Annotated in this window: 49 protein-coding genes and 5 tRNA genes; 21 read left to right on the forward strand and 33 right to left on the reverse strand. The window is 67.6% G+C overall.

What is annotated here, in order from left to right; all coding sequences use genetic code 11:
* Positions 1–59: 59 nt before the first annotated feature.
* From clpX to AC3DE2_RS14490, 8 genes are all read right to left on the reverse strand, one after another.
* Positions 60–1,343: an ATP-dependent Clp protease ATP-binding subunit ClpX gene (gene clpX, locus AC3DE2_RS14455; protein WP_295374589.1), complete on the reverse strand. Its 1,284-nt coding sequence runs from the start codon at positions 1,341–1,343 to the stop codon at positions 60–62.
* A 126-nt stretch (positions 1,344–1,469) separates the two neighbouring features.
* Complete coding sequence (gene clpP / locus AC3DE2_RS14460; RefSeq protein ID WP_183637724.1) at positions 1,470–2,096, reverse strand: ATP-dependent Clp endopeptidase proteolytic subunit ClpP; 627 nt, start codon at positions 2,094–2,096, stop codon at positions 1,470–1,472.
* Between the two features lie 94 nt (positions 2,097–2,190).
* Positions 2,191–3,483 (reverse strand): trigger factor, encoded by a 1,293-nt coding sequence (tig, locus tag AC3DE2_RS14465; RefSeq protein WP_488426779.1) that lies wholly within the window; start codon positions 3,481–3,483, stop codon positions 2,191–2,193.
* Between the two features lie 221 nt (positions 3,484–3,704).
* A tRNA-Leu gene (locus AC3DE2_RS14470) sits at positions 3,705–3,790 on the reverse strand.
* Positions 3,791–3,880: 90 nt separating this feature from the next.
* A tRNA-Lys gene (locus AC3DE2_RS14475) sits at positions 3,881–3,956 on the reverse strand.
* A 75-nt stretch (positions 3,957–4,031) separates the two neighbouring features.
* Positions 4,032–4,108: transfer RNA gene (locus tag AC3DE2_RS14480), tRNA-His, on the reverse strand.
* Positions 4,109–4,152: 44 nt separating this feature from the next.
* A tRNA-Arg gene (locus tag AC3DE2_RS14485) sits at positions 4,153–4,229 on the reverse strand.
* A gap of 43 nt (positions 4,230–4,272) precedes the next feature.
* Positions 4,273–4,349: transfer RNA gene (locus AC3DE2_RS14490), tRNA-Pro, on the reverse strand.
* Positions 4,350–4,502: 153 nt separating this feature from the next.
* Here AC3DE2_RS14490 and AC3DE2_RS14495 point away from each other — a divergent pair.
* On the forward strand, positions 4,503–5,264 hold the full coding sequence (locus AC3DE2_RS14495) for a Bax inhibitor-1/YccA family protein (RefSeq protein ID WP_488426780.1): 762 nt from the start codon (positions 4,503–4,505) through the stop codon (positions 5,262–5,264).
* Positions 5,265–5,320: 56 nt separating this feature from the next.
* Here the strand turns inward: AC3DE2_RS14495 and AC3DE2_RS14500 are convergent, their stop codons facing one another.
* The 4 genes from AC3DE2_RS14500 to grxC form a co-directional block, all read right to left on the reverse strand.
* Complete coding sequence (locus AC3DE2_RS14500; protein ID WP_488426781.1) at positions 5,321–6,640, reverse strand: Na+/H+ antiporter NhaC family protein; 1,320 nt, start codon at positions 6,638–6,640, stop codon at positions 5,321–5,323.
* 142 nt (positions 6,641–6,782) lie between these two features.
* Positions 6,783–7,790, reverse strand: a complete 1,008-nt coding sequence (locus AC3DE2_RS14505; protein WP_488426782.1) for an isocitrate dehydrogenase — start codon at positions 7,788–7,790, stop codon at positions 6,783–6,785.
* Between the two features lie 199 nt (positions 7,791–7,989).
* Positions 7,990–8,325 (reverse strand): carboxymuconolactone decarboxylase family protein, encoded by a 336-nt coding sequence (locus tag AC3DE2_RS14510; protein ID WP_488426849.1) that lies wholly within the window; start codon positions 8,323–8,325, stop codon positions 7,990–7,992.
* A 56-nt stretch (positions 8,326–8,381) separates the two neighbouring features.
* Entirely contained in the window at positions 8,382–8,666 is a 285-nt protein-coding gene (grxC, locus tag AC3DE2_RS14515; RefSeq protein ID WP_488426783.1) for a glutaredoxin 3, read from the reverse strand.
* A 214-nt stretch (positions 8,667–8,880) separates the two neighbouring features.
* Here grxC and AC3DE2_RS14520 point away from each other — a divergent pair, with 214 nt between their 5' ends.
* The 9 genes from AC3DE2_RS14520 (at position 8,881) to AC3DE2_RS14560 (ending at position 20,901) form a co-directional block, all read left to right on the forward strand.
* Positions 8,881–10,527 (forward strand): M48 family metalloprotease, encoded by a 1,647-nt coding sequence (locus AC3DE2_RS14520; RefSeq protein WP_295375490.1) that lies wholly within the window; start codon positions 8,881–8,883, stop codon positions 10,525–10,527.
* A gap of 116 nt (positions 10,528–10,643) precedes the next feature.
* Positions 10,644–11,333: a phosphate regulon transcriptional regulator PhoB gene (phoB, locus tag AC3DE2_RS14525; protein WP_141456251.1), complete on the forward strand. Its 690-nt coding sequence runs from the start codon at positions 10,644–10,646 to the stop codon at positions 11,331–11,333.
* 88 nt (positions 11,334–11,421) lie between these two features.
* Positions 11,422–12,762, forward strand: coding sequence for a phosphate regulon sensor histidine kinase PhoR (gene phoR, locus AC3DE2_RS14530; protein ID WP_295375488.1), 1,341 nt, complete (start codon positions 11,422–11,424; stop codon positions 12,760–12,762).
* On the forward strand, positions 12,759–14,849 hold the full coding sequence (gene ppk1, locus AC3DE2_RS14535) for a polyphosphate kinase 1 (RefSeq protein WP_295375486.1): 2,091 nt from the start codon (positions 12,759–12,761) through the stop codon (positions 14,847–14,849). Before phoR ends, ppk1 begins: the two co-directional genes overlap by 4 nt.
* 71 nt (positions 14,850–14,920) lie before the next feature.
* Entirely contained in the window at positions 14,921–16,450 is a 1,530-nt protein-coding gene (gene ppx / locus AC3DE2_RS14540; RefSeq protein ID WP_488426784.1) for an exopolyphosphatase, read from the forward strand.
* A 181-nt stretch (positions 16,451–16,631) separates the two neighbouring features.
* Entirely contained in the window at positions 16,632–17,879 is a 1,248-nt protein-coding gene (locus tag AC3DE2_RS14545) for an EAL domain-containing protein (protein WP_488426785.1), read from the forward strand.
* Positions 17,880–17,938: 59 nt separating this feature from the next.
* On the forward strand, positions 17,939–18,910 hold the full coding sequence (locus tag AC3DE2_RS14550; RefSeq protein WP_488426786.1) for an aldo/keto reductase: 972 nt from the start codon (positions 17,939–17,941) through the stop codon (positions 18,908–18,910).
* A gap of 319 nt (positions 18,911–19,229) precedes the next feature.
* The gene (locus AC3DE2_RS14555) at positions 19,230–20,372 is read left to right on the forward strand and encodes a glycosyltransferase family 4 protein (protein WP_488426787.1); all 1,143 of its coding nucleotides are present in this window, start codon (positions 19,230–19,232) and stop codon (positions 20,370–20,372) included.
* A complete protein-coding gene (locus tag AC3DE2_RS14560; protein WP_488426788.1) occupies positions 20,350–20,901 on the forward strand; it encodes a phosphatase PAP2 family protein in 552 nt (183 codons plus the stop codon). Before AC3DE2_RS14555 ends, AC3DE2_RS14560 begins: the two co-directional genes overlap by 23 nt.
* 78 nt (positions 20,902–20,979) lie before the next feature.
* Here AC3DE2_RS14560 and AC3DE2_RS14565 read toward each other — a convergent pair whose 3' ends face one another.
* From AC3DE2_RS14565 to AC3DE2_RS14605, 9 genes are all read right to left on the reverse strand, one after another.
* On the reverse strand, positions 20,980–22,551 hold the full coding sequence (locus AC3DE2_RS14565) for a M28 family metallopeptidase (RefSeq protein ID WP_488426850.1): 1,572 nt from the start codon (positions 22,549–22,551) through the stop codon (positions 20,980–20,982).
* Positions 22,552–22,689: 138 nt separating this feature from the next.
* On the reverse strand, positions 22,690–23,574 hold the full coding sequence (locus AC3DE2_RS14570; protein ID WP_488426789.1) for a carbon-nitrogen hydrolase family protein: 885 nt from the start codon (positions 23,572–23,574) through the stop codon (positions 22,690–22,692).
* The gene (locus AC3DE2_RS14575; protein ID WP_295375712.1) at positions 23,571–24,176 is read right to left on the reverse strand and encodes a GNAT family N-acetyltransferase; all 606 of its coding nucleotides are present in this window, start codon (positions 24,174–24,176) and stop codon (positions 23,571–23,573) included. The genes AC3DE2_RS14570 and AC3DE2_RS14575 overlap by 4 nt, the downstream gene beginning before the upstream one ends.
* A gap of 40 nt (positions 24,177–24,216) precedes the next feature.
* A complete protein-coding gene (locus tag AC3DE2_RS14580; RefSeq protein WP_295375714.1) occupies positions 24,217–24,543 on the reverse strand; it encodes a hypothetical protein in 327 nt (108 codons plus the stop codon).
* The gene (locus AC3DE2_RS14585; protein ID WP_488426790.1) at positions 24,543–24,986 is read right to left on the reverse strand and encodes a hypothetical protein; all 444 of its coding nucleotides are present in this window, start codon (positions 24,984–24,986) and stop codon (positions 24,543–24,545) included. Before AC3DE2_RS14585 ends, AC3DE2_RS14580 begins: the two co-directional genes overlap by 1 nt.
* Positions 24,987–24,994: 8 nt before the next feature.
* The gene (gene creD, locus AC3DE2_RS14590; RefSeq protein ID WP_488426791.1) at positions 24,995–26,374 is read right to left on the reverse strand and encodes a cell envelope integrity protein CreD; all 1,380 of its coding nucleotides are present in this window, start codon (positions 26,372–26,374) and stop codon (positions 24,995–24,997) included.
* 189 nt (positions 26,375–26,563) lie between these two features.
* A complete protein-coding gene (gene creC / locus AC3DE2_RS14595) occupies positions 26,564–27,985 on the reverse strand; it encodes a two-component system sensor histidine kinase CreC (protein ID WP_488426792.1) in 1,422 nt (473 codons plus the stop codon).
* Between the two features lie 2 nt (positions 27,986–27,987).
* Complete coding sequence (gene creB / locus AC3DE2_RS14600) at positions 27,988–28,665, reverse strand: two-component system response regulator CreB (protein ID WP_488426793.1); 678 nt, start codon at positions 28,663–28,665, stop codon at positions 27,988–27,990.
* 47 nt (positions 28,666–28,712) lie between these two features.
* Positions 28,713–29,426, reverse strand: coding sequence for an FMN-dependent NADH-azoreductase (locus AC3DE2_RS14605; RefSeq protein ID WP_488426794.1), 714 nt, complete (start codon positions 29,424–29,426; stop codon positions 28,713–28,715).
* Between the two features lie 97 nt (positions 29,427–29,523).
* Here AC3DE2_RS14605 and AC3DE2_RS14610 point away from each other — a divergent pair, with 97 nt between their 5' ends.
* The 7 genes from AC3DE2_RS14610 to mfd all read left to right on the forward strand — a co-directional run bounded on the left by AC3DE2_RS14610 (position 29,524) and on the right by mfd (position 38,062).
* Positions 29,524–30,465, forward strand: a complete 942-nt coding sequence (locus AC3DE2_RS14610; RefSeq protein WP_488426795.1) for a LysR substrate-binding domain-containing protein — start codon at positions 29,524–29,526, stop codon at positions 30,463–30,465.
* Positions 30,466–30,484: 19 nt separating this feature from the next.
* Complete coding sequence (locus tag AC3DE2_RS14615) at positions 30,485–31,342, forward strand: 23S rRNA (adenine(2030)-N(6))-methyltransferase RlmJ (RefSeq protein ID WP_488426796.1); 858 nt, start codon at positions 30,485–30,487, stop codon at positions 31,340–31,342.
* Positions 31,343–31,446: 104 nt separating this feature from the next.
* Positions 31,447–32,400, forward strand: coding sequence for a DUF808 domain-containing protein (locus tag AC3DE2_RS14620; RefSeq protein WP_488426797.1), 954 nt, complete (start codon positions 31,447–31,449; stop codon positions 32,398–32,400).
* A gap of 53 nt (positions 32,401–32,453) precedes the next feature.
* A complete protein-coding gene (locus tag AC3DE2_RS14625) occupies positions 32,454–33,005 on the forward strand; it encodes a GNAT family N-acetyltransferase (protein ID WP_295375729.1) in 552 nt (183 codons plus the stop codon).
* Positions 33,006–33,117: 112 nt separating this feature from the next.
* The gene (locus AC3DE2_RS14630; RefSeq protein WP_488426798.1) at positions 33,118–34,167 is read left to right on the forward strand and encodes a class I SAM-dependent methyltransferase; all 1,050 of its coding nucleotides are present in this window, start codon (positions 33,118–33,120) and stop codon (positions 34,165–34,167) included.
* 16 nt (positions 34,168–34,183) lie between these two features.
* Complete coding sequence (locus tag AC3DE2_RS14635; protein ID WP_295375733.1) at positions 34,184–34,456, forward strand: DUF4242 domain-containing protein; 273 nt, start codon at positions 34,184–34,186, stop codon at positions 34,454–34,456.
* 120 nt (positions 34,457–34,576) lie between these two features.
* Positions 34,577–38,062, forward strand: coding sequence for a transcription-repair coupling factor (gene mfd / locus AC3DE2_RS14640; protein ID WP_488426799.1), 3,486 nt, complete (start codon positions 34,577–34,579; stop codon positions 38,060–38,062).
* 98 nt (positions 38,063–38,160) lie between these two features.
* Here the strand turns inward: mfd and AC3DE2_RS14645 are convergent, their stop codons facing one another.
* Positions 38,161–39,717: a phospholipase D family protein gene (locus AC3DE2_RS14645; RefSeq protein WP_295376577.1), complete on the reverse strand. Its 1,557-nt coding sequence runs from the start codon at positions 39,715–39,717 to the stop codon at positions 38,161–38,163.
* 101 nt (positions 39,718–39,818) lie between these two features.
* Between AC3DE2_RS14645 and AC3DE2_RS14650 the strand changes: the two genes are divergently transcribed.
* Together AC3DE2_RS14650 and nfi are read left to right on the forward strand one after the other, a co-directional pair.
* A complete protein-coding gene (locus AC3DE2_RS14650; RefSeq protein WP_488426800.1) occupies positions 39,819–40,343 on the forward strand; it encodes a SixA phosphatase family protein in 525 nt (174 codons plus the stop codon).
* A 54-nt stretch (positions 40,344–40,397) separates the two neighbouring features.
* The gene (gene nfi / locus AC3DE2_RS14655) at positions 40,398–41,078 is read left to right on the forward strand and encodes a deoxyribonuclease V (RefSeq protein WP_295376581.1); all 681 of its coding nucleotides are present in this window, start codon (positions 40,398–40,400) and stop codon (positions 41,076–41,078) included.
* A 2-nt stretch (positions 41,079–41,080) separates the two neighbouring features.
* On the opposite strand, the gene AC3DE2_RS14660 is transcribed toward nfi, so the two are convergent.
* Complete coding sequence (locus tag AC3DE2_RS14660) at positions 41,081–41,851, reverse strand: Sbal_3080 family lipoprotein (protein ID WP_488426801.1); 771 nt, start codon at positions 41,849–41,851, stop codon at positions 41,081–41,083.
* A gap of 184 nt (positions 41,852–42,035) precedes the next feature.
* On the opposite strand from AC3DE2_RS14660, the gene AC3DE2_RS14665 reads away from it, so the two are divergent.
* Together AC3DE2_RS14665 and aqpZ are read left to right on the forward strand one after the other, a co-directional pair.
* Entirely contained in the window at positions 42,036–42,896 is an 861-nt protein-coding gene (locus AC3DE2_RS14665) for a pirin family protein (protein ID WP_488426802.1), read from the forward strand.
* 125 nt (positions 42,897–43,021) lie between these two features.
* Positions 43,022–43,738: an aquaporin Z gene (aqpZ, locus tag AC3DE2_RS14670; RefSeq protein ID WP_488426803.1), complete on the forward strand. Its 717-nt coding sequence runs from the start codon at positions 43,022–43,024 to the stop codon at positions 43,736–43,738.
* A 180-nt stretch (positions 43,739–43,918) separates the two neighbouring features.
* Here the strand turns inward: aqpZ and AC3DE2_RS14675 are convergent, their stop codons facing one another.
* The 10 genes from AC3DE2_RS14675 to AC3DE2_RS14720 form a co-directional block, all read right to left on the reverse strand.
* A complete protein-coding gene (locus AC3DE2_RS14675; protein ID WP_488426805.1) occupies positions 43,919–44,779 on the reverse strand; it encodes a pirin family protein in 861 nt (286 codons plus the stop codon).
* Between the two features lie 127 nt (positions 44,780–44,906).
* Complete coding sequence (locus tag AC3DE2_RS14680; protein WP_488426807.1) at positions 44,907–46,268, reverse strand: NAD-dependent succinate-semialdehyde dehydrogenase; 1,362 nt, start codon at positions 46,266–46,268, stop codon at positions 44,907–44,909.
* A 68-nt stretch (positions 46,269–46,336) separates the two neighbouring features.
* Positions 46,337–47,179 carry an ABC transporter permease subunit gene (locus AC3DE2_RS14685; RefSeq protein ID WP_295376592.1) on the reverse strand — a complete coding sequence of 281 codons (843 nt, stop codon included), beginning with the start codon at positions 47,177–47,179 and terminating at the stop codon, positions 46,337–46,339.
* Positions 47,176–48,090 carry an ABC transporter permease subunit gene (locus tag AC3DE2_RS14690; protein ID WP_488426809.1) on the reverse strand — a complete coding sequence of 305 codons (915 nt, stop codon included), beginning with the start codon at positions 48,088–48,090 and terminating at the stop codon, positions 47,176–47,178. The genes AC3DE2_RS14685 and AC3DE2_RS14690 overlap by 4 nt, the downstream gene beginning before the upstream one ends.
* Positions 48,087–49,244, reverse strand: a complete 1,158-nt coding sequence (locus tag AC3DE2_RS14695; RefSeq protein ID WP_488426811.1) for an ABC transporter ATP-binding protein — start codon at positions 49,242–49,244, stop codon at positions 48,087–48,089. The genes AC3DE2_RS14690 and AC3DE2_RS14695 overlap by 4 nt, the downstream gene beginning before the upstream one ends.
* Positions 49,245–49,346: 102 nt before the next feature.
* Entirely contained in the window at positions 49,347–50,483 is a 1,137-nt protein-coding gene (locus AC3DE2_RS14700) for a polyamine ABC transporter substrate-binding protein (protein WP_488426812.1), read from the reverse strand.
* A 159-nt stretch (positions 50,484–50,642) separates the two neighbouring features.
* Positions 50,643–51,764: a polyamine ABC transporter substrate-binding protein gene (locus AC3DE2_RS14705; RefSeq protein WP_488426814.1), complete on the reverse strand. Its 1,122-nt coding sequence runs from the start codon at positions 51,762–51,764 to the stop codon at positions 50,643–50,645.
* Positions 51,765–51,855: 91 nt separating this feature from the next.
* Positions 51,856–53,220, reverse strand: coding sequence for an aspartate aminotransferase family protein (locus AC3DE2_RS14710; protein WP_488426816.1), 1,365 nt, complete (start codon positions 53,218–53,220; stop codon positions 51,856–51,858).
* Between the two features lie 727 nt (positions 53,221–53,947).
* On the reverse strand, positions 53,948–55,339 hold the full coding sequence (locus tag AC3DE2_RS14715) for a glutamine synthetase family protein (RefSeq protein ID WP_295382068.1): 1,392 nt from the start codon (positions 55,337–55,339) through the stop codon (positions 53,948–53,950).
* Between the two features lie 43 nt (positions 55,340–55,382).
* Entirely contained in the window at positions 55,383–56,162 is a 780-nt protein-coding gene (locus AC3DE2_RS14720; RefSeq protein ID WP_488426817.1) for a gamma-glutamyl-gamma-aminobutyrate hydrolase family protein, read from the reverse strand.
* Between the last annotated feature and the right edge of the window lie 122 nt (positions 56,163–56,284).

Below are 56,284 nucleotides of genomic sequence, written 5' to 3' on the forward strand. Positions count from 1 at the left end.
AAGTGCAGCCTTTAAATGTGATTTGAATCAGGCACTTGGACCGAATGGCCGACCCCGCTTCACTCCGCGGCGGCGACCTTCTGGGCCGGCGGATTCTGGTAGATGAGATACGGCTCGGACTTGTGCTCGATGACCGATTCGTCCACCACGACCTTGCTGACATTCTCCAGCGACGGCAGGTCGTACATGGTGTCCAGCAGGACCGATTCGACGATGGTGCGCAGGCCACGGGCGCCGGTCTTGCGCTTGAGCGCCTTGCGGGCGATCGCGGACAGGGCGTCGGGGCGGAACTCCAGTTCCACGCCTTCCATGTCGAACAGCTTCTTGAACTGCTTGGTGATGGCGTTCTTGGGCTCGGTGAGGATCTTGACCAGGGCGACCTCGTCCAGTTCCTCCAGGGTCGCGACCACCGGCAGGCGGCCGACGAACTCGGGAATCAGGCCGAACTTGATCAGATCCTCCGGCTCGACTTCCGACAGCAGTTTGCCGGTCTCGGTCTTGCGCTCGGCGCTCCGGACCTTGGCGCCGAAGCCGATCCCGCTGGCCTCGGTGGAGCGTTGCTGGATGATCTTGTCCAGGCCGGCGAACGCGCCGCCGCAGATGAACAGGATGTTCTTGGTGTCCACCTGCAGGAATTCCTGCTGCGGATGCTTGCGACCGCCCTGCGGCGGCACGCTGGCGACCGTGCCTTCGATCAGCTTCAGCAGCGCCTGCTGCACGCCCTCGCCGGACACGTCGCGGGTGATCGACGGGTTCTCGCTCTTGCGCGATATCTTGTCGATTTCATCGATGTAGACGATGCCCTGCTGCGCTTTCTCGACGTCGTAGTCGCACTTCTGCAGCAGCTTCTGGATGATGTTTTCCACGTCCTCGCCCACGTAACCGGCTTCGGTCAGGGTGGTGGCGTCGGCAATGGTGAACGGCACGTTGAGCAGGCGGGCCAGGGTCTCGGCCAGCAGGGTCTTGCCGGAACCGGTCGGGCCGGCCAGCAGGATGTTCGACTTGGCCAATTCGACCTCGTCGTTCTTCTGCCGGCTCTCGATCCGCTTGTAGTGGTTGTACACCGCCACCGCCAGGGTGCGCTTGGCGCGCTGCTGGCCGATCACGTACTGATCCAGGACTTCCAGGATCTCGCGTGGCTTGGGCAGGTGGCTGCGGGCGGACTGCGCCTTTTCCTCGAGTTCCTCGCGGATGATGTCGTTGCACAGCTCCACGCATTCATCGCAGATGAACACGCTGGGACCCGCGATCAACTTGCGGACTTCATGCTGGCTTTTGCCGCAGAACGAGCAATACAGGATCTTGCTGCTGTCGCCGGTACGGCCCTGACGGTCTTCGCTCATGCTTCGATTACTCGGTCACCCTGCCCGCCAGGCGGACTCGGTCGGAGAATAGCACACGGCCCCGGCCTTGCAGCCGGGTCCGCGGAGGGGGTTTGGAACGCGGGAAACAGGCCCCGCGCCCGGGTTTCACGCCGGCTGGATGGTCTCTTCAGGACGGCGTTCCAGCACCTGGTCGACCAGGCCGTAGGCCTGCGCGTCGCTGGCGCTCTTGAAGTTGTCGCGCTCGGTATCGCGCTCGATGGTCTCCAGCGCCTGGCCGGTGTGCTTGGCCAGGATCTGGTTCAGGCGCGAACGCAGGGTCAGGATTTCACGGGCATGGATGTCGATATCCGTGGCCTGGCCCTGGAATCCGCCCAGCGGCTGGTGGATCATCACCCGCGAGTTCGGCAGGGCGTACCGCTTGCCCTTGGCGCCGGCAGCCAGCAGCAGCGCGCCCATGCTGGCGGCCTGGCCGATGCAGACGGTGCTGACGTCCGGCTTGATGTACTGCATGGTGTCGTAGATTGCCATGCCGGCGGTGACCACGCCACCGGGCGAGTTGATGTACAGGCTGATGTCCTTCTCGGGGTTCTCGGCCTCGAGGAACAGCATCTGCGCCACGATCACGTTCGCCACCTGGTCGTCCACGCCGCCGACCAGGAAGATCATGCGTTCCTTGAGCAGGCGCGAATAGATGTCATAGGCGCGCTCGCCGCGGCTGGTCTGTTCGACCACCATCGGCACCAGGTTCAAGGCTTTGGTTTCAATGCTCATCGGCTTATTCGCGCCCAAATTGTCGTGGAGGGGTCCGGCCTAGGATAGCCGGACCGGGACGGGCTGGGGTCTCATCGACCCCGGCGAACCGCCGTTAGTTCCGGATGGCTTCCTGGAAGCTCAGCGACTGCTCCGTGTGCTGGGCGCGCTCGGCGATCCAGTCGATCACCTGCTCTTCCATCACCCGGGACTGCAGTCCCCCCATCAGTTGGGGATCGTTGCGGTACAACTCAATGACCTGCTCCGGCTCCTCGTAGGTGGAGGCGATCAGGCGCAGGGTCTCGTTCAGGCGCTTGGGATCCAGGCGGAGCTGGTTGCGGCGGGCGACCTCGCCCACCAGCAGCCCGACCAGGACGCGCTTGCGGGCGGCGTCCATGAAGCCTTCGTGGGCGTTCGGCGGAATCTGCACCTGCTGGCCGTTGCGGGCGGCCTGGTCGGCGGTCTGCTGGACCATGGCGCGCGCCTCGTTCTCGACCAGGCGCGGCGGCATTTCCACGTGCGCCCAGGCGGCGATCAGCTGCTCGCCCACTTCCCGGCGCAGGCGGGTCATCAGCGCGCCCTTGAGCTCGCGCTCCAGGTTGCTGCGGATGTCGCGGCGGAACTGCTCGGCGTCACCGCTCTTCACGCCGAAGCTGCGGATGAAATCCTTGTCCACGGCCGGCATCACCGACTCGGCCACTTCGGTGACCTTGACGTAGACGTCCACCTCGCGGCCCGCCAGCTGCGGCACGCGCCAGTCGGCCGGGAACTGCACCTTGATGGTCTTCTCTTCGCCGGCGGCCAGGCCGATCAGGCCCTTCTCGATGTCGGCGAACATCACGCCCGACCCAATCAGGGTGGCGCCCTTCTCGGCGCCCTCGGCGGGCAGGCGCTCATCGCCGGCCTGCGACCAGGTCTCCAGTTCGACGCGATCGCCTTCCTTCGCCCCGCGCTGCACCACTTCGAAGGTGCGGCGCTGCAGGCGCAGGTTCTCGACCATCTGGTCGATGTCGGCTTCGGCCACCTCGGCGGCGTGGCGGATGACGTTGAGCTTGGCGACGTCGATATCGCCGAAGTCCGGCACCACCTCGAAGGTGGCGACGAAATCCAGCTCGCCCTCGCCGTTCTTCTCGATGCGGGGATTGCCGGCCAGCTGCAATTCGTTGTCGCGCACGGCGTTGTTGAAGGTTTCGCGCAGCAGGCCGTCCAGGGCCTCGGCGCGGACCTGCTGGCCGAAGCGCTGCTCGATCACCTTGGTGGGCACCTTGCCGGGGCGGAAACCCTTGATGCGGGCGGTGCGCGCGATTTCGCGCAGGCGACCACCGATGTGGGTGTCCAGACGCTCAGCCGGCAGGCTGAAGGTCATGCGGCGTTCGAGATTGCCGACCGATTCGACCGAAACTTGCATACTCACTGACTCCTGCTGCCCGGGTCCCATGCCCGGGCATGACGTTGATGAATTCGGGTCGCCCGCGGGCACGCGGCGTGCCGACCGGCGGAACGGAATAGTTTCGCCTATTCCTGGCTTGCCTGCCAACCGCGGCGTGAGGACGGGGAAACCAAGGGCCGGGGCGGCCAAGGGACGGCCGGCCCCGCCGGGAGGACCGCTCCCGGGGCGGCCGGGAAGCCTGGTGCGAAAGGAGGGACTCGAACCCTCACGGGGGTTACCCGCTGGAACCTAAATCCAGTGCGTCTACCAATTCCGCCACTCTCGCAGGTGCGCCGGCATTCTACCCAGCCCGGTATGGGCCCGGAGCATCCCGGGAAAAGAAAAACGCCCGACCTTGCGGCCGGGCGTCTTGTTTTGGTGGGCCGTCAAGGATTCGAACCTTGGACCTATTGATTAAGAGTCAACTGCTCTACCAACTGAGCTAACGGCCCCAAAAAACCAGACGCGTAGTGTAACCGCATCTTTATTTTCTTACAAACCCTCGTTTGCACGAAGGCCTTGTTGGGTGGGGTGGCTGAGGGGACTCGAACCCCCGACATCTGGAATCACAATCCAGTACTCTAACCAACTGAGCTACAGCCACCACTGAAACTGTTTCTACCACTTCGTCCCGTCGCTTGCGCCGGATGGCGCGCCCGACAGGACTCGAACCTGTAACCGCCGGCTTAGAAGGCCGGTGCTCTATCCGGTTGAGCTACGGGCGCCCGGACCGGATTGTCGCACCCCGGAAGTCGGGACGAGCCAGACTGGTCGGGGTAGAGGGATTCGAACCCCCGACCCTCTGCTCCCAAAGCAGATGCGCTACCAGACTGCGCTATACCCCGACGAGGGCCCCGGCGTCGGCGCCAGGCAGCGTCGACAAGGCCGTCTATTGTCGGAATCTGCCGGCTCCCTGTCAAACGCCGCGTAAGGTCACCGGCATCGGCTATGCTCCGCGACTGGGGACAGATGTCCGAATCAACCATGAGGGAACCATGATGCGCAGCGGCAATCCGGCTCTTAAGGAGTCCACTTTCCTCGATCTCGGCAGTGGCGCGGTCGTTTCCCGCGACGCCGGCGCGATGACGCTGAACGGTACCGTCAACCGGACCGGCATCCTGCTGCTGCTGTGCGTGCTGACCGCCACCTACACCTGGAACACCGCCCTCACCCCGAGCGGCGAGCTGGCACCGGGCGCGATGCTGTACATCCTCGGCGGCGCCATCGGCGGCTTCGTGCTGGCGCTGGTCACCATCTTCAAGAAGACCTGGGCGCCGGTCACCGCGCCGCTGTACGCCCTCGCGGAAGGCCTGTTCCTGGGCGCCATTTCGGCGATGTACGAAGTCAAGTTCAATGGCATCGTGCTGCAGGCCGTGCTGCTGACCTTCGGCACCCTGTTCGCGCTGTTGATGGCCTATCGCTCGGGCTGGATCAAGGCCACCGAGAACTTCAAGCTGGGCGTGGTCGCGGCCACCGGCGGCATCGCGCTGATCTACCTGGCCACCATCGTGCTGGGTTTCTTCAACATCAACATTCCCTACATCCACGACTCCGGCCTGATCGGCATCGCCTTCAGCCTGTTCGTGGTGGTGGTCGCGGCCCTGAACCTGGTGCTGGATTTCGATTTCATCGAAACCGGCGTCGAGCAGAACGCACCGAAGTACATGGAGTGGTACGCGGCGTTCGGCCTGATGGTCACCCTGATCTGGCTGTACATCGAGTTCCTGCGCCTGCTGTCCAAGCTGCAGTCGCGCAACTGACGCCAGGCAGGAGCCACAAACAGAACGGGGCGCCAGGCGCCCCGTTTTTTTTGTTTTCAGGCGCCGGGAGCCACGGCGGCGACGCGTCGCGCCGGCAGCAGCATGAACACGATGGCGGCAACCGCCAGCAGCCAGCAGTAATGGACGCTGCCGGCCAGTGCGAGCGGTGAAACGGCGGCCAGCGACGAGGCCAGCAGAATCTGCGCGCCGTAGGGAAGCACGCCCTGCACGACACAGGCGAAGATATCCAGCAGGCTGGCCGAACGGCGCGGGTTGATGCCGTGGCGTTCGGCGATATCCCGGGCGAGGCTGCCGGTAATCAGGATGGCCACGGTATTGTTGGCAGTGAGCACATCGGAGCCTGCCGACAGCGCCGCGATGCTGAATTCACCCGAGCGTCGCCCAGTATGTCCGCGGGCGAACCTGGCGATGGCGCGCGCAAGCCAATCCAGTCCGCCGCCGGCTTTCATCAGCGCGCCGAGGCCGCCAATCAGGATCGACAGCAGGGTCACCTCGACCATGCTTTCGAAGCCCGCGTAGATGTCGCCGGCGAAGTCCACCACGCCGTAGTCGCCGGCAAAGGCGAATCCGAACACGGCCGACACCGCCAGCCCGACCGCCAGCACGACCACCACGTCCAGACCGGTCAGCGCCAGCGCGAGCACCAGCACGTACGGCAGGACCAGCCACGGCGACGCGCCCTGCGGCGCCTGCACCGGGGCGGCATCCCCCTGGAAGGCCAGCCATGCGGCCGTGGCCAGTGCCGCGGGCAGCGCGATCTTGAAGTTCTCGCGGAACTTGTCACGCATTTCCGCGCCCTGGCTGCGGGTGGCGGCGATGGTGGTATCCGAAATCACCGACAGGTTGTCGCCGAACATCGCGCCGCCGATGACCGCGCCGACCACCAGCGTGCGATCCAGCCCCGCTGCGTCGGCGACGCCCAGGGCGATGGGAACCACCGCCGCCAGCGTGCCCATCGAGGTACCGATGGCCAGGGACACGAACGAGGCCACCAGGAACAGCCCCGGCAGGATCAGCGACGGGGGCAGCGCCCCCAGGCCCAGGGCGACCACCGCGTCGACCGCCCCGATCGCCTTGGACACCGTGGCGAACGCGCCCGCGAGCAGGAAGATCAAGCACATCAGCATGACGTTGGCGTCGCCCATGCCGCCCAGCAGGGTCGGCGACGCCGGCACGCCGCGCCGGTAGGCCAGCCAAGCCCCCAGTGCCAGCGCCGGCAGGATCGCCACCGGTGCGCGCAGCTGGTAGAAGCCCATGGGCTCCCCCTGGAAGGTGTAGTAGAGGCCCGCTCCGAAAAACAGGGCCAGGAACAGCAGCAGCGGGGTCAGCGCGAGCGCGCTGGGGCGGACGGTCATCGTGGGAAGCGGCGGGGGTTTCGGGAGACCGGCGATTGTCCGGCCTGCCACGGCCCGGTCCAAGCCCCCCGGATGGGACGAACGCAAACAAAAACGGGACGCTGCGCGTCCCGTTTTGATGTCCGCCGGCTGGCAAGCGGGTTCAGACCCGGCTGGCGATCGCCTTGGCGAAGGACATCGTGGTGCCCTCGCCGCCCAGGTCCGGGGTCAGCGAATCCTTGGCTTCCAGAGTGGCGATGATCGCCGCGCGCAGGCGCTCGGCCTTGTCCGGCTGGCCCAGGTGGTCGAGCATCTGCGCCGCGCCCAGCAGCAGCGCGCACGGGTTGGCGACGCCCTTGCCGGCGATGTCCGGCGCCGAGCCGTGGACGGCCTCGAAGATCGCCGCGTCGACGCCGATGTTGGCACCGGGGGCCAGGCCCAGGCCGCCGACCAGGCCGGCGCACAGGTCGGAGATGATGTCGCCGAACAGGTTGGTGGTGACGATGATGTCGAACTGCTCCGGACGCATCACCAGCTGCATGCAGGTGTTGTCCACGATCATCTCGTTGCATTCGATGTCCGGGTACTGCGCGGCGACTTCGCGGGCGACCTTCAGGAACAGGCCCGAAGTGGTCTTCAGGATGTTGGCCTTGTGCACCACGGTGACCTTCTTGCGCCCGGTCTTGCGGGCCAGATCGAAGGCGTAGCGGACGATGCGCTCGGAACCCTTGCGGGTAATCTTCTGGGTCAGCAGCGCGGTTTCGCCGTCCTCGGAGATGGACTGGCCTTCACCGATGTAGGCGCCCTCGGTGTTCTCGCGAACGGTGATCAGGTCCACGCCGGACGGGAAGCGCGATTTGGTGTTGGGGAACGACTTGGCCGGGCGGACGTTCGCGTACAGGTCGAAATGGCGGCGCAGGGCCACGTTGATCGAGCTGAAGCCTTCGCCCACGGGGGTGGTCAGCGGGCTCTTCAGGGCCACGCCGTTCTTGCGGATCGAGTCCAGGGTCGCCTGCGGCAGCAGGTCTCCGTGCTTTTCGAGCGCGACCATGCCGGCATCGGCTTCCTCGTAGCTCAGGCCCACTTTCAGGGCTTCGAGCACGTGCAGGGTCGCGTCCATGATCTCCGGGCCGATACCATCGCCGCGGATGACCGTAATCGTCTGGGTCATTTGCTTGGGATTCCGAACAGGGGCGCCATGCGGGCCGGGAGCCGGGATGCAGGCGCGAGGGGGTTCAAGTCCGCCAATTATGCCTGAACCCCCCGTACGGTCCCAAATCGACCATGGTCGGAGGGACGCGCGGGGGCCGCCTTCCTGACGGCTCCCGCATCGGGTTCCGGCGCCCGGGAACGAGCCCGGGCGGGCGGATTCAGCCGTGGTCGTGCGCCACGGGGATGTCGGCGCCGCCGTTCTCCAGCTGGTCGAGGAAATCGACCGCCCGGCGCAGGTGCGGAATCACGATGGAGCCGCCGACCACCAGGCCCACCGAAAACGCCTCGAAGAACTCGTCGCGATTGACCCCGGCGTCCTTGCATTGGGCGACGTGGTAGCTGATGCAGTCATCGCAGCGCAGCACCATCGACGCCACCAGCCCCAGCAGTTCCTTGGTCTTCAGGTCCAGCGCGCCGGGCTGGTAGGTTTGGGTATCCAGGGCGAAGAACCGGCGAACCACCTGGTTGGGCTCGGCCAGGATGCGTTCGTTCATCCGCTGGCGGAACTCGGTGAACTCGCGCACGCGATCCTTGTCGTCCCTACCGCCGCTCACGCATCCACCCCCGCCAGCAACGGCTCGAGCTTGCCTGCGCGGTGCAGGGCCATCATGTCGTCGTAACCGCCGACATGGGTTTCGCCGACGAAAATCTGCGGCACGCTGGTACGGCGCGCGCGCGCAATCATGCGGTCACGTTCCTCGGGATCCAGATCGATGCGGACCTCGTTCCAGCTCCTGCCCTTGCTCTTCAGGAAGTTCTTGGCCGCCACGCAGTAAGGGCAGATCGCGGTGGTGTAGAGGGTGATGGCCGGGCCATCGGTCGCGGTGTCGCTCAAGGAATCCTCCGGGATGGAACCAAATGGTTCGAATGCGGGTCAGGGAAGGTCGGGACTGAGGGCAATATGGGTCGTGGATCGGTCGCTTTCCAGCCGGCGGCATGGAACAGTGCGGCCCGGGGTCCGGTTAACCGCATGTTCACTCGCCCCCGACGGCAAAGCGTCATCCTGCCGCACGCAAGCCTGCCGCCATTGTCCGACAACGGAGTTCCGTTTGCGCCTTTCGCTGCTCTCCACCGCCGTGTTGACCCTGCTCCTGGGCGCCCCGCTTGCCCGGGGACAGGACGTGCGCCTACCGGATATCGGTTCTTCCGCCGGCGAAGTGCTGAGCCCGGCGCGCCAGGCGGAATACGGCGGGATGATGCTGCGCGAACTGCGCAACTACGGCTACTTGCTGGAGGATCCGCTGCTCGACGACTGGCTGCAGAAGGTCGGTACCCGGCTTGGCGCGGAAAGCGACCTGCCGCGCCAGAGCTACACCTTCTTCCTGATGAAGGATCGCCAGATCAATGCGTTCGCGACCCTGGGCGGCTACATCGGCACCAACGCGGGCCTGATCCTGACCGCCGAGCGCGAAGACGAGGTGGCGGCGGTGCTTTCGCACGAAATCGCCCACGTCACCCAGCAGCACGTGCTGCGCGGCGTCGAGCGTGCCGAGCGCGACCAGATTCCGATCCTGCTCGGCATGCTGGGCGCGATCGTGCTGGCGCAGAGCGCCGGCGGCAATTCCAGCGGCGACGCCTCGATGGCCGCGGTCGCCAGCGGCATGGGCCTGATGCAGCAGCGCCAGATCGATTACACCCGTTCCAATGAATCCGAAGCCGATCGGCTGGGCATCCGCACCTTGTCGCGCGCCGGTTACGACGTCGACGCGATGGCGGGTTTCTTCGCCCGCATGGCCCAGGCGACCCGGGCCAACCGCGGTAGCGGCCGCGAGGCCTACCCCGACTATCTGATGACCCACCCGGTCACCACCACCCGCATCAGCGAGGCCAAGCAGCGCGCCGAGCAGATGCGCAAGGACAACCTGACCCTGATCACCCGGGTTCCGGGCGGCGGCGAGCGGGTCGAGCAGTTCGATCCCACGCGTGTGGTTCCGGCGGAGAAGGACAGCGACAACCCGCTGCTGCCGCTGTCGGTGCGCCTGCCCGGGGATCTGTTCACCCGTGGCCCGACCGGCGATTTCGACTGGGCCCGCGAACGCCTGCGGGTACTGAGCGCCACCACCGCCGATGGCGCCGCGCGCGACTACGAGACCATCCGCCGCGAGTCCGGCAAGCCGCTGACCGACGCCCAGCGCTACGGGCTGGCCCTGGCGCACCTGGGCGCCGGGCGCCCGGACGTGGCCCTGGGCGAGCTGGCGCCATTGCTGGCGGACCACCCGGGCAATCTGTGGCTGGAACTGGCGATCGCCGAAGCCGAGTCCCGCGGGGGCCGCACCGCCGCCGCCAACCAGCGGCTGGCGCGCCTGCTGCAGCAGATGCCGAACAACCGCCCGATCGCCCTGACCTTCGCCCGCGTGTTGAACGAACAGGGCGGCGCCGAGGCTGGCAGGCACGCCCAGGCCGTGCTGCGCCCCCTGCTGTCGCGGGCCGGCAACGATCCGGTGTTCCAGCAGGAGTTCGGCCGGGCCAACGAGCTGGCCGGCGACCCGGTGCGGGCCGGCGAAGCCTTCGCCGAGGCCGCGTTCCTGAACGGGCGGCCGGAGCAGGCCCTAATCCAACTGCAGAATCTCAAGAAGCGCGGCGACCTGGACTATTACGCCCGTGCCCGGATCGACGCCCGCATCGCCAACATCACCCCACAGGTTCTGGAACTGCGTCGCCAGGGCGTCCGCGACCCGGATATCGAACGCCGCTAGCGCCGCTCCACGCCGCCAGCGATCCCGGCTGTCATATGACGGGCGCGCGGCATGTCATGTTTCCGTCATAAAATTGTCGTCTACTGGTGCGGTACCCCACAGACGACGGTAAACGCGTGCAGAAGCACATCCTGATCGTTGACGACGAGCCGGCCATCCGCGACATGGTCGCTTTCGCCCTTCGCAAGGGTGATTACGAGCCGGTGCATGCCGGCGACGCCCGTGAAGCCCAGAACGCCATCGCCGATCGGGTCCCGGACCTGATCCTGCTGGACTGGATGCTGCCCGGCACCAGCGGCCTGGAACTGGCGCGCCGCTGGCGCAAGGACGCGATGACCCGCGACGTCCCCATCATCATGCTCACCGCGCGCGGCGAGGAAAATGATCGGGTCGGCGGACTGGAAGCCGGCGTCGACGACTACGTGGTCAAGCCGTTCTCGGCCCGCGAACTGCTGGCGCGGATCCGCGCGGTCATGCGCCGCTCGCGCGAGGACGACGAGGACGGCAGCGTCGGTATCGGTCCGCTGCGCATCGATGGCGCCGCCCACCGGGTGTTCGCCGGCGACACGCCGGTGCCGATCGGCCCGACCGAATACCGCCTGCTGCATTTCTTCATGACCCACCCCGAGCGGGTGTATTCGCGCACGCAGCTGCTGGATCACGTCTGGGGTGGCAGCGTGTACGTGGAGGAGCGCACGGTGGACGTGCATATCCGCCGCCTGCGCAAGACCCTGGAACCGCATGGCCTGGAGAACATGGTGCAGACCGTGCGGGGCTCGGGCTACCGGTTCTCGGCATCGGTCTGAGCACGGGATTCGACAGGGGGATTCGGGATTCGACATCGCCTCCCGCCGTTCCTGCAGACTGTCATAAATAACTGCCTACAATCGGTCCATGCCCCAATACATACGCTCCGCCTGGTTCAAGACGCTCGGTCAACTGGCGGGTGTGCTGGCCCTTGCGGTGGTGATCGGCCTGCTGATCGGCCATGTCTGGCCGGTGGTCACCCTGGCAGCGCTCGGCGTCGTCGCCTGGCACTACTGGCGCCTGCGCAAGGTGCTGGTGCGGCTGACCGCCCGCCAGCGGATGGAACCGGCGCGCGGCAATGGCGTGTGGAACGAATTGGATCGGCTGCTGTTCCGCGGCCACGCCGAGATGCGCGCGCGCAAGCGCCGCCTGCTGGACATGCTGCGCGCCTATCGCGCCGCCGCCGCCGCGCTCCCGGACGCGGTGGTGGTGGTGGAACGCAACAGCCAGCGGGTGCAATGGTTCAACAAGGCCGCCACCACCCTGCTCGGCCTGCAATATCCGACCGACATCGGCGCGGCGATCGGCGATCGCCTGCAACCGCTGCCGATGTCGCACTGGCTGGCCGCCGGCCGCAATGCCGAGCCGATGCTGGACGCCGCGTCGCCGGTGGATCCACAGTTGCGGCTCAACCTGCGCCTGATTCCCTACTCCGACCAGTACTGGCTGCTGGTCGCGCGCGACGTCAGCAAGATGCTGCGGCTGGAACAGATGCGCCGCGATTTCGTCGCCAACGTCTCGCACGAACTGCGCACGCCGCTGACCGTGGTCCACGGTTACCTGGACATGCTGGATCCGCAGGATTTCCCGGAATGGACGCCGATGCTGGCGGAGATGCAGAAGCAGTCCCAGCGCATGACCCAGCTGGTCGAGGATCTGCTGACCCTGTCGCGGCTGGAAGCGCAGGACAGCCTGCCCGACGAGAGCGTGGCGATGGCGCCGATGCTGGCCACCCTGCGCCGGGAAGCCGAAGCGCTGAGCCAAAAGCGCCACGTCGTGGTGGTGGAAGACGACGCGGGCGTGGACCTGTGGGGTTCCAACAAGGAACTGCACAGCGCGTTCTCCAACCTGGTCAGCAACGCGGTCCGCTACACCCCGGCCGGCGGCACCATCACCGTGCGGTTCGCCCGCGAGGGCGACGGCGCCATGCTGAGCGTGCGTGACACCGGCTACGGCATTCCCGCCGCGCACCTGCCGCGCATCACCGAGCGTTTCTACCGGGTGTCCACCAGCCGATCGCGCGAAAGCGGCGGCACCGGCCTGGGCCTGTCGATCGTCAAACACGTGCTGAACCTGCACCAGGCGCGGCTGGACATCCAGAGCGAGGTCGGCCACGGTAGCGTGTTCTCGGTGCATTTCGGCGGCGAGCGCGTGCATCCACGCACTCCGGCGCCTCCCCCTTCCCTGACGCACAGCCAGATCGCATGAACGCCGCCATCGACACGACGCCAGACCAACTGAGCAACGAAGACGCCCTGCGCGATCCCTCGCTCTACCTCAATCGCGAACTGTCGCAGCTGGATTTCAATTTCCGCGTGCTGGCGCAGGCGCTGGATCCGCAGGTGCCGCTGCTGGAGCGACTGCGCTTCCTGTGCATTTCCTGCACCAACCTGGACGAATTTTTCGAAATCCGCGCGGCCACCGTCCGCCATGCGCAGGACTTCGGCCTGCCGCCCGCCGCCGACGGGCTCAGCCCGACGGTCGTGCTCAACCGCATCCACGATCGCGCCGCCGAACTGGTGGACGCGCAGTACAAGTGCTGGAACGAGGTGCTGCGCCCGGCGTTGAACGAAGCCGGCGTGCGGGTGTTCGGCCGCGGCGCATGGAGCGCGCGCCAGACCCGCTGGCTGCGCGCCTACTTCCGCAACGAGATCATGCCGGTGCTGTCGCCGCTGGGCCTGGACCCGGCGCACCCGTTCCCGAAGATCCTCAACAAGTCGCTGAACATCGTGGTGGTGCTGAAGGGCAAGGACGCGTTCGGCCGCGCCGGCCACCTGGCGATCGTGCGCGCGCCGCGTTCGCTGCCACGCATCATCCACCTGCCCTCGCGCGTGTCCGGCGGCGAGAACGACTTCGTGCTGCTGTCCTCGGTGCTGTCGGCGTTCGTGGACGAACTGTTCCCAGGCATGGAGGTCAAGGGTTCCTACCAGTTCCGCGTCACCCGCAATTCCGAGGTGGTGGTCGACGAGGAGGAAGTGGAGAACCTGGCCCTGGCCCTGCGCGATGAACTGGTCGGGCGCGGCTACCGGCCGGCGGTGCGGCTGGAGATCGCCCAGGATTGCCCGAAGCCGATTATCCGCACCCTGCTGCAGAACTTCGCCCTGCCCGACAACGCGGTCTACCTGATCGACGGCCCGGTCAACCTCAACCGGGTGATCCAGGTGTATGACCTCGTCCAGCGCCCGGAACTGAAGTACCCGGTGTTCACTCCGCGCACCCTGCGCGACAGCGACGCGATCTTCGACAAGGTCGATGACGGCGACGTGCTGTTGCACCATCCCTTCGATGCGTTCACCCCGGTGCTGGAACTGCTGAAGCAGGCCGCGGTGGATCCCAACGTGCTGGCGATCAAGCAGACCCTGTACCGCACCGGCAAGGATTCGGCGATTGTCGATGCGCTGGTGCAGGCGGCGCGCAACGGCAAGGACGTCACCGTGGTGGTGGAACTGCGCGCGCGCTTCGACGAGGACGCCAACCTGGGCGTGGCGGATCGGCTGCAGGAAGCCGGCGTGCAGGTGGTGTACGGCGTGGTTGGCTACAAGACCCACGCCAAGATGCTGCTCATCGTGCGCCGCGAGGGCAAGAAGCTGCGCCGCTACGTGCACCTGGGCACCGGCAACTACCACAGCGGCACCGCCCGCGCGTACACGGACCTCGGCCTGATCACCGCCGACGCCGACATCGGCAACGATGTGCACCTGCTGTTCCAGCAACTGTCCGGGCTGGCCCCGTCGACCAAGCTCAAGCGCCTGTTGCAGTCGCCCTTCACCCTGCATGCCGGGCTGATCCGCAAGATCGAACGCGAAGCCAAGCTGGCGCGCGCGGGCAAGCCGGCCCACATCATCGCCAAGATCAACGCGCTCAACGAGCCGCGCCTGATCCGCGCCCTGTACGCGGCCTCGCAGGCCGGCGTGCGCATCGACCTGATCGTGCGCGGCGCCTGCGCGTTGCGCCCCGGCGTGCCGGGGGTGTCGGACAACATCCACGTCCGCTCGATCGTCGGCCGCTTCCTGGAACACAGCCGGGTCTACTGGTTCGGCAACGACGGCCACCCGGAGGTCTACTGCGCCAGCGCCGACTGGCTGGAACGCAACCTGCTGCACCGGGTGGAAACCTGCTTCCCGATCCTGGATCCGGATCTGGCCAGGCGCGTGGTCCGGGAAGGCCTGCAGAACTATCTGGACGACAACCAGAACGCCTGGGCGCTGGACGCCGACGGCACCTACCGCAAGGTGGTCCCGGCCGATGGCGAGACACCGCATTCGGCGCAGGCGACCCTGCTGGCCGGGGTCTGAGCGCGATGCAAGTGCCTGAAATGGCAGGAACCGCGTTGCCAACCCGCGGCTACTGCCTCTAGGCTTTTCCGATGCCGCCCGTCTCCGCCCCCGTGTCGCCGCCGCCTCGTGACGGCGAACAGCTCGCCGCCATCGATCTCGGTTCCAACAGCTTCCACATGATCGTGGCGCGCTACACCCTGGGGCAGGTGCGCGTGGTCGATCGCCTGCGCGAAACCGTGCGCATGGCCGACGGCCTGGATGGCAAGGGCGGCCTGTCGCAATCCGCGCGCGAACGTGCGCTGGACTGCCTGTCGCGGTTCGGCCAGCGCATCCGCGACGTGCCCGCCACCCGGGTGCGCGCGCTGGCGACGAACACCGTCCGCCAGCTGGCCGATCCCCAGGGTTTCCTGGTGCCGGCGGAAGCCGCCCTGGGCAAGCCGATCGAAGTGGTGTCCGGCCGCGAGGAGGCGCGCCTGATCTACCTTGGCGTGGCCCACGCGCAGCCGCCCAAGCCCGGACAGCTGCGCCTGGTCATCGACATCGGTGGCGGTTCCACCGAGTTCATCATCGGCCGCGGCATGGACACGCTGGAGCGCGAAAGCCTGCAGGCCGGCTGCATCGCCAGCACCCGCCGCTTCTTCCCCGGCGGCAAGATTTCCAAGAAGCGCTGGAAGGAGGCCCTCACCGAGATCGCCGCCGAATTCCAGCAGTTCGCCGGCCAGTACCGCGCACTGGGCTGGCAGGAGGCCATCGGCTCCTCGGGCACCAACAAGGCCATTGGCGAGATCTGCGCCGCCATGAAGCTGACCAAGGGTGCGGTCACCGCCGAGGCGCTGCCGCAGGTCCGCGACCGGCTGCTCCAGGCCGAACGCATCGACGCCATCGATCTGCCCGGCCTGTCCAGCGATCGCCGTCCGATCATCGCCGGCGGCGTGCTGGTGCTGGAGGCCGCCTTCGAGGCACTGGGGCTGCAGCGCCTGATCGTCAGCAAGGCGGCGATGCGCGAAGGCATCCTGTACGACATGCTCGGCCGCGGCAGCGACAACGATCCGCGCGATCTGTCGGTGGCTGCACTGACCCAGCGCTACGGCATCGACGAAATCCAGGCCGCGCGGGTGGAAGCCACCGCCCTGCGCCTGTACCAGCAGGTCGCCGAGGCCTGGAAGCTGGACGACGACGACGCCCGCATGCTCGGCTGGGCCGCGCGCCTGCACGAAATCGGCCTGGCCATCGCGCACAGCCAGTACCACACCCATGGCGCCTATGTGCTGGAGAACTCGGACATCGCCGGCTTCTCGCGACAGGAGCAGCAGGTACTGGCGGCGCTGATCCGCACGCATCGCCGCAACATTCCCAAGACTGCCTTCGACGCGCTGCCCGACCGCCTGCTGCTGTCGGCCAAGCGCAAGGCCGCGCTGCTGCGGCTGGCGGTGCTGCTCCACCGCGCGCACGAAGCCGCGCCGATTCCGCGGCTGGAACTGGCCGCCGACGGCGACGACCTGCGGCTGGTGGTGGACCGGCGCTGGATCGAGGCGCGCCCGCTGCTGAAGTCGGACCTGGTCGGCGAACCGGACGACATGCAGGGCCTGGGCATCGCCTTCAAGCCCTTCGTCGCCTGAGCCGTTCCGGGCCATCCGGCCGCCTCCTGCAAACCCGGACCACCCGCGCTAGACTCCGCCCGGGAATCCGTCGAGGCCATGCCGGGCGACGCCGGATCGGACACGGGCCGATCCGGCGATGCTCCGCCCGCCGCGTGATCGCCGGTCGAACGTTTCCCGCCCTTGCCTTCAGGAGGAAGTCATGCGGAACGACGCTCCCTGGAATTCAATCCTGGCCGAAGGCGGTCCCGGCGCGCTGGCCATCGGCCGCAACGTCGATCGCATGCTCGACGCGGTGCGCACGCACCTGGACATGGACGTGGCCTTCATCTCCGAATTCGGCGGCCGCTACCGGACCTTCCGCCACGTGGTCGGCGCGATCGAGCCGATGCCGATCCGCCCCGGCGACACCAGCCCGCTCGACGAAGGCTACTGCCTGCGGGTGGTCGAGGGCCGCATCCCGCAACTGATTCCCGACACCCGCGCGGTGCCCGCCCTGGCGGCGATTCCGGAAACCGCGCAGGTGCCCATCGGCGCGCACATCAGCGTGCCCATCCGCCTGCGCGACGGCCGCGTCTACGGCACGTTCTGCTGCTTCAGCCTGCGTCCACAGTCATCGCTGGGCGATCGCGATCTGCACATGATGCGCGCCTTCGCCGATCTGCTCGCGTACCAGATCGACGGTAGCCTGGAGGCCGTGCGCGAGCACCAGGAGAAGGTCGAACGGATCACCTCGGTGCTGGAAATGGGCCAGCCGAGCATCGTCTACCAGCCGATCTACCACCTGGCCGAGGAACGCATCGTCGGCGTCGAATGCCTGTCCCGCTTCGACACCAATCCGCCGCGCCCGCCGGATCTGTGGTTCAACGAGGCCCGCGAAATCGGGCTGGGCGTGCGCCTGGAACTCAACGCCATCCTCACCGCGCTCGATGGCCTGCGCCACGTGCCCGGGGATTTCTACGTATCGGTCAATGTCTCCCCGCAGACCCTCATCAGCGGCGAGATCGCCGGCTACCTGGACGAGTTGCCGCCGCACCGGCTGGTGCTGGAGATCACCGAGCATGCCTATGTGGAGGACTATGCGGTGCTGCGCGAGCAGCTGGCGCCGCTGCGGCGCCAGGGCGTGCGGGTGGCGGTCGACGACGCCGGCGCGGGCTACGCCAGCATGCGCCACGTGCTGGCCACCAGTCCGGACATCATCAAGCTGGACATGACCCTGACCCGCAGCATCGACAGCGATTCGCCGCGACGCGCCTTGGCGGCCGCACTGATCGCCTTCGCCCGCGAAACCCATAGCGGCATCGTCGCCGAAGGCGTGGAAACCGCCGCCGAACTGGCCGCGTTGCGCGCATTGGGAGTACCCGACGCGCAGGGTTACTTCCTGTCGCGGCCGCTGTCGCTGGCGGCCCTGATCGCCTTGCTGCACCCGCCGGGCAAGCGCGTCCACTGACCGCAGCGGCGGGCGGTCGCGCTCTGGCATGATCCGCTGCCCTGTCCGGAACCGAAGCCATGCGGCGCTACCCGATTCCCCACACCGATCTGCGGGCCTCGCGCATCGCCTATGGCTGCATGCAGTTGAGCCGGGCCTGGGACGACAGCGATCCCACGGCGGATGAGCAGCGACAGGCCGCCCTGTTGATCGAAACCGCGCTGGAACAGGGCATCAACCTGTTCGACCATGCCGACATCTATGCGCGGGGCAAGTCGGAGCGATTGTTCGGCGATTGGCTGGCCGCGGCGCCATCGCGCCGCGACGGCCTGATCCTGCAATCCAAGTGCGGCATCCGCTTCGCCCACGATCCCCATCCGGATTCGCCGGGCCGCTACGATTTCAGCCACGCGCATCTGCTCGCCTCGGTCGAAGGCAGCCTGCGCCGGTTGCGCACCGATTATCTGGATCTGCTCCTGTTGCACCGGCCGGATCCATTGGGGGTGCCGGAGGAAGTCGCCCGCGCGTTCGACGATCTGCACCGCAGCGGCAAGGTCCGGCATTTCGGGGTCAGCAACCACGCCGCCAGCCAGATCGCGCTGTTGCAGGCGCATCTCGACCGGCCGCTGGTGGCGAACCAGATCGAAATCAGCCTGCTGCACCACCATCTGGTCAACGAAGGCGTGATCGCCGCGACCCGCGGCACCGCCTATACCGCCTCGGCCGGCACCCTGGACGAATGCAGGCATCGGGGCCTGTTGGTACAGGCGTGGTCGCCACTGGCCGGTGGCCGCCTGTCCCGGCCTGAAACCGCCGAGCCCGCGCTGCGACCGACCGCCGAAGCGGTGGCGGCGGTGGCCGCGCACCACGGCGTGTCCGCCGAAGCCATCCTGCTGGCCTGGCTGTTGCGCCATCCCGCCGGCGTCCAGCCGGTGATCGGCACCACCCACCCCGAGCGCCTGGCCGCGGCCTGCGCCGCGGATGGCATCGAACTGGACCGCGAGGCGTGGTACGCGTTGTTCACCGCGGCGCGGGGCGGGCCGGTGCCTTGAAAGCGGGGATTGGGGATTGGGGATTGGGGACTATCCGTTTTTGCCTCCCCCTTTGCGGCGCTTCTCACCGCCGGATGGCGGGTCAAAAGGGGGATCGAGGGGGATTCGCTCTTCGATCGAAAGGCAAATCCCCCGTCACCTGCTTTCGCAGGTGCCCGCCCCCTTTTTCAAACGGGGCATGTGCTTCCGGTTCCTGGCGTCCTGGCTTCCAGGACGCATTCTCCGACCCCGGACTCCGCACCCTGTCACGCGAACGCCATGTAACTGCAATGCGGGTTTCATGGCCGGTCTCCACCATGCGCAAAACGTGGAGTCGCGCATGCGGTACGCCATCGTCACCGAAACCTATCCGCCCGAGGTCAACGGCGTCGCCTTGACCGTGCAGGGCCTGGAACAGGGACTGCGCGCGCGCGGGCACCAGGTCTCGCTGGTGCGGCCGCGCCAGGACGGCGATCCGCGCGAACCCGACGGGGTCACCCTGGTGCGCGGCGCGGCGCTGCCGCGCTACCCCGGACTGAAATTCGGCCTGCCGGCGGCACGCCGCCTGGCCAGGCTGTGGAGCGAATCCGCGCCGGACGCGATCTACGTGGCCACGGAAGGCCCGCTGGGGTGGTCGGCACTGCGTGCGGCACGGGGGCTGGGCATTCCGGTCGCGACCGGCTTCCACACCCGCTTCGACGAGTACATGCGCGACTACGGCGCCGCGTTCCTGCAGCAGACCGCGATGCGCTGGATGCGACGCTTCCACAATGGCGCGGGCGCGACCCTGGTGCCGACCCGCGAACTGCAGGACTTCCTGACCTCGCAGGGCTTCGCCCGGGTGGTGCGGCTGGCGCGCGCGGTGGATACCTCGCAGTTCTCGCCCGGACACCGCGATATGGCACTGCGCGCGCAATGGGGGGTCGGCGAAGATACGCCGGTCGCCATCTACGTGGGCCGGATCGCGGCCGAGAAGAACCTGGCGCTGGCGGTGCACGCGTTCCGCGCGCTCCAGCGCGAGCGCCCCGACGCGCGCTTCGTCTGGGTCGGCGACGGTCCGGCGCGCGAGCGGCTGGCGGCGGCCAATCCCGATTTCGTGTTCCGCGGGGTGCAGCGCGGCAATGCACTGGCGCGGCATTTCGCCAGCGGCGACCTGTTCCTGTTCCCCAGCCACAGCGAAACCTTCGGCAACGTCACCCTGGAAGCGATGGCCAGCGGCGTGCCGACCGTGGCCTTCGACTACGGCGCCGCGCGCGAGCACCTGCGCAGCGGCGAGCATGGCTTCGCGGTCCGCGACGACGATGCATTCGTGTCCGCGGTCATTCAGCTGGGCACCGACGATGAGCTGCGCCGACGCCTCGGCGCGGGCGCCTGCGAGGCCGTGCGCCCGCTGCGTCCGGAACAGGTCGCCACCGACTTCGACAACCTGCTGGCCGGTCTGGCCGCGCAAAGGAGGCCGCATGAGAACGTCGCTACCGCGTAACGTGCTGCGAGGCCGCGACACCGGCTGGTGCCTGCGCGCCAACCGCCTGGGAGAATGGCAGGGCGTGCGCCGTTTCTTCGCGGTGATCAGCCGCCTGGGCGATGGCGTGTTCTGGTACGTGCTGATGGGCGCGCTGATCGTGGTGGACGGCCTGGATGGACTGGCCGCCTCGGCGCACCTGGCCGCCACCGGCGTGATCGCGCTGACCCTGTACAAGCTGCTCAAGCGCTGGACCCGGCGTCCGCGCCCGTTCGCCTCGGACGTGCGCATCCGCGCATGGATCGCGCCGCTGGACGAGTTCAGCTTCCCGTCCGGACACACCCTGCATGCGGTGGCCTTCACCATCGTCGCGCTGGCGCACTATCCGATGCTGGCGGCCCTGCTGATTCCGTTCGCCGCCTGCGTGGCGGTTTCGCGGGTGGTGCTGGGCCTGCATTATCCCAGCGACGTGCTGGCCGCCACCGCGATTGGTTCGGCGCTGGCGGGACTGTCGCTGTGGCTGGTGCCGGGCGTGTCATTGTTCGCCTGATCCGCTCGCCACCGCCCAGATAAAAAAGAAGGCCGGATTCCTGCGAATCCGGCCTTCTTCAGTTCACCGGGACCGCGCTCAGTTTTCCAGCAGCGGCTTGCGCGGCAGCTTCTGCTCGCGCATCGCGGCGTGGTAGGCGAACGAGGCCAGGATCGCCGCGGCCTGCTTCAGGTCTTCGGGCGCCGCGTGATCGTAGGTGTCCAGATCGCTGTGGTGGACGTTGCTGAAGTAGTCCAGCCCATCCTGCACGAACTGGAAGCCCGGCAGGCCGACGCGGTCGAACGAGACGTGATCGGTGCTGCCGGTGTTGCGCACGGTCACGATGGTGGCGCCGACATCGTTGAACGGCTTCAGCCAGGCTTCGAAGATCGGCATCGCCGCCTGGTTTTCCTGCGCGTAGATGCCGCGGATCTTCCCGGAGCCGTTGTCCAGGTTGAAGTAGGCCGAGAACTTGTCGTAGTCGCGCTTGCGTTGCAGCGGGCCGGTACGCTCCTGGAAATAGCGCGGCAGCTTCTTCTGTTCCGGATCGGTGGCTTCCGGATAGTCGGCGAAGTGCTTGGCGACATAGGACGCCGAACCGATCAGGCCCTGCTCCTCGCCGCTCCACAACGCCACCCGGATGGTGCGGCGCGGCTTGGCGCCGACCGCCTTGAGGATGCGCATGGCCTCCATCATCACCGCCACGCCGGCGGCATTGTCGGCCGCGCCGGTGCCGGCATGCCAGGAGTCCATGTGCGCGCCGATCATCACGATTTCATCGGCCTTGCCGCTGCCGGGGATCTCGGCAATCGTGTTGTAGCCGGGATCGTTGGTCTCGCTGGTGAATTGCGCATCCACGTTGATGCGCAGGCGCACGTCCTGCTTGCGCTCGATCGCGCGCAGCAACGGGTTGTAGTGCTCCGCCGCCACTGCCAGTTCGGGAATGCCGGCCGGCTCGCCGGCGCGGCGCGAACCGCCGCCGCCGACCCGGATGATGCCGTTGTCCCAGCCACTGATGCTGAGCGCGGCCAGCGCGCCTTCCTCGGTCAGGAAACGGTTGGTCGCCTGCACCAGGTCCTGGCGCTGGCGGTATTCGGCCAGGCGCTTGCCGCGGTCGGCCGGATTGCTGTCCTTGGGCACGCTGAAGGAGAGCAGTTCGGTGAGGCCGGCCTCGTCATAGCGGCGCGAATCCGGCTCGGTGCCGGGCTTGTATTCGCGGGCGTCGCTGAGCAGGACGATCTTGCCTTTCAGCTTGCCCTTGTACTTGTCCAGATCCGCCTTGGTCTTGAGGGTGACGACCACCGCCTCGCCCTCCACCGGGCCTTGCGTGCCGGGCGTCCAGGCCTTGGGCACCGCGCGCAGCGAGGTCACCCGCGGCGCCAGCAGTTCCACGCTCGCGGAGCGGTAGGTCCAGCCGCGGCCGAAGTCGTCGAACGCCTCGTCATGGACGTTGGACAGGCCCCATTCGGTGAACTTGCCGCGCGACCAGGCATTGGCCTGCGCCATGCCCGGCGAGTTGGTCAGGCGCGGTCCGATTTCCTCGGTCAGATGGCCGAAGGTCGCCATCACCTGCGACCGGTGGAATGCCTCCTGGCGGATGCGGTTGACCATGTCCAGGTCCACCGGCTCATTCGCCTGGGCCACTCCGGCCAGGCCCAGGCACAACGCCATCACGCTCTGCTTCAACACGCCCCTGCTCTCCCCGGGTTCGTCCCCGACTGTGCACAAAGGATCGAGTCTGCCCCGGCCAAAGGTCATGGTCCCCCTGCCATCAGTCATGGTTGGCGGGAGAGGAGGCGAGAGCGTGGCTCAGCGGAACGGTTCGCGACGGGCCCGCTGCAATGCGGGAATGCCCTGCCCGGCCCAGTCGCGGTCATTGGCGACCTGCGCCTGCCCGCGGCTGGTCTCCAGCGCGTCGAAATCCAGATCCGCGACCGCCCACGCCTGCGCGCCGGTCGTCCGCGCAAGCACGCCATCGGCGGGGAATCCACGATCCATCGGCGCGAACAGCGCCGCCTCGCCGGTATTGACGTCCAATGCCGGACTCCATTCGGCGATGCCGGCGGTGACCGCCTGGGCGACGAAGAAGCGATTTTCCAGCGCGCGCGCCAGGCACCCGACCTGCACGCGGGTGGCGCCGGCTTCGGTGTCGGTGCAACTGGGCACCACCAGCAGGCGCGCGCCGGCTTCGTATTGCGCACGCACCGGCAGCGGGAATTCGCTGTCGTAGCAGACCGCGATGCCCGCGCGCACGCCTTCGACATCGAACACCTTGAGCGCGTCGCCAGCTTCGATCACGCCGGTCGCCTTCTCGAAACCGGTGAGCTGCAGCTTGTCCTGCCAACCGTGGGTACCCTCGGGCGCGAACCAATAGCTGCGGTTGCGATAGCGTCCCTCACCCGTCGCCAGCAGGAACGAACCCGCCACCACATGCAGCCGCAGTTCACCGGCCAGGCGCGCGAACAGGTTCATCCAGTCCGCGTGCAGCGCCTGGGTCGCGGCGAGCGAAGCATGAAGATCGCCGCGGATGTCCGCGTCGAAGATCGCGGCCAGTTCCAGCGACAGGTATTCGGGCAGCACCGCCAGCTGCGCGCCCTGCGTGGCCGCCTCGCCCAGCAACCGCGCCAGGCGCTCCGCGAACGCAGTGAAATCCGCAGGGGCCTGGATCGGATATTTGGCAACGGCGACCTTCATCGGCCCGCCTCCAGCGGACGCAGCCAGAACGTCAGCGCATGCGGAATTTCGCCCCGGTCGATTTCGTCCCAGTCCAGTCGCATGGTCATGCCGTCCCGGCGCTCGTAGCCACGCTTGTGCCAGAAGGCGTCGTTGCCGCGATGCTCCGCCGGCCGGCGCGGATCGTCCGGGTCCCGATCCACCGCGCAGAACGCGGTCCAGCGGAAACCGCCCAGCGCGCGCGCATGCGCCTCGCGCCGATCGAAGAAGGCATGGCCGATGCCGCGCCCGCGGTACGCCGGCAGCAGCACCGATTCGCCGAAATAGAACACCTCGCGCGGATCGATGTCCGACGCCAGGAAGGGTTGGCGGAACGCCTCGCCGTCGTCCAGCAGCGGCAGTCCGGTGGACGCGCCAATCACGCGATCGCCCTCCAGCGCCAGCACGAACACGCTGCGCGGCGATGCCGCGTAGGCCGCCAGGTAATCGCGCTCGTAGTCGAAATCGCCTTCGTACAGATAGGGCCAGTCGCGGAACACGGCCACGCGCAGGCGTGCCACGTCGGCCAGCCAGGGACCGATGTCCGGTCCCTGCAACACGCGCAGGATGAGGGAGTTTTCCATCCACGCACTTTAGCGCAGCCTTCGCCGGGCCCGGCGACGCTCAGGGCATGCCGTCGTTGCCCGGCCAATCGGGCGGCGGTTCGACGCCGCCGCGTGCCAGCCTGCGCCCCACCGCCACGAGGGCGCCGGCCAACAGGCCGCCCAGCGTGAGCAGGGCGTGCATGAGCATCACCAACAGCACGCCGAAGCCTTCGCCGGGCCCGCCCTGGTGGTCCGGCTGCGCGACCGCATGGCAATGCTGCAACCACAGCAGGGACAACAGCAGTTGGGGCAACAGGAACAGCGCGCCGAACAGGCGCCATGAAATCACCGCCGCCATCACATAGAACAGCGACAGCAGCACGGTCGCGAGCAGCAGCACCGGCATCAGCCCGCATCCTCGACCGCCAGCTCATGGCGATCATCCCAGGCATACACCACCACGCCCGACGCCGGCAGCACCCACAGGCGCGCGTGTCCATCGTGCGAGCAGGCGGTGTAGCGACCCGCCCGCGCGCCCTTCGACGCCGTTCGCCAAGGGCCCCATGCCATCGGAGCGCCATGCCGCGAAAGGCCTTCCCTGGCCTCGGTCGCGTCCTGCAGGAACATCATCGGCCTGGCACGCAGCGCCGCGCGCGTGTCCGCAGCCAGCCGGAACCACAGATCGCCCCGGCGCACGTGCCGCAGCGGCAGCAGCAGGGCCGCCAGTCCGCTCTGGCCGGCGCCTGCCAACCGGCCGGTTCCGTCATGGACGGCAATCACGGCCTCCGTGCGCAGGCAGGCCGGCAACACCCGGCAGGCACGGCGATGCAGGGTCTGCTGATCCAGCATGGCGGGCCTCAACGCAATCCGTTGCCCAGGTCGTACCAGTCCACCTTGCGGGTGACCCACATGATCACCGCCAGGATGCCGAACAGCAGCAGCGTGCCCATCAGCAGCGCGTTGGTCTCCGACAGCAGCAGCATGTACAGCACGCCGTACAGCGCGGTCAGCATCACCGCGAATCCCGCCGCCCGCAGCCAGCTGCGCAATACCCCGGACAGGTAGAAGAACTGCAGCCCGATGCACGCCACCGCCGACACCAGATAGGCCTTCCAGAAGGCGATGTGCTCGGACAGGCTGAGCAGCAGCAGGAAGAAGATCGCCAGCGCCAGACCGACCAGCAGGTACTGCAGCGGATGGATCGGCAGGCGCTTGATCAGTTCGAACAGGGCGAAGCCGACGAAGGTCAGCACGATGAACAGGATGCCATACTTGCTGGCGCGATCGGCCTGCGTATAGATATCCACCGGATCGACCAGGTGGATGTCGGCGCTGTCGATGCGGGTCAGCGCGGGACCTTCCGACGAGGCGTCGATGGCGACCTTGCCGGTCAGCGGCATGCGCCGGGTGAAATCGCCTTCCGCGCTGGCCAGCTGCGCCTGCGCGTTGCTGGCCAGCGAGGAAATCTCCCAGTTGGCGGTGAATCCGCTCGCCTCGACGCTGCGCTGGGTCGGCAGGAAGCGGCCGCCGAACAGCGGATGCGGCCATTGCGAATGGACATCGATGCGGTTGCTGTCGGCGATCGGGCTGATGCCCAGCGACCCGGTGCCGGCCAGGCCGAACTCGAGTTGCACGTCGCTGGCCGGCAACGGCAGGCCATTCCCATTCCCCAGCACCGCGTGGACGCCGCTCATCCGCGCGGACATTGCGCCGGTGCCGCCCTCGAAGGCGAGCGAACGCCCGTCGACCCTGACGGCGGGCGTGCCGACCAGTCCGCGCACGTCGCTCAGGCCCATCACCAGGATGGGCGTGCCATAGGTACGGCCATCCGCCTGTTCCAGCGCCAGCGGCTCGAAGTGGGCGCTCATCCGCGCCGACCACTGGTAGGTCCGCACGTCGTACAGCCCGATACGCCGCAGCGCCGGCTTCATGCCACCGCCCGCCTGCAGGGTCTTCGGCGTCTGCAGCACGTAGCCGCGCACGGTTTCCTGGCGGATCTCCGGCTTGCCTTCCGCGTTGACCACGGTGGCGTTTGTGGTCTTCTGCCAGGGCACCACCCGCAGCGGTCCGATCACCTGTTGCGGACCGGCCATGCTTTCGGCAATCCGCTCCACCGCCTGGGCCTGGTAGCGTTCGCGATCGCTGATCACGCCGCGCACCATCAGCAGGGGAATCATCAACAGCAGCACCAGACCGCCCACGGTCAGGAACCGCAATAACAGCTTCAACGACTTCATGTCTTCGCCCATCCGGCTGTGGAGATGGGCAAAGCCTGATGCCCACCGATGGGCAGGCGCGGAAGCGTGCTTGAAGTCTGTGTGAAGTGGGACGCCCGTGCCTTCTTCCCCTGCAGGAGCGACCTGAGTCGTGACTCGACCCAATGAAGCGTCGCGACTCACGTCGCTCCTGCAAGGATGGAGATCTGATCAGGCCGCGGGCAGGGTCAGGAGGGCTTCGGCGCCGCCGTCGGGGCGGTTGCGCAGGACGATGTCGCCGCCGTGCAGGCGCGCCACTTCGCGCACGAACGGCAGGCCCAGGCCGGAACTGCGCAGCCCGGTGCCGGGCCGGGCCAGCGAATAGAAGCGTTCGAAGATGCGCTCGAGCGCGAAATCGGGAACGCCCGGGCCGCGATCGCGCACGCTCAGCTGGATGCGGTCCTCGACGCCTTCCGCCGCCAACTCCACCTCCGCGCCGTCCGGCGAGAACGCGATGGCGTTGTCGAGCAGGTTGCTGAGCGCCTGGCGCAGCAGGAACGGATCGCCGCTCAGACGCAGCCCGGGCGCCGCGCGCACGCGCAGCGCCAGGCCGCTGGCCCGCATCTCGCCCGCCTCGCGCGCCGCTTCCAGCAGATCGTCCACCGCCAGCGATTGGCGCTTCTGCAGCCAGCCATGCTGTTCGACTTCGGCCAGCGCCAGCAGCTTGTCGATGGTTTCGGTCAGGCGCTGCTCCTGGGTCTGGATGTTGCGGGCGAACCGCTGCCGCTCCGGCTCCGGCAGCGGCTCCTGCAACAGTTCGGCCGCGCCCCGGATTGCCGCCAGCGGGCTCTTCATCTCGTGGGTCAGCGACTGCACGTACTGTTCGACATAGGCCTTGCCTTCCAGCTTGCGCCGCATCGCTTCCAGCGCGCGCCCCAGATCGCCGATTTCATCGCGGCGCGGCTTGGGGGGCGGCACCGGCTCGCCGGCCGCCACCGCCTGGGCATAACGGTTGAGGCGGTTGATGCCACGCACCAGCCACCAGGTGATCAGCACGCCGATCAGGGCCGACAACCCGATCAGCCAGGCGCCGCGGCGCATGATGCTGTGCTGGCTGGCGGTGATGAAGGGATCGATGGTGTGGTTGGGCTGGGCCACGGTGAGCACGCCGATCAGGCGATCGCCATCACGGATGGGCGCGGCCACGTGCATCACCGTGCGCTCCGGATCATCGGCCGATTCCGGGCTGGAGCGGGCACCGTATTGCCCGCGCAGGGTCAGGTGGACGTCGTTCCAGCGCGAGTTGTCGCGGCCGAGGTCACGGCCCTGCGAGTCGTAGACGACGATGCCGCGCGCATCGGTGACCGTCACCCGGTATTCGATGTGGCGCTTGGGGAAACTCCAGATGCGCGCGCGCAGGTCGCGCCCGGCCGCCTCGGCCACCTTGCGGGCGAATTCGCCGTCGCCGATCCGCCCGGCCTTCAGATCGTCGGCGGCCATCACCGCCAGCAGGTTGGCGGTATCGACCAGGGTCGATTCCATTGCTTGGCGCACGCCCGGCTTGACCTCGTTGACGAACACCCGCATCACGAAGAACGCGGCCAGTCCCACGATCAGGAAGAAGGCCAGGAACAGGCGGACGCCCAGGCGCATGCTCAGATCTCGATGGCGTAGCCGAGTCCGCGGTGGGTGCGGATCGGATCCGGATCCGCGCCCGCCGCGCGCAGCTTGCCGCGCAGGGTCTTGACGTGGGTGTCGACGGTGCGATCCATGCTTTCGGCGTCGCTGTCCCAGCCGCGATCCATCAACTGCGTCCGGCTGAGAATGGCGCCGGGGCGCTGCAGCAGCGCGGCCAGCAGCACGTACTCGTAGCGGGTCAGATCCAGCGGCCGGTCGCGGTAGTGGACACGATGCCCATCACGATCGATGGCGAAGTCGCCCTGGCGGATCCAGCCCGCCTCCGGCGCCGCGGCATGCGCGCGCCGCAGCCGGGCACGCACCCGCGCGACCAGTTCACGCGGCGAGAAAGGCTTGGCGACGTAGTCGTCGGCACCCAGTTCCAGTCCCAGCACGCGATCGATCTCGTCGTTGCGCGCGGTCAGGAAGATCACCGGCACGTCGCTGAAGCCGCGCAGTTCCCGGCAGACGTCGAAACCGCTGGCGTCGGGCAGGCCGACATCCAGCACCACCACGTCCACCCCGCCGGCGCGCACGCGCGGCGCGACCTCGCGGGCCAGTTGGCAGTGTTCGGCGTCCATGCCTTCGCTGCGCAGTGCGTACAGCACGGTGTCGGCGATGGCGGGTTCGTCTTCGGCGATCAGGATCAAGGGCATGCGGCACAGGATAGTCGTCCCCCGCACGCGCCGCCACGCGACCCGCCTCAGCCTGTCGCCATCCGGGCCGGGGTGGCGCCGGCGCCTTCGGCCATTTCCGCGATCAGGCGCGGCACCAGCCTGTCCAGTTCGCGCTCGGCCGCCGCCAGCGAACCGGCCAGGCGCGCGTCGGCGAATTCGTCGTACTCCACCGCGATGCGGTCCACCCGGTCGATGCCCAGGTAGGCCAGCGGCACGGCGATGCCGTCCTCGACATGGTTCAGGTGCGCCAAGCGTCCGCCCGGGTCGTAACCGGCATCGCCGCGCGCGCCCAGCAGTACCAGCCGCCGCCCCTGTCCGGCCAGCATCGGCCAGTAAGGCTCCCCCGCCCGGCTGCGATCGAAGCCGAACGTGCGCCCGACCCGCACCACGTTGTCGATCCACGCCTTGAGCTGCGCCGGCATGCCGAAGTTGTACATGGGCGCGGCGATCACGACCAACTCGCTGGCAATCAGTTCGTCCACGAGGGTATCGCTCTCGCGCAAGGTCTCGCGCATCCGCGGGTCGCGCCGCTCCGGCCGGGTAAACGCCGCGCGCACCCAGTCGCCGCTGACCGGTGCGGGCGGATGCAGGCCCACGTCACGGTGCACCACCCGATCGTGCGGGCGCAGTGCCTGCCAGCGGCGGAGGAACCCGGCGCTGAGACGGCGGGTGTGCGAGCCATGCGCCTGCTGGTCCGAGCGGCCCGGGCGGGCACTGGAATCGATGCACAGGATGTTCATTTAAACTCATCTTGGACAGCGCACCGGGACAGGTGCATGCCGCGCATTTTCCCGGGACGTTTGTCCCGAAAAAAACGATATTTGCGAATCCATACAGATGAGTGAAATTCATCCTATTACCCGGCTGCCGTCGTTGAACGCGCTACGGGTGTTCGAAGCGGCCGCGCGGCATCTGAGCTTCAGGCGGGCGGCGGAGGAACTGGCGCTCACCCCCACCGCCGTCAGCCACCAGATCCGCCTGCTGGAAGATCGCCTCGGCCTGCCGCTGTTCACCCGCCAGGCCCGGCGGGTGGCCCTCACCGAGGCCGGCCAGCGGCTGTACCCGGTGTTGCGCGACAGCTTCGACAGCATCGGCCAGGTCCTGGCATCGCTGCGCACGCCCTCGCCGCGGCTCGCGGTCACGGTGTCGGCCACGCGCGGCTTCGCGGCGCAATGGCTGCTGCCACGGCTGCCGGCGTTCGCCGCTGCGCACCCGGACATCGATCTGCACCTGCACGCCTCCGACGCGCCGGTGGATCTGCTCCAGGGCCAGGCTGATCTGGCCCTGCGCTATGGCCGGACACCGCCGCCGGGCCTGTACGCAGACATCCTGCTTCGATGCCGTTTCGCGCCGGTCTGCAGTCCGCGCCTGAAGCTGCGCGATCCGGCACGCTTGCCTTCGTTCCCGCGCCTGCGCTTTGAATGGCGGCAGCGCGATCGCGCCACGCCCGATTGGCCGCTGTGGTTGCGCAAGGCCGGACTGGCGGCGGGCGATGCGCCGGAGCGGATGTTCTCCGACGAGTCGCACGCGATCGTCGCGGCGATCTCCGGCCAGGGCGTGCTGCTGGCGAACCTCGCGCTGGTGGCCGGCGAACTGCGCGCCGGTACCCTGATGCAACCTTTCGGGCCGGTGCTGGAAGGCCATCCGATCCGGCTGTTGTGGGCGCCACGCCACGCGGGCAACCAGACGGTGATGCGCGTGCGCGCCTGGCTGCGCGAACAGGCCGGCGAGCCTCTGGATGCCGGTACTGGCGCCGACGCTTTGCCGGCGATCGCTTGAATCCCGGCATACTCCACCGATGAACTACCGCCACGCCTTCCACGCCGGCAACCATGCCGATGTCCTCAAGCACGTCCTGCTGCTGGCCCTGCTGGACGCCCTGAAGCGCAAGGACACGCCGTTCTTCGTGCTGGACACGCATGCCGGCCGCGGCCGCTACCTGCTGGGCGGCGGCGAGAGCCGCAAGACCGCCGAGGCCGATGGCGGCATCGTCCGGCTGTTCGACGCGGCGCGCCTGCCGGCCCCGGTGGAGGCCTACCTGCGCGCGGTGCAGGCGGACAACCCGGTCGGCGCGCTGGTGGCCTACCCGGGTTCGCCGCTGCTGGCGGCACAGGCGATGCGTGCGCAGGACCGGCTCGCCGCCTGCGAACTCCAGCCCGAGGAGGCCACCGAGCTCAAGGCGCTGTTCGCCCATGACGCGCGGGTGGCGGTGCATGCCCGCGACGGCTACGCGGCGATGCACGCCCTGTTGCCGCCGCGCATCGGCGACACCCGCTTCGCGCGTGGACTGGTGCTCATCGATCCCCCGTACGAGGCGCAGGACGCGGAGTACCCGCAAATCCTCGACGCCCTGCGCGACGGCCTGCAGCGCTGGCCGAACGCGACCTACGCGGTGTGGTATCCGATCAAGCAGCGCCGCAGCCTGCAGCCGTTCTTCCGCAAGGCCGCCGCATTGCCGGCCAAGGCGGCGCTGGTGGCCGAACTGCAGATCCGTCCGGACGATTCACCGCTGCGGCTCAACGGCAGCGGCATGCTGGTGATCAATCCGCCCTGGCAGTTCGATGCCGCGATCGCGCCGGTGCTGCCGGCCCTGCAGGCGGCGCTCGGCGAAGCGGGCGCGAGCACCCGGCTGGAATGGATCCGGCGGGAGCGCTAGCCGGCACGCGCCCGGACCTGCCGGGCCCTCGCCAACGCCCTGATCCCGCGTCGCCGCGCGGGGCCTGTGCGAGAATCGCCGCTCCCTTCCCCGCAGGTCCCTCCATGGCCGGATCCAGCCTGTTCGCCCTCATCGACGACATCGCCAGCCTGCTGGACGACGTCTCGGCGATGACCAAGATCGCCACCAAGAAGACCGCCGGCGTGCTCGGCGACGATCTGGCCCTCAATGCGCAGCAGGTGTCCGGCATCAAGGCCGATCGCGAACTGCCGGTGGTGTGGGCGGTGGCCAAGGGCTCGCTGGTCAACAAGGCGATCCTGGTGCCGGCCGCGCTCGCCATCAGCGCGCTGGAAACCTGGCTGCACGGGCGCGGGGTGAACATCCCCCTGATCACCCCACTGCTGATGCTGGGCGGCGCCTTCCTCTGCTACGAGGGCGTGGAGAAGCTGGCGCACAAGTTCCTGCACGGCAAGCAGGAAGGCGACCAGGAGCATGCCGAACGCCTGCGCGCGGTCCAGGACGAACAGGTCGACATGGTCGCGTTCGAAAAGCAGCGCATCCGCGGCGCGGTCCGCACCGACTTCATCCTGTCGGCCGAAATCATCGTCATCTCGCTGGGCACGCTGGCCGGGCGCACCTTCACCGAACAACTGCTCACCCTGGTGGCCATCGCGCTGATCATGACCGTGGGCGTGTATGGCCTGGTCGGCGGCATCGTCAAGCTCGACGACGCCGGCATGGCGCTGAACCGCGATGGCCGCGAGGGCGGCTGGCCGCGCTTCAAGCGCGCGCTCGGCCGCGGCATCCTGCACAGCGCGCCGTACCTGATGAAATTCCTGTCCATCGCCGGCACCGCCGCGATGTTCCTGGTCGGCGGCGGCATCCTGGTGCACGGCATCGCCGCCCTGCACCACTTCATCGAGCCTTATACGAACGGGGCGCTCGGCGGACTGCTGTCGATGCTGTTCAACGCCGGGGTCGGCATCGTCGCCGGTGCCGTGATCCTGGCGGTGACGACCCTGCTGGGACGCCTGCGCGGCAAACGCCACGCTGCCTGAACCGCTGTTCAGGCAGCTCGCCGGATCGGCGGATTTCATGCGAGCATGATCACATGACCGCGCCGAAACGACTGCCGCCCTGGCATGAACACTTCCGCCTGCCCAGCGGGCGCGAGCTGCTGATTCGCCCGATCCGCCCCGAGGACGCCGGCCCCATCCAGGGCGCTTTCACCTTGCTTGGACCGGACGAGATCCGCCAGCGGTTCCTGTACGCGCTGCGTGAGCTGACCCCGGAGATGGCCCAGCGCCTGAGCCAGCCCGATCCGCAGACCGAGTTCGCCCTGGTCGCCGCCGAGTCGCTGCCGCCGGGCGAGGCCCTGGTCGGCGCGGTGGCGCGGGCGTCGGTGGTCAACCGCACCCGCGAGGCCGAGTTCGCCATCCTGGTCAGCCATTTCATCGCCGGCCAGGGACTGGGCCGCCACCTGATGCGCCGACTGGTGAAGTGGGCGCGTTCGAAGAAGCTGGACCGCCTGTACGGCGACGTCCTCGACAGCAACCTGCCGATGCTGCAACTGGCGCAGTCACTGGGCTTCAAGCAGGTCCGCGAGGCCGACGCCTCGCCCGGCCTGGTGCGGGTGGTGCTGGACCTCAACGAAGGCCCCTGATCGGGCCGCTTTCCGACCGGCGGACGGCCGTCCGCCATCGGCATCGCCGTCATCATGACTGTCTGGGGAGGCCTGCGGCAGGTGCTGTCGCGCGTGATCGGAGGGCGCCCCGATGGGCATCGACGAAACCCGGCTCAACACCTTCCTCGGCAAGGCGGTCGAGGACCTTGGCGCGGCCATCAGCGCCACCCTGATCCTGGCCGGTGATCGGCTGGGCCTGTACAAGGCGCTGTCGGAAGGCCCGCTCACCCCCACCGCGCTGGCCGAACGGACCGGCACCCACGAGCGCTACCTGCGCGAATGGCTGGCCAACCAGGCCGCCGGCGGCTATGTCGCCTACGACCCCGCCAGCGGCGAGTACCGCCTGGAGCCCGAACAGGCGCTATGCCTGGCCGATCCGGCCAGCCCGGTCGATCTGCCCGGTGCCTACTACATCATCGAGGCCGTGTTCCACGCGCTGGACCGCACCGTGGACAACTTCCGCACCGGCGCGGGGCTGGAATGGGGCGATCACCATGCCTGCCTGTTCCATGGCACCGAGCGCTTCTTCCGCGCCGGCTACAACGCGCATCTGCTCGGCGAATGGCTACCGGCGCTGGACGGCGCGATGGCCAAGCTCACCGCCGGCGCGCAGGTCGCGGACGTCGGTTGCGGCCACGGCGCGAGCACGCTGCTGATGGCGCGCGCCTACCCCGCTTCGCGTTTCATCGGCTACGACTACCACCCCGAATCGATCCGGGTCGCCGGCGAACGCGCGCGCGAAGCCGGGCTCGACAATGCCCGCTTCGAAGTGGCCGACGCCACCGGCTACGCCGAACGCGACTTCGACCTGATCGCCTTCTTCGACTGCCTGCACGACATGGCCGATCCCGTCGGCGCCGCCCGGCATGCGCGCCAGGCGCTGAAGCCGGACGGACATTGCCTGCTGGTGGAGCCGTTCGCCGGCGACAACGTCGAGGACAACCTCAATCCGGTCGGCCGGGTGTACTACGGCGCGTCCTCGCAGATCTGCGTGCCGGTGTCGCTGGCCCGCCACGGTCCGGCGCTGGGCGCGCAGGCCGGCGAGGCGCGCCTGCGCGCGGTGATGGAAGCCGGTGGCTTCGGCCGCTTCCGGCGCGCGGCGCAGACTCCGTTCAACCTGGTGTTCGAAGCACGCCCCTGAACCACGGGAGACGCCCATGCCCCGCTATGTGATCGAACGCGACATTCCCGGTGCCGGCCAACTGGCGGCCGACGAGCTGAAAGCCATCTCGCGCCGTTCCTGCCAGGTGCTGGAAGGACTGGGACCGCAGGTGCAATGGCTGCAGAGTTATGTCACCGCCGACAAGGTGTACTGCGTGTACCTGGCGCCGAACGAAGACCTGATCCGCGAGCACGCGCGGCAGGGCGGCTTCCCGGCCGATCGCATCGCCGAAGTCCGCGCGGTGATCGACCCCGTCACCGCCGAATGAGCACGCATGACCCGCTTGCCGCCGGCATTTAGCCGGGCGGCAGGCCTGGCGCGGTAGACTGGCGGTCCTTTGCGCTGGTGGCCGATGACGCCTCCGGCGCTGCCGCTGTTTTGTGCGCCGATGACTTCCATCAAGAATTCCGCTTCCTCCCATCCCGTTCCTCCCCTTCCCGGCGGTACCCAGGCCCGCGCCTGGTGGCGCGTGCCGGCCTCGCCATCGGCGTTGGCCTGGTTCCTGATGCGCGCCGCGCTGGCCCACGACGGCCCGGTGGTGGCGATCGCGCGCGACAACCACAACGCCCACCAGCTGGAAGCCGATCTGCGCACGCTGCTGGGCGAACAGGGCCGGCCGGACCTGCCGGTGCTGCCGTTCCCGGACTGGGAAACCCTGCCCTACGACCGCTTCAGCCCGCATCCGGACATCGTCTCCCAACGCCTGGCCGCGCTGCACCGTTTGCCCACGCTGAAGCGCGGCATCGTGGTGGTGCCGGTGCAGACCCTGATGCAACGGTTGCCGCCGTTGCGGCACGTGGTCGGCGGCAGCTTCGACTACCGGGTCGGCCAGGTGCTGGATTTCGACGCGGAGAAGCGGCGCCTGGAAACCGCCAGCTACCGGCACGTGCCACAGGTGCTGGACCCGGGTGATTTCGCCGTCCGCGGCGGCCTGCTCGATGTGTATCCGATGGGCGCGGACGCGCCGCTGCGCATCGAACTGCTGGACGACACCATCGATTCGATCCGCGAGTTCGACCCGGAAAGCCAGCGCTCGCTGGAAAAGACCGACGCCGTGCAGCTGCTACCCGGCCGCGAGGTGCCGCTGGACGATGCCTCGCTGGCGCGGGCGATGAACCTGCTGCGCGAACGCTTCGACGTGGATACCCGCCGCAGCGCGCTGTACCAGGACCTGAAGTCCGGGCTGGCGCCGGCCGGGGTGGAGTACTACCTGCCACTGTTCTTCGAACAGACCGCCACCCTGTTCGACTATCTGGGCGATCGCGCACTGCCGCTGCTGGCCGACGGCGCGAGCGCCGCGGCCGATGCGTTCTGGGCGCAGACCCGCAACCGCTACGAACAGCGGCGTCACGATATCGAACGGCCGCTGCTGCCGCCGGAGGAGCTGTACCTGCCGCCGGACACCCTGCGCGAGCGCCTGAACCAATCGCCGCGCATCGAGGTCTGTGGCCCGGATCATCCGCGCCACGCCGACGCCGCGCCGCTGGGCGATCAGCCGGCGCCCACCCTGCCGTTGGCGCAGAAGGATCAGGTGCCCGGCCTGGCGTTGCGCTCGTTCCTGGATCACTACCCCGGACGCGTGCTGATCGCCGCCGATTCGGCCGGTCGCCGCGAAGCCCTGCTGGAAGTGCTGCAATCGGCGGAGTTGAAACCCGCGGTGCTGCACGATCTGCCCGCCTTCCTCGCCGATGGCCCCCGCTTCGGCATCGCGGTGGCGCCGCTGGAAGACGGGTTCGCACTGGACGCGCCGGCGATCGCGGTGCTCACCGAGCGCCAGCTGTTCCCCGAGCGCGCCACCCAGCCCTATCGCCGCAAGCGCACCGGGCGCGAACCGGACAGCATCATCCGCGACCTCGGCGAGCTCAGCGAAGGCGCGCCGATCGTCCACGAGGATCACGGCGTCGGCCGCTACCGGGGCCTGGTGGTGCTGGAAGCCGGCGGCCTGCCCGGCGAATACCTGGAAATCGAATATGCCAAGGGCGATCGGCTGTACGTACCGGTCGCGCAGCTGCACCTGATCAGCCGCTACTCCGGTGCTTCGGTGGAAACCGCGCCGCTGCACTCGCTCGGTGGCGAGGCCTGGACCAAGGCCAAGAAGAAGGCCGCCGAGAAGGTCCGCGACGTCGCCGCCGAACTGCTGGAAATCCAGGCGCGCCGGCAGGCCCGCGCCGGTCTGGCGCTGCCGGTGGATCGGGCGATGTACGAGCCGTTCGCCGCCGCCTTCCCGTTCGAGGAAACCCCGGATCAGCACGCCGCCATCGAGGCGGTGCTGCGCGATCTGGGCAGCAGCCAGCCGATGGATCGGGTGGTCTGCGGCGACGTCGGCTTCGGCAAGACCGAAGTGGCGGTGCGCGCCGCGTTCGCCGCCGCCAGCGCCGGCAAGCAGGTGGCGGTGCTGGTGCCGACCACGCTGCTGGCCGAACAGCACTACCGCAACTTCCGCGATCGTTTCGCCGACTGGCCGCTGCGGGTGGAAGTGCTGTCGCGCTTCAAGACCGCCAAGGAGATCAAGGCCGAGCTGGAGAAACTGGCCGAAGGCAAGCTGGACGTGATCGTCGGCACCCACCGGCTGCTGCAGCCGGACGTGAAGTTCAAGGACCTGGGCCTGGTCATCGTCGACGAGGAGCAGCGCTTCGGCGTGCGCCAGAAGGAAGCGCTGAAGGCGCTGCGCGCCAACGTCCACCTGCTGACCCTCACCGCCACGCCGATTCCGCGCACGCTCAACATGGCGATGGCAGGCCTGCGCGATCTGTCGATCATCGCCACCCCGCCGGCCAACCGCATGGCGGTGCAGACCTTCATCACCCCGTGGGACGGCACCCTGCTGCGCGAGGCGTTCCAGCGCGAACTCTCGCGCGGCGGCCAGGTGTATTTCCTCCACAACGACGTCGAAACCATCGGCCGCATGCAGCGCGAACTGCAGGAACTGGTGCCGGAAGCGCGCATCGGCGTCGCCCATGGGCAGATGCCCGAGCGCGAGTTGGAACAGGTGATGCTGGGCTTCCAGAAACAGCGCTTCAACGTACTGCTGTGCACGACGATCATTGAATCGGGCATCGACATCCCGAACGCCAACACCATCGTCATCCACCGCGCCGATCGCTTCGGCCTGGCCCAGTTGCACCAGTTGCGCGGCCGCGTCGGCCGCTCGCACCATCGCAGCTACGCCTACCTGGTGGTGCCGGACAAGCGCAGCATGACCGCCGACGCCGAGCGCCGGCTGGACGCGATCGCGGCGATGGACGAACTCGGCGCCGGTTTCCTGCTCGCCACCCACGATCTGGAAATCCGCGGCGCCGGCGAACTGCTGGGCGAGGACCAGAGCGGGCAGATGGCCGAAATCGGCTTCAGCCTGTACACCGAACTGCTGGAACGCGCGGTGCGCTCGATCCGCCAGGGCAAGCTGCCGGACGCGGATCTGGGCCAGGAGGCGCGTGGCGCCGAGGTGGAACTGCACGTGCCGGCGCTGATTCCCGACGACTACCTGCCCGACGTGCATACCCGCCTGACCCTGTACAAGCGCATCAGCAGCGCGCGCGATCGCGACGAGTTGCGTGACCTGCAGGTGGAGATGGTCGATCGCTTCGGCCTGCTGCCGGACCCGGTCAAGTACCTGTTCGCCACCGCCGAACTGAAGCTCGACGCCACCGCGCTGGGCATCCGCAAGCTGGACCTGGGCGAAGCCGGCGGCCGCATCGTGTTCGAGGCCAGGCCGAACATCGATCCGATGGCGGTCATCCAGTTGATCCAGAAGCAGCCCAGGCTCTATGCGATGGACGGCCCCGACAAGCTGCGGGTGAAAGCGCCGCTGCCCGAGGCCGCGGGCCGTTTCAATGCGGCGAAGGGGTTGCTGACCACGCTGCAGGCATCCTGACCATCGCAATGCCCCGTAGGAGCGACATGAGTCGCGACCGCTTTTCAGATCATGGATTGAAACGGTCGCGACTCACGTCGCTCCTACCGCTGGAACCCTTACAACTGCGATTCAATCGGCAGCCACTCCAGCACCTTGACCGTGCCGCGACGCCACAGGCCCACGCCCGGCTCGTGGTCCCACACCCGTGGCGGGGTCACCGAACCATCGTCCCAGCGCAGTTCGCCGTCGGCCAGCCGCAGCCGGTAGCTGTGCGCGGGCGCGGCCTTGTCGCGGTAGCGCCGGGCCAGTTCGGCGGCGGTGCCGGCATCCTCGAAGAACACGCCCATCTCGGTGTTGAGGCTGACCGAGCGCGGATCCAGGTTGAACGAGCCGACGAACCCCGAGGTGTCGTCGACGACGAATGCCTTGGTATGCAGGCTGGCGCCGCTGGAGCCGAACAGGCTGCTGTCCTCGGGTGCGCCGCGCGGCATCAATTCGTGCAACTGCACGCCTTCGCGCAACAGGGGCACCCGGTACGGTGCATAACCGCTGTGCACGGCGGTCACGTCGGTGGCCGCCAGCGAATTGGTCAGCACGCCGACTTCGACGCCGCGCCGGCGCAGTCCACGCAGCCAGTCCACGCCATCGCGCCCAGGCACGAAATACGGCGAAATCAGCCAGACCCGCTCGCGCGCGCGGGAAATGGCCGGTACCAGCTGGTGGATCAACCAACCGTCGCTGCCGTCACCTGCGCCCTTGGCCGGCGGATCCGACTGGACCCGCGTCACCTCGGGCCAGTGCAGCGGCATCTGCCCCTCGACGAAGGCGCGCACGCCGGGAGCGCGCTCCACCCGCTTCAGGTAGGGCGCCGCGCGGCGCGATCGCTGCGCCTTGTCCACCTCCGCGCGCAGTTCGGCCAGCGCGTTCCGGTCCTCGCGTGCCAGCGCGCGCAGCGGAATCACCGAACCGCTGTTCCAGAAGGCATCGAAGATCGCCTCGGTCTGCTGCACCGCCGGCCCCAGCAGGGCGGCATCGAGATCGAGGAAATTGGTGTCGGTGGCGGCGTCGAAATATTCGTCGCCGATGTTGCGCCCGCCCACCACCGCGATGCGGCCATCGGCAATCCAGGCCTTGTTGTGCATGCGCCGGTTCAGGCTGACGCCACGCAGCAGCATCTCCATGCCGCGGCCGAGGAAACCGGCGCGGTTGCGCGATGGGTTGAACATCCGCACTTCGATGTTCGGATGCTGGTCCAGCGCCACCAGCAGGGAGTCGCGGCCATGCGCATTCATGTCGTCCAGCAGCAGGCGCACGCGCACGCCGCGGTCGGCCGCCCGCAGCAGTTCCCGATCCAGCAGTTGCCCGGTCAGGTCGTCGTGCCAGATGTAGTACTGCAGATCCAGGCTGCGCCCGGCTGCCTGCGCGGTCAGCGCGCGGATCGCGAAAGCGTCCAGGTTGTCGGACACCAGGCCCAGGCCACTGCGCCGCGGGTGGGCGTCGGTCAACGGACCGATCGCGCGATCCAGCGCGGTGGCATCCGCGGCAATCGCCAGTGCGTGCGAGGGCGGCCCCTGCACGCGCGCGGCGAAACGGCCGTAGCTGTAGAGCGAGACCAGGCTGGCGATGACCAGCGTCAGCAGGATCAGGCCCAGCAGGCGGAACTTGCGTGCCATACGTGTTTTCCGTGGAGGCAGGGCCCGATTCTAGCCGGCGGGCCGTGCGGCCCGGTGAGGATGCCTGCGGTATCCTGCGCCGTCTTCCGGAGGCCACCCCGATGCAATCGATGACCCGCCTGTCCTTCCTCCTGCTCGCCGCGGTGATCCTGCTGGCCGGCTGCGCGACGCCGCGCGCGGGCCAGGACGCGGAGGCATTGACCTTCGTGGTGGTGAGGCATGCCGAGAAGGCGACCGACGATCCCGAGGATCCCCGCCTGACCGAAACCGGCCGGCAACGCGCGCAGCGGCTGGCCGGCTTGCTGGCCGACGCGCCGGTGGTCGCGGTCTATGCCACCGAGTTCAGGCGCACCCGCGAAACCGGCCAGCCCACCGCGGACGCCCATCATGTTGCGGTCTCGGCGTATTTCTCGCGCGGCCCTGCCACCGAGAGCGCCGCACGCTGGCGCCGCGATCATGATCACGGCACCGTGGTGATCGTCGGCCACAGCAATACCGTGCCGGATCTGGTGGCTGCCTTGTCCGGACAGGCCGCCGCGCCGATGCCGGAAACCGAATACGACCGCGTGACCCGCATCCGTTTCGACGCCAATGGCCGCGCCCACGTGGACGTCAGCCGCTACTGAACGCGTATCCGCTCGTGCACATGTCCGTCCGGCAGGTTCGGCTAACCTGACCCGATGAATGAGTCCACATCGGTGTTCGGCGCCTGGGACGGCAGCGTCCGGGGTGCGCGCCAGCTGCAGGCGGAACTGGCCCGGCAGGTCCGGCTCCAGGATGATTTCGACCCGCCGCGCCACCTGGCCGGTTTCGATGTCGGCTTCGAGGACGAGGGCCGGATCACCCGCGCGGCGGTCGTGCTGCTGGATGCTCGGGAGATGACGCCGCTGGAAACCCACGTCGCCCGCGTGCCGACCTCGATGCCCTACGTGCCCGGCCTGCTCAGCTTCCGCGAACTGCCCGCCCTGCTGGCCGCGCTGGCGCTGTTGCGGCAGGCGCCGGATCTGGTGATGGTCGACGGCCAGGGCATCGCCCATCCGCGCCGGCTGGGCATCGCCGCACATTTCGGCGTGGCCACCGGCTTGCCCAGCATCGGCGTGGCGAAGAAACCGCTATGCGGCCGTTTCGATGCGCCCGGCGAGCAACCCGGGGATCGCACCCCGCTGATCGACAAGGGCCAGCAGATCGGCTGGGCACTGCGCAGCAAGGCGCGCTGCCTGCCCCTGATCGTCTCGCCCGGACACCGGGTCTCGATGGCCGGTGCCATCGACTGGACCCTGCACTGCCTGCGCGGCTATCGCCTGCCCGAACCCACCCGCCTGGCCGATCGGCTCGCCTCGCGGCGCGGCGAGGTTCGTTGACCTCAGCGCGCCTCGCGACAATTCCCCTGCTCGCAGATGATCACCAGCTTCTTGTTGCCCCAGCAGGAAGCCGTATACAGGTTTCGTCCCACCTCGTTGCCGAGCAACTGGAATCCCGTCGCGCAGTTGCGTGCCTGTGCCATCGCCCTGGCGGCCGGCGTCGGGTCGCCCGTATAGGGAAATCCGCTCTCCGGGACATCCCCGGACGTGCTGGCGGTCGGCTCCTTCGTCGCCGCCGGCCGCTCCGGTTGCTCATCGAGCACCGCCGAGGGCGCCGCCATGTCGACGGAAACATTCGCCGGTTGGGCTGGCCGGGCCGCCACCGTCGATGCGCCGTTCCGGTAGTCAGCAAACAGCTCGTCGATGACGGGATTCATCTTGGTTTCCACTCCCTGCCACTTGGTCAGCGAGAACCCGCCCTTGCCACGCAGATGATATTGCGCCGACGCAAGCTGGCGTCCATTGCGTTCGATGCGCAGTTCGGCATGGGAGAGATAGGTGCCGAGATCCCAGGATCGCAGCGCCGTATAGGTGAGGACGAATTCGCAATGCACCGGCTTCTGTCCCTCGTACATTTCCGAGGAAAGTCCATTGCGCTCAATCCCGTCACGCAGCACCTCGACGAATCCGGGTACGGTTACGCGCGGATTGTCCTGGATGCACAGGTGCCGCATCCCGGTGGCAGGATCGGCACGCTTGACCTGTACGGACGTGCAGCCGGACAACACGATGCAGGCAACCGCCAGCATGCCAGGCAGGTTCTTTCCCTTCATTGCTCACTCCCCGAGTGGTGGTTCCTTCCAAGCCGACGGTCCCCCGCCGCCGGTGTGCCAGCATAGGTCGGTACGGGCCACATGGGAACAGGATCATCCATGCCGCATGACGAACCGTTGCAACAACGTCCCGCTCCATCCCGCGGGTCTGTGCCATGCTGCGCGCAGCCACCCGGAGGACGCCATGACCACCATCATTTCCCCTCGTACCCATGACCTGGGCGGATTCCAGGTCCGCCGCGCGGTGCCGAGCCTGCAGGCGCGCAGCGTCGGTCCGTTCGTGTTCGTCGATCACATGGGACCGGCGACCTTCGACGAGGGCCGTGGCGTGGACGTGCGTCCGCATCCGCACATCGGCCTGGCCACGGTGACCTTCCTGTGGAGCGGCGCGATCAACCACAAGGACACGCTGGGCTCGGAGCAGGTCATCCTGCCCGGCGACGTCAACTGGATGACCGCCGGCCGCGGCATCGCCCATTCCGAGCGGACGCCCGCCGACGTGCGCGCGCATCCGCACCCGCTGCATGGCATGCAGACCTGGGTGGCGCTGCCGAAGGCGTACGAGGAAGTCGCGCCGGAGTTCCACCACCACAAGGCCGACACCCTGCCCCAGCGGCGCCATGACGGCACCTGGCTGCGGGTGATCGCCGGCCGCGCCTATGGTGAAGAGTCGCCGGTGCGGGTGTTCGCCGACACCTTCAACGTGGCGCTGGATCTGGAGCCGGACGCCGAGCACGCGATCGGCGGCGGTCACGTGGAGCGTGCGCTGTACATCCTGGAAGGCGATGCGCAACTCGACGGCGCCGACATTCCCGACAAGCACCTGGTGCTGCTGGATCCCGGCACCCGCCCGGTGCTGCGCGCGAAAACCCCGGTGAGGGCCCTGCTGCTGGGGGGCGAACCGCTGGATGCGCACCGGCACATGTGGTGGAACTTCGTCTCCAGTTCCAAGGAGCGGATCGAGCAGGCCAAGGACGATTGGCGCGAAGGGCGGTTCGGCCGGATCGCGGGCGAGACCGAGTTCATTCCCTTGCCCGATCATTAATCAAGAGTGATGGTTGTCACACTTTTTTGAGTCACTCAAGGCATACTTGTGCCGCACCCGGGCAATTCTCGCCCCGCGTGCGGCCCGTCGGACGACGGTTCCATCCATTCCTTGGGGGATTACAGATGAGTCTTGGAAAGAAACTCGCGGCGGAGTTCCTGGGTACTTTCTGGCTGGTGCTGGGCGGCTGCGGCAGCGCGGTGCTGGCGGCCAAGTTCGGCGGTGACGCCAATCCATTGGGTATCGGCTTTCTCGGCGTGGCCCTGGCCTTCGGCCTGACCGTGCTGACCGGCGCCTACGCGTTCGGCCACATTTCCGGTGGTCATTTCAATCCGGCGGTGAGTTTCGGCCTGTGGGCCGGCGGGCGTTTCTCCATCAAGGAACTGGTGCCCTATATCGTCGCCCAGGTGCTGGGCGGTGCCGCGGCGGGCTTCATCCTGTTGCAGATCGCCAGTGGCGCCAGCGGTTTCGCCATCGATCCCAACGCGGCCGGCGCGTTCGCCAGCAATGGCTACGGGGCGATGTCGCCGGGTGGCTATTCGGTGGCGGCGGCGTTCCTGGCCGAAGTCGTGCTGACCGCGTTCTTCCTGATCGTCATCATGGGTTCCACCCATGGCCGCGCGCCGGCCGGGTTCGCGCCGATCGCGATTGGCCTGGCGCTCACCCTGATCCACCTGATCAGCATCCCGGTGACCAACACGTCGGTGAATCCGGCCCGCTCCACCGCCGTGGCGCTGTTCGCCGGCCCGACCGCGCTCAGCCAGCTGTGGCTGTTCTGGCTGGCGCCGATCCTCGGCGGCCTGCTGGGCGGCGTGATCTACAAGGCGATTGGCAAGGATTGACCTCGCCGCGTGCGTTCGCGAAAAAGCCGGGCATTGCCCGGCTTTTTTGTTCCTGCCGCTTCCCCGTAGGAGCGACGTCAGTCGCGACCGTATCGGTGGATGTCCAAGGGCCAATGAGGCGTCGTACCGGTCGCGGATGGTCGCGACTCACGTCGCTCCTACAAAGGGGGTACGGATGGTTCAGAACCGCCCTTCCTGGAAATCGACGAAGGCCTGGATGATTTCCTGCTTGCTGTTCATCACGAAGGGGCCGTGCCGCACCACCGGTTCGCGCAGCGGACGACCGGCGACCAGAATCGCGCGGACCGGCTGCTGGCCGGCGCGCAGGCTCAGGCCGCTGCCGCCGCCGAGCACGGCCAGTTCATGGGTCTCCAGCGCGCGGGCGTCCTCCCCTTCGCCGACGATCAGCGCACCCTCGAAGGCATAGATGAAGGCGTTGTGGCCTTCCGGCAGCACGTAGTCCCACGCCTTGCCCGCATCCAGCGCGATGTCAAGGTAGACCGGATCGGTGGCCGGTTGGGAAATCGGGCCGGTTACCTCACCGACCTGGCCGGCGATCACCTTGATGCCCACGCCCACCGCGGGCGAGGCGACGGGAATGCGTTCCGGGGCGAATTCCTGGTATTTGGGCTCGGTCATCTTGTCGCGCGCCGGCAGGTTCACCCACAGCTGGAAGCCGCGCATGCGCCCGGATTCCTGCTCCGGCATTTCCGAATGCACCAGGCCGCGACCGGCGGTCATCCACTGCACCGAACCCGGTGTCAGCAGGCCTTCGTTGCCGTGGTTGTCCCGATGGCGCATGCGGCCGTCGAGCATGTAGGTGACGGTCTCGAAGCCACGATGCGGATGCTCGGGGAAACCGGCGATGTAGTCCTCGGCGCGATCGGTGCCGAACTCGTCCAGCAGCAGGAACGGATCCAGATCCGGCAGGTCCGGGCCGCCGATCACGCGGGTCAGCTTGACGCCGGCGCCGTCGGACGTGGCGCGGCCACGCACCTTGCGGATGACGCGGGCGGGTTGGATATCGACGGGTGTGTTCATGGCAACCTCCTGGGCAATGCCCGGAAGATGGCAGCGCGGCGCCGCTTTCGGAATGGCGGCGCCCGTAACCATCTGTTCCAGCCATGGCTCCATGGGAACCACGGCCGGCGGATACCCGCGCCCGGACTCAGGCGATGTAGACCGACTTGATGTTCATGAACTCGTGGATGCCATGTTCGGCCAGCTCGCGGCCGAAGCCCGAACGTTTGGTGCCGCCGAACGGCAGGCGCACGTCGCTGCGCACGATCGCGTTGACGAACGCGGCACCCACCTGCAACTGCCGGGCGACCCGATCACCGCGCTCGGGATTGCCGCTCCATACACTGCCGCCCAGGCCGAAACTGGTGTCGTTGGCGACCCGGATCGCCTCGGCCTCGTCGCGCACGCGCAGGATGCTGGCCACCGGACCGAACAGCTCCTCGCTGTAGGCCGGCATGCCGGGCGCGACGTTGTCCAGGATCGACGCCGGATAACCCGCGTGCGAAGCGTCCGGTTCGCAGCCCAGCAGCGGCCGCGCGCCCCGGACGACGCTGGCCTGCACCTGCCGGTGCAGTTCGTCGCGCAGATCCCGCCGCGCCATGGGCGCCAGCGTGGTCGCATCGTCCGCGGGGTCGCCGAGCTTCAATCCGGCGGCCGCCTCGGCGAAGCGCTGCACGAACCGGTCGGCGATCGCCTCGACCACGATGAAACGCTTGGCGGCGATGCAGGTCTGTCCCGCGTTGCCATAGCGCGAGGCGATCGCGCCGGCCACGGCCTTGTCCAGGTCCGCATCCTCCAGCACCACGAAGGCGTCGCTGCCACCCAGTTCCATCACGCACTTCTTGAGCTGCTGGCCGGCGTTGCCGGCCACCGAACGGCCGGCGCGTTCGCTGCCGGTGAGGGTGACCGCGGCGATGCGCGGATCCCGGATGACCCCGGCGGCCTGGTCGTTGTCGATATGCAGCACGCCGAACACCCCGGCCGGAATCCCGGCGTCGCGCAGCACCTCGGCGATGACGTCGGCGCAACGCGGCACGTTGGCGGCATGCTTGAGCACGGCGACGTTGCCGGCCATCAGCGCCGGCGCGAGGAAGCGGAACACCTGCCAGATCGGGAAGTTCCAGGGCATCACCGCGAACACGCAGCCAATCGGCTCGTAGCGCACGTAGCTGCGGCGGCCGTCGGTGGCGATCGGTTCGTCCTTCAGGTAGTCGCCGGCGTGGTCGGCGTAGTACTCGCAGGCGCCGGCGCATTTGTCCACTTCGGCCAGGGCTTCCCGGCGCAGCTTGCCCATCTCGGCGGTCATAATCCGCTGGATGTCGTCGCGGCGCGCGCGCAGGCCGGCGCCCACCCGCCGCAGCAGTTCGCCGCGCTCGCCCAGCGGACGCGCGGACCAGGCGCGGAACGCCGGCTGCGAGGCCGCCAGCACGGACTCGACCGCGGCGGCGTCCATCAGGGTCTGGGAATGTTCGACCTGGCCGGTCGCGGGATTGACGGTATCTACTTTCATGGCGATCTCGTGATGCGCGTGCAGGCGTCCATTCTGGCGCCCGCCGCGTTAGCGCCGGGTGGGCCCGGTCAGCCGTTCTCCTGCAGCGCCAGCTGCATGTCGCGCTGGCGGCGCTTTTCCTCGCGGTACATCAGCCACCAGCCGACCAGCGCGGCCAGCGAGACGATCGCGATCATCAGCGTGGCCAGGGCGTTGATCTTCGGACTCAGGCCCAGCCGCACCGAGGAGAACACCTTCATCGGCAACGTGGTCGAACTGGGGCCGGCGACGAAACTGGCGATCACCACGTCGTCCAGCGACAGGGTGAAGGCCAGCAGCCAGCCGGACACCAGCGCCGGCATGATGATCGGCAGGGTGATCAGGAAGAACACCTTCAGCCGGTTGGCGCCCAGGTCCATCGCCGCCTCTTCCAGCGACTTGTCCAGTTCCGACAGGCGCGAGGAAATGACCACGGTGACGAACGAGACGGTCAGGGTGACGTGGGCAATCCAGATCGCGATCACGCCCTTGGACGGCAGGCCCAGCAGTTGGCCCATCGAGACCAGCATCAGCAGGATCGACAGGCCGATGATCACTTCCGGCATCACCAGCGGCGCAGTGATCAGCGCGCCGAACACGGTCTTGCCATGGAACCGGCGCATCCGGGTCATCACCAGTGCCGCCAGCGTGCCCAGCACCACCGCCGCGCTGGCGGTCCAGAACGCGATCTTCAGGCTGATCCAGGCCGCTTCCAGCATCTGCGCGTCGCGGAACAGTTCGCCGTACCACTTCACCGAGAAACCGGACCATACCGTGGCCAGGCGCGACTCGTTGAACGAGTACACCATCAGGATCAGGATCGGCAGGTACAGGAAGGCGAAGCCGAAACCCAGCACCAGCCAGGTCAGGCTGCGTTGGCGCAGGCGGCTCATGTCAGCCTCCCTTCCAGCTCGCGCTGCTGCACCCGGTTGAAGATCAGGATCGGTATCATCAACAGGATCAGCATGACGATCGCCACCGCCGACGCCGCCGGCCAGTCGCGGTTGTTGAAGAACTCGTTCCACAGCACCCGGCCGATCATCAGCGTGTCCGGTCCGCCGAGCAGTTCGGGAATCACGAACTCGCCCACCGCCGGGATCATCACCAGCATGCAGCCGGCGATGATGCCCGCGCGCGATAGTGGCAGGGTGATGGTGAAGAACGCCTTCCACGGCTTGGCGCCCAGGTCGTAGGCCGCCTCCAGCAGGCGCTGGTCGTGCTTGACCAGGTTGGTGTAGAGCGGCAGCACCATGAACGGCAGGTAGGCGTAGACGATGCCGATGTAGGCCGCCATCGGGGTGTACAGGATCTGCAGCGGCTCGCCGATGACGCCCAGCTTCATCAGCAGGTTGTTGAGCAGGCCGTTGTTCTTGAGGATGCCGATCCAGGCGTAGATGCGGATCAGGAACGAAGTCCAGGACGGCAGCACCACCAGCATCATTGCGATGTTGCGGGTGGATGGCGGCAAGCGCGCGATCACGTAGGCGATGGGATAGCCGATCAGCAGCGCGAAGAAGGTGGAGATGGCCGCGATCTGGATCGAGCTCAGGTAGGCCTGCACGTACTGGGAATCGGTGAACAGCGCCGCGTAGTTGCCCAGGTTGAGCTTGAGCGTCAGCGCCTCGTCCACGTACTCCAGGATCGGCGTGTACGGCGGCATCGCGATGGCGAGCTTGGAGAACGAAATCTTCAGCACGATCAGGAACGGGATCGCGAAGAACAGCAGCAGCCAGAGATAGGGAACCGAGATCACCGCCCAACGCGGACCCGGCGTGGCTTTCCTGAGCAGGTCCCGGAGCTTCATGAGGTCAGCACCACGCCGTCGTTGTCGCCCCACCACACCCAGACCTCGTCGTTCCAGGTCAGGCCTTCGCTGGCCCAGCGCTGCACGTTGGCGAAGTTGGCCATGAACTTGTAACCGCCGGGCAGGCGCACGTGGTAGACCGAATGGCTGCCGAAGTACGCGATGTCCTCGATCACGCCCTTGGCCTTGTTGTACTCCTGCGCCGGCTCCTCCTTGCCGATGCCGAGTTTCTCAGGGCGCACCGCGAACGAGACTTCCTGGCCCTCGAAGCCGGAGATGCCGTGGCCCACGTAGACCGCCACCGGCAGCTGCGGGCTGCGGATGGTGACGTAGTCCGATTCGTCCTCCTCGATCACGCCATCGATCAGGTTGACCGAGCCGATGAACTCGGCGGCGAAGCGGCTGGTCGGTTGTTCGTAGATTTCGTCCGGCGTGCCGACCTGGCGGATCCAGCCCTGGTCCATCAGGGCGATGCGGGTGGCCATGGTCATGGCCTCTTCCTGGTCGTGGGTGACCATCACGCAGGTCACGCCGGATTTTTCGATGATGTTGACCAGTTCCAACTGCATCTGCGAGCGCAGCTTCTTGTCCAGCGCGCCCATCGGTTCGTCCAGCAGCAGCAGTTTCGGCCCCTTGGCCAGCGAACGCGCCAGCGCCACGCGCTGCTGCTGCCCGCCGGACAACTGGTGCGGCTTGCGCTTGGCCAGCTTGCCCAGTTGCACCAGCGCCAGCATCTCCTCCACCCGCTTCCCGATCGCGTCCCTGGACAGGCCGTCCTGCTTCAGGCCGAAGGCGATGTTCTGCTCCACGGTCATGTGCGGGAACAGCGCGTAGGACTGGAACATCATGTTGAGCGGCCGCTCGTAGGGCGGCAGGTCGTTCAGCAGTTGCCCGTCCAGGTAGATCTTGCCGGCGGTGGGTTTCTCGAAGCCGGCCAGGCAGCGCAGCAAGGTGGACTTGCCGCTGCCCGAGCCGCCCAGCAGGGCGAAGATCTCACCCTTGCGGATGGTCAGGTTGGTGTCGTCCACGGCGACGAAACCGTCGAACTCCTTGCGCACGTCGACGATGCGCAGGTAAGCATCGGCGCCGGCCTTGGCATTGGTGGCGTTCGTGGTGTCCTTGCCGTTGCCGGGAGGTGGGTTGTCAGCCGCCATCGGGTTCCCCTGTGCGGCGCCGCGCGGGCGGCGCCTGGCTTCTTTGGAAAATGGTGTGGAGGCGATCCGGAGCGGGCGCCGGCGCCCGCCCCTTCGCGCGGATTACTTGCCGGTCTTCAGTTCCGTCCAGATCCGGGTGTACTGGCGATCCACTTCCGGCGGCAGGATGGCGAAGGTGAACAGCTTGGCCTCGACTTCCGGCGGCGGATACACGGTCGGATCGTCGACGATGGCCTTGTCCATCAGCGCCTTGGCCTTGGGAATGGCGTTGGGGTAATGGATGAAGTTGGAATTGTTGGCCATCACCTGCGGATCCAGCAGGTAATTGATGAAGGCATAGGCGTTGTCGACGTGCTTGGCGTCCTTGGGAATGGCCAGCATGTCGAACCACTGCGGCGCGCCCTCCTTCGGGATCGCATAGGCGATCTTGACCCCGTTGCCGGCTTCCTCGGCGCGATCGCGCGCCTGGATGATGTCGCCGGACCAACCCACCACCAGGCAGGTGTCGCCATTGGCCATCGCGTCGATGTACTGCGAGGAATGGAAGTTGGTGATGTAGGGGCGCACCGACTTCAGCAGCGCCGCCGCCTTCTCGATGACCTTGGGGTCGAAGCTGTTGGGATCCTCGCCCAGGTAGTTCAGCGCCATCGGGATGACCTCCGACGGGGTATCCAGCAGTGTCACGCCGCAGTCCTTCAGCTTGGACACGTTCTCCGGCTTGAACACGATGTCCAGGCTGCTGGCGATGTCGGTGTTGCCGAACGCGGCCTTGACCTTGTCGATGTTGTAGCCGATGCCGGTGGTGCCCCACATGTACGGGATGGCGTACCGGTTGCCCGGGTCCTGCCGCTCGATGCGTTTCATCAGGTCCGGATCGAGGTTGGCGTAGTTGGGAATCTTGCTCTTGTCCAGCGGCATGAACACGCCGGCCTGGATCTGCCGGCCGAGGAAGTTCAGGGTCGGCACCACGATGTCGTAACCGCTGGAACCGGCCAGCAATTTGGTCTCGACCACTTCGTTGCTGTCGAACACATCGTAGGTGACCTTGATCCCGCTCTGCTTCTCGAAGTTCGGGATGGTGTCCTCGGCGATGTAGTCCGACCAGTTGTAGACGTTCACTTCCTTGGCCCCGTCGGCCTTGGCGGCGCCGGCCGCGCCCTTGTCGGTATCGGACTTGCCCCCGCAGGCGGCCAGGGTGGTACAGAGGAGGACAGCGGTGACCAGGATTCGCAGTTTCATCAAGCTCTCTCCAGAGTTGCGCCAGGCATGGCAGTGATGAGTGGTGCGTTCTTGCATCTCGATTGCAGGCATCCCGGAGGCGTGCCCTGTTCCCGGCCGGGACCTGGGTCCCGGCCTCCCCCCCAAAGACCAGGGCCGCGCGTGGCGGCCCTGCTCCGGTTACTTGCCCGTCTTCAACTCCGTCCAGATCCGGGTGTACTGGCGGTCCACTTCCGGCGGCAGCACCGCGAAGGTGAACAGTTTGGCGTCGACCTCCGCCGGCGGATAGATGGTCGGATCGTTGGCGATCGACGGTTCGACCTGCGGCCGGGAAGCCGGCACCGCGTTCGGATAGGTCACGAAATTGGTGTTCGCCGCCGCCACCTTCGGATCCAGCATGTTGTTGATGAAGGCATAGGCGTTCTCGACGTGCTTGGCGTCCTTGGGGATGGCCATCATGTCGAACCACTGCGGCGCGCCTTCCTTCGGAATCGAATAGCCGATGTGCACGCCGTTGTCCGCCTCGTCGGCGCGGTCACGCGCCTGGATGACGTCACCCGACCAGCCCACCACCAGGCACACGTCGCCGTTGGCCAGATCGTTGATGTAGGACGAGGAATGGAAGTTGCGGATGTACGGGCGGATGCCCTTGAGCAGTGCGGCGGCCTTGTCGATGACCTTGGGATCGAAGCTGTGCGGGTCCTCGCCCAGGTAGTTCAGCGCGATCGGGATCAGTTCCGACGGGGTGTCCAGCACGGTCACGCCGCAGTCCTTGAGCTTGGACAGGTTTTCCGGCTTGAACACCAGGTCCCAGCTGCCGGTGACGTCGGTGTTGCCGAACGCGGCCTTGACCTTGTCGACGTTGTAGCCGATGCCGCTGGTACCCCACAGGTACGGCACCGCGTACTGATTGCCCGGATCCTGCAGGGCGATGCGCTCCAGCAGCTTGGGGTCGACGTTCTTGAGGTTCGGGATCTTCGACTTGTCCAGCGGCAGGAACACGCCGGCCTGGATCTGCCGGCCGAGGAAGCTCAGCGAAGGCACCACCACGTCGTAGCCGCTGGAGCCGGCCAGCAGCTTGGTCTCGACCATCTCGTCACTGTCGAAGACGTCGTAGGTGACCTTGATCCCGGTCTGCTTCTCGAAGTTCGGGATGGTGTCCTCGGCGATGTAGTCCGACCAGTTGTAGACGTTGACGACCTTCTCGTCGGCCGCCTTGGCCGCTTTCTTTTCCTCGGCGCCCCCACAGGCCGCCAGGGCACCGGTCACGGCCAGCGCAATCGTCAATGCTCGGAACTTCATGGGGCTTCTCCTGGAAGCAGAAAGGTGATGGCGGACATGATACGCCCCGTCGCCAGCCTGGGAACCCGTTCGTCGCCCGTCTCCGCCACCGTCAGCGGCCCAGCGCCTGGGCGGTATCGTCCAGCGCCTTCCAGGCCTTGTCGAACAACTCGTCGACCTGTTCGCGGGTGATCACCAACGGTGGCGATAGCAGCATCGCGTCCCAGGTGGCGCGCAGGATCAGGCCGCGCTTGAGGGCGAAGTCGCGGCACATCACCCCGACCGACCCGCGATCCGGGAAGAAGCCGCGTTGCCCCTTGTCCGGCACCAGTTCCAGTGCGCCGACCAGGCCGGCGATGCGTGCCTGCCCGACCAGCCGGTGCTCGCCCAGTTCGGCCCAGCGCTGGGCCAGATAGGGCGCGATTTCGGTCCTGGCGCGTTCGACGATCTTCTCTTCCTGCAGGATGCGGATGTTCTCCAGCGCCACCGCCGCGCACACCGGATGACCGGAATAGGTGGCGCCATGGGCCAGCTCGCCGCCCTGCGCTTTCAGCACGTTCGCCACCCGGTCGTTGAACATCGCCGCGCCGAGCGGGATGTAGCCGGAGGTGATGCCCTTGGCGACCGGCATGATGTCCGGCTGGAAACCGAAGTACTGCGAACCGAACCATTCGCCGGTGCGGCCGAAGCCGCAGATGACCTCGTCGGCGACCAGCAGCACGTCGTACTTGCGGCAGATGCGCTCGATCTCCGGCCAGTAGGTGCGCGGCGGGATGTACACGCCGATCGCGCCCATGATCGGTTCGCCGATGAAGGCCGCCACCCGCTCCGGCCCCAGTTCCAGGATCTTGTCCTCCAGCCGGCGCGCCGCGACCAGGCCGTACTCGTCCTCGGACAGATCGCCGCCATCGGCGAACCAGAACGGCGGATCGATGTGGTGGATGTCCGGAATCGGCAGGCCGCCCTGCTTGTGCATGCCCTTCATGCCGCCCAGGCTGGCGCCGGCCATGGTGGTGCCGTGATAGCCATCGTGGCGGCCGATGAAGATGTTCTTGCGCGGCTGGTCCTGCACCGCCCAGAAGTGCCGCACCAGCCGCAGGATGGTGTCGTTGGCCTCGGAACCGGAATTGACGAAGAAGGAATGGTTGATGTCGCCCGGCGCCAGTTCGGCCAGCTTGGCCGCCAGTGCGATGGTCGGTTCGGTGGTGCACTGGAAGAAGCTGTTGTAGTACGCCAACTGCGTCATCTGCTTCGACGCCGCTTCGCCCAGTTCCCTGCGGCCATAGCCGATGTTGACGCACCACAGGCCGGCGAAGGCGTCGAGCAGTTGGTTGCCCTCGGCGTCCCAGACGTAGCAGCCTTCGCCGCGGGTGAGGATGCGGGTGCCTTTCTTCGCCAGGGCGGCGTTGTCGTTGAAGGGGTGCAGATGGTGCTGGGCGTCGAGCTTCTGGAGGGCGGGGATGTCGAGGTGTTCCATGGGGACTCCGGGATGACCTGCTTGATGACTGTCTTCGTTCGACCTGAGGCGCTCAGGACGCTTGCGCGTGATGTCGTCGTCGGTGCCCACCGATGGTGCGCTCGCCGCGAGGCCCTACTTTCTTTGCTTGTGCAAAGAAAGTAGGCAAAGAAACACACCCCTGGCGGCGTGCCCTGCGCGCTGCGCGCGCAGGGTCCGCAATCGGTCCGGGAATTTCCGGAAGGGGCATCCTGCCCCTGCCGGAAACGGCGCACATCCTTGTGCGCCGCCCTGCGGGTTTTACCCGACCCGCTTGCCACGCCTTAACGGGGGCCCGAAAAGCCAAGGCAAGAGCAGGGCAACAGCAACAGCGGAGTATTGAAGACCGGTGTGCTTCTAGTGTTTTGGTTTTGGTTTTGGTTTTGGTTTTGGCTCTTGCTCCTCGGGCCCCATCCGCAGCGGTGGCGACGGTGGGTAAACCCGAAGGGCGCCGCGCAGGACGCGCGGCGTTTTGGGTCGGCACAGGGATGTGCCGTCCCAAAATTCCCACCGGCGACACGGACCACAACGGCGCAGCCGTTGGGGCGCGAGGACCGGGGTGTGCTTTCTTTGGTTCCTTTCTTTGCACAAGCAAAGAAAGGGACGCCCCGCGGCGAGCGCACCATGGCGGGCAGCCGCAAGACACCACGCGCGCCAGCGCCCGGCTGTCCATCCCACGATGGCCCCAAAGAACTCGCACCATGAACACTCAGACGTTCAACAACAGGAATTCCCGCTCCCAGGAACTGATCACCCGGAAGAAGGTCTCGTACTCCTTGCGCTTCACCGACACATAGGCCCGCACGAACCGCGGCCCCAGCATCTCCTGCAACGGCTTGCACGCCTCCAGCCCGTCCAGCGCCTCGCCCAGCGAGCGCGGCAGGTCGTAACCGATTTCCTTGGCGCTGCCGGAGGTCGGCGCGGTCGGCTTGAGCTTCTCGCGGATACCGAGCAGGCCGCAGGCCAGGGTGGCCGCCATCGCCAGGTAGGGATTGGCGTCGGAACCGGCGAAGCGGCTTTCCACCCGCATGTTCTCCGGCGTGTCCATCGGCACGCGCAGGCCGCAGGTGCGGTTGTCGTAGCCCCACTGCACGTTGCTCGGCGAGACCTCGCCGAACATCAGCCGGCGGTAGGAATTGACGTTGGGGGCGAAGAACGCCATCGCCATCGGCACGTACTTCTGCAGGCCCGCCAGGTAGTGGCCGAACACCGGGCTGAACTTGCCGGGATCCTTGCCGGTGAAGACGTTGTGGCCCTTCTTCGCGTCCACCACGCTCTGGTGGATGTGCATGGCGCTGCCGGGCTCGTTCTCCATCGGCTTGGCCAGGAAGGTCGCGTAGACGCCATGGCGCATCGCCGCCTCGCGCATGGTGCGCTTGAACAGGAACACCTGGTCGGCCAGCGCCATCGCCCCGGCATGGGTGAAATTGACTTCCAGCTGGGCCGCGCCGGACTCGTGGATCAACGTGTCCACGTCCAGCTCCATCGCCTCGCAGTAGTCGTACATCAGGTCGAGGACCGGATCGAACTCGTTGACCGCGTCGATCGAATACGACTGGCGCGCGGTTTCCGGGCGCCCGGAACGGCCGGCCGGCGGCAACAGCGGGAAGTCCGGGTCGGTGTTCTTCTGCACCAGGAAGAACTCCAGTTCCGGCGCGACCACCGGGCGCAACCCGGCCTTTTCGTATTCGGCCAGCACCCGCCGCAGCACGTTGCGCGGGGCCAGTTCGTGCGGCTGGCCGGCCTTGGTGTAGCAGTCGTGGATGATCTGCGCGGTCGGATCGGCGGCCCACGGCACCATCCGCACCGTGTCCGGATCCGGGCGCAGCATCATGTCCGAATCCGACGGCGAGGTGAGCTCGTAGTAGTCGTCCGGATAGTCGCCGGTGACGGTGGTGGCGAAGATGCCTTCCGGCAGGCGGGTGCCGTAATCGTGCGAGAACTTGTCGGCGGGAATGATCTTGCCGCGCGCATTGCCGGTGATGTCCGGCACCAGGCATTCGACCTCGGTGATGCGGCGTTCCTTCAGCCAGCGCCGCAGCGCGCTTTCTTCGGCCTGCTGGGGCGTGGTCTGTTTTCGGGTGTTTTTTTTCTGGCTCATGGGAAGACGGTTCGGAAAAGGGAACGGGAAGGACGCGAATGCTTCACGCCGCGCGGGGCGGCGGGCGTTCGCGCGCGCGCCGTTCGGCGCGTTCCCGGCAGGCGGCTCCGAACGCCTGGAAGATCGACAGGTAGAACGGGTTCTCGGTGACCCGCCACTCCGGATGCCACTGCACGCCGAGCAGGAAGCCCGGGCCGTCATGACGGAAGGCTTCGATCAGGCCGTCCGGCGCGGTGGCCTCGACGATCAGGCCGCGCCCGAGCTGGCGCACGCCCTGCCCGTGCAGAGAATTGACCCGCACCCGCTGCGTGCCGGCCCAGCGCGCCAGCAGGCCGTCCGGCGCCAGCGCGATGTCATGCGCAGGGCCGTACTGGACCTCCAGCGGGTCGTCCGCGCGTTCGCGGTGATCCATGAAACCGGGCTGCTCGTGCACCTTCTGGTACAGGCTGCCGCCCAGCGCCACGTTGACCTCCTGGAAGCCGCGGCAGATCGCCAGCAGCGGTACGCCCATGTCCATCGCCAGCGGAATCAGGGCCAGGTTGGTGGCGTCGCGGCGCGGGTCCAGCAGGTTGCCCTCGTAGCTGGATTCGTCGCTGTAGTGATGCGGTTCGATGTTGCTGACCGAGCCGGTCAGCAGGATGCCGTCCACGCCGCGCAGGAATTCGCGCAACGGCAGCGCCGGATCCAGGGTGGGCAGCAGCACCGGCATCGCGCCGGCGCCATCGACCACCGCGCGGATGTACTTCTCCCCGACCGCGAGGAAGGGATGCGCGCCGATTTGCTTGTGATCGGTCGGCAGGCCGACCAGCGGCTGGCTGGTCATGCAGGGGGCTCGGGATGGCTTGGACCCACCTTAGCCCGGCCGTTTTATTTTTACAACACGGGCCACGAATCGGCGTCCACACGCCCCTGATTGGTGCGCAGCAGCACCGGTTTCGGGCGTTT

This window comes from Pseudoxanthomonas sp. 68-E7 (genome assembly GCF_057773145.1).

What these genes read in the sequence shown, in the direction of transcription:
- AC3DE2_RS14635 (WP_295375733.1), top strand. Translation starts at nt 34,184, where the DNA reads ATGCCCCGCTATGTGATCGAACGCGACATTCCCGGTGCCGGCCAACTG.
- AC3DE2_RS14695 (WP_488426811.1), bottom strand. Translation starts at nt 49,244, where the DNA reads ATGGCGGCTGACAACCCACCTCCCGGCAACGGCAAGGACACCACGAAC.
- AC3DE2_RS14675 (WP_488426805.1), bottom strand. Translation starts at nt 44,779, where the DNA reads ATGAACACACCCGTCGATATCCAACCCGCCCGCGTCATCCGCAAGGTG.
- clpP (WP_183637724.1), bottom strand. Translation starts at nt 2,096, where the DNA reads ATGAGCATTGAAACCAAAGCCTTGAACCTGGTGCCGATGGTGGTCGAA.
- AC3DE2_RS14555 (WP_488426787.1), top strand. Translation starts at nt 19,230, where the DNA reads ATGCGGTACGCCATCGTCACCGAAACCTATCCGCCCGAGGTCAACGGC.
- AC3DE2_RS14665 (WP_488426802.1), top strand. Translation starts at nt 42,036, where the DNA reads ATGACCACCATCATTTCCCCTCGTACCCATGACCTGGGCGGATTCCAG.
- AC3DE2_RS14620 (WP_488426797.1), top strand. Translation starts at nt 31,447, where the DNA reads ATGGCCGGATCCAGCCTGTTCGCCCTCATCGACGACATCGCCAGCCTG.
- AC3DE2_RS14610 (WP_488426795.1), top strand. Translation starts at nt 29,524, where the DNA reads ATGAGTGAAATTCATCCTATTACCCGGCTGCCGTCGTTGAACGCGCTA.
- AC3DE2_RS14510 (WP_488426849.1), bottom strand. Translation starts at nt 8,325, where the DNA reads ATGAACGAACGCATCCTGGCCGAGCCCAACCAGGTGGTTCGCCGGTTC.
- clpX (WP_295374589.1), bottom strand. Translation starts at nt 1,343, where the DNA reads ATGAGCGAAGACCGTCAGGGCCGTACCGGCGACAGCAGCAAGATCCTG.
- AC3DE2_RS14580 (WP_295375714.1), bottom strand. Translation starts at nt 24,543, where the DNA reads ATGCCGGTGCTGCTGCTCGCGACCGTGCTGCTGTCGCTGTTCTATGTG.
- AC3DE2_RS14545 (WP_488426785.1), top strand. Translation starts at nt 16,632, where the DNA reads ATGCGGAACGACGCTCCCTGGAATTCAATCCTGGCCGAAGGCGGTCCC.
- creB (WP_488426793.1), bottom strand. Translation starts at nt 28,665, where the DNA reads ATGCCCTTGATCCTGATCGCCGAAGACGAACCCGCCATCGCCGACACC.
- AC3DE2_RS14570 (WP_488426789.1), bottom strand. Translation starts at nt 23,574, where the DNA reads ATGAAGGTCGCCGTTGCCAAATATCCGATCCAGGCCCCTGCGGATTTC.
- ppk1 (WP_295375486.1), top strand. Translation starts at nt 12,759, where the DNA reads ATGAACGCCGCCATCGACACGACGCCAGACCAACTGAGCAACGAAGAC.
- AC3DE2_RS14715 (WP_295382068.1), bottom strand. Translation starts at nt 55,339, where the DNA reads ATGAGCCAGAAAAAAAACACCCGAAAACAGACCACGCCCCAGCAGGCC.
- AC3DE2_RS14615 (WP_488426796.1), top strand. Translation starts at nt 30,485, where the DNA reads ATGAACTACCGCCACGCCTTCCACGCCGGCAACCATGCCGATGTCCTC.
- AC3DE2_RS14625 (WP_295375729.1), top strand. Translation starts at nt 32,454, where the DNA reads ATGACCGCGCCGAAACGACTGCCGCCCTGGCATGAACACTTCCGCCTG.
- nfi (WP_295376581.1), top strand. Translation starts at nt 40,398, where the DNA reads ATGAATGAGTCCACATCGGTGTTCGGCGCCTGGGACGGCAGCGTCCGG.
- ppx (WP_488426784.1), top strand. Translation starts at nt 14,921, where the DNA reads ATGCCGCCCGTCTCCGCCCCCGTGTCGCCGCCGCCTCGTGACGGCGAA.
- AC3DE2_RS14630 (WP_488426798.1), top strand. Translation starts at nt 33,118, where the DNA reads ATGGGCATCGACGAAACCCGGCTCAACACCTTCCTCGGCAAGGCGGTC.
- AC3DE2_RS14560 (WP_488426788.1), top strand. Translation starts at nt 20,350, where the DNA reads ATGAGAACGTCGCTACCGCGTAACGTGCTGCGAGGCCGCGACACCGGC.
- AC3DE2_RS14650 (WP_488426800.1), top strand. Translation starts at nt 39,819, where the DNA reads ATGCAATCGATGACCCGCCTGTCCTTCCTCCTGCTCGCCGCGGTGATC.
- phoR (WP_295375488.1), top strand. Translation starts at nt 11,422, where the DNA reads ATGCCCCAATACATACGCTCCGCCTGGTTCAAGACGCTCGGTCAACTG.
- mfd (WP_488426799.1), top strand. Translation starts at nt 34,577, where the DNA reads ATGACTTCCATCAAGAATTCCGCTTCCTCCCATCCCGTTCCTCCCCTT.
- AC3DE2_RS14680 (WP_488426807.1), bottom strand. Translation starts at nt 46,268, where the DNA reads ATGAAAGTAGATACCGTCAATCCCGCGACCGGCCAGGTCGAACATTCC.
- AC3DE2_RS14690 (WP_488426809.1), bottom strand. Translation starts at nt 48,090, where the DNA reads ATGAAGCTCCGGGACCTGCTCAGGAAAGCCACGCCGGGTCCGCGTTGG.
- aqpZ (WP_488426803.1), top strand. Translation starts at nt 43,022, where the DNA reads ATGAGTCTTGGAAAGAAACTCGCGGCGGAGTTCCTGGGTACTTTCTGG.
- AC3DE2_RS14605 (WP_488426794.1), bottom strand. Translation starts at nt 29,426, where the DNA reads ATGAACATCCTGTGCATCGATTCCAGTGCCCGCCCGGGCCGCTCGGAC.
- AC3DE2_RS14645 (WP_295376577.1), bottom strand. Translation starts at nt 39,717, where the DNA reads ATGGCACGCAAGTTCCGCCTGCTGGGCCTGATCCTGCTGACGCTGGTC.
- AC3DE2_RS14685 (WP_295376592.1), bottom strand. Translation starts at nt 47,179, where the DNA reads ATGAGCCGCCTGCGCCAACGCAGCCTGACCTGGCTGGTGCTGGGTTTC.
- AC3DE2_RS14700 (WP_488426812.1), bottom strand. Translation starts at nt 50,483, where the DNA reads ATGAAACTGCGAATCCTGGTCACCGCTGTCCTCCTCTGTACCACCCTG.
- AC3DE2_RS14710 (WP_488426816.1), bottom strand. Translation starts at nt 53,220, where the DNA reads ATGGAACACCTCGACATCCCCGCCCTCCAGAAGCTCGACGCCCAGCAC.
- AC3DE2_RS14720 (WP_488426817.1), bottom strand. Translation starts at nt 56,162, where the DNA reads ATGACCAGCCAGCCGCTGGTCGGCCTGCCGACCGATCACAAGCAAATC.
- tig (WP_488426779.1), bottom strand. Translation starts at nt 3,483, where the DNA reads ATGCAAGTTTCGGTCGAATCGGTCGGCAATCTCGAACGCCGCATGACC.
- AC3DE2_RS14565 (WP_488426850.1), bottom strand. Translation starts at nt 22,551, where the DNA reads ATGGCGTTGTGCCTGGGCCTGGCCGGAGTGGCCCAGGCGAATGAGCCG.
- AC3DE2_RS14550 (WP_488426786.1), top strand. Translation starts at nt 17,939, where the DNA reads ATGCGGCGCTACCCGATTCCCCACACCGATCTGCGGGCCTCGCGCATC.
- creC (WP_488426792.1), bottom strand. Translation starts at nt 27,985, where the DNA reads ATGCGCCTGGGCGTCCGCCTGTTCCTGGCCTTCTTCCTGATCGTGGGA.
- AC3DE2_RS14660 (WP_488426801.1), bottom strand. Translation starts at nt 41,851, where the DNA reads ATGAAGGGAAAGAACCTGCCTGGCATGCTGGCGGTTGCCTGCATCGTG.
- AC3DE2_RS14500 (WP_488426781.1), bottom strand. Translation starts at nt 6,640, where the DNA reads ATGACCGTCCGCCCCAGCGCGCTCGCGCTGACCCCGCTGCTGCTGTTC.
- creD (WP_488426791.1), bottom strand. Translation starts at nt 26,374, where the DNA reads ATGAAGTCGTTGAAGCTGTTATTGCGGTTCCTGACCGTGGGCGGTCTG.
- AC3DE2_RS14505 (WP_488426782.1), bottom strand. Translation starts at nt 7,790, where the DNA reads ATGACCCAGACGATTACGGTCATCCGCGGCGATGGTATCGGCCCGGAG.
- AC3DE2_RS14575 (WP_295375712.1), bottom strand. Translation starts at nt 24,176, where the DNA reads ATGGAAAACTCCCTCATCCTGCGCGTGTTGCAGGGACCGGACATCGGT.
- AC3DE2_RS14705 (WP_488426814.1), bottom strand. Translation starts at nt 51,764, where the DNA reads ATGAAGTTCCGAGCATTGACGATTGCGCTGGCCGTGACCGGTGCCCTG.
- AC3DE2_RS14585 (WP_488426790.1), bottom strand. Translation starts at nt 24,986, where the DNA reads ATGCTGGATCAGCAGACCCTGCATCGCCGTGCCTGCCGGGTGTTGCCG.
- AC3DE2_RS14495 (WP_488426780.1), top strand. Translation starts at nt 4,503, where the DNA reads ATGCGCAGCGGCAATCCGGCTCTTAAGGAGTCCACTTTCCTCGATCTC.